Here is a 54,117-nt window from a genome sequence, read left to right on the forward strand (position 1 = left end):
AAACCGCGTTGAGCGGTGGTGCGCTTCGCGGCCCTTCGGGTCAACAAACTCAAATGCTCCCGCCGCTTCGCAACACGCTACGATAAAACCGCCGCAAGCTATCTCGGCTTCACTCAAATCATCGCCGTACGACTCTGGTTCAAGAGTTTGTCAACGTGACCTAGATTTACGGCGAAAGCTTCTTCTCAAAATGCTGAATCGCAAAGCACCTCAAAACATAGAGGTAAAGAAGCGTAAAAAAGATCTCTTCGATTCCCTTTTGACTATTTCGAAAGAGCGCAATCAGATAGCCCACGGAAATTTTGTTTATTCAGGAGAGTATCCAGAAACGCTATTTCTAAGAAGAGGCTGGGGAAAGGATGAGGCCATCTATCTTTATGATTTGGCTACCTTGGATGCGCTCGTTTCCAAGATTTATGAAGTGGGTGAGCAAGTTATGACTTTAAGATTGGAAGTAATTGCAACAGCCCCACAGCGATACGAAACAGGTAGATGGATCTTTCCAACTCCCGTCGTCCTTAGCATTCGTCCTGAAGATCTTGGGATGCCCCCAGCTTAAGTGAAGGGATCCCCGCGGCGCATATCAAGCACTCAGAGCAAGTCTGTTGGTAAGTCTACAAAAAACTTCCGTCTGATTTCCATCCAAAGACGGCCAGGCGTTTACAAGGCTTACTTCGCGCCTTGGGTGTGGCAACTTGTTTCAGAATGCGCCATAGTTTGCTGCACCACCACTTTCACCGGTTTGGAACACAAATATGCTGACACAAGGTGATGACTATCCAATTCATCAAACCGCTGAACCGATTGCCTATTCGGGTACGGATCGCAATTTTTACGATCGGTATTTCTTCAACGGATACCAAGCAGATGGTAGCGGCTTTTTCGCTTTGGCTTTTGGCGTTTATCCGCATTTAAATGTCGCCGATGCGCATTTCTCGGTGGTTCGCGGCGGTGTCCAACATTGCCTGCATGCGTCGCGGCTTCTGGCGATGGAGCGGATGGATTTGTCGGTCGGGCCGATCAAAATTGAGATTGTCGAGCCCCTCAACATTCTGCGCATTATCGTCAGCGAGCATGAGGGATTTAGCGCCGACTTGAGTTTTACCGGCCGCGCTTTTCCGGTCGAGGAACCGCGCTTTACCCGCCGCATCGGGCCACGCACCTTTATGGATTACACCCGAATGACCCAAAACGGGCATTGGTCCGGCTGGATCGAGATCGATGGTGTGCGGGAAGATGTTGGCGGCAGTGTCGGCACGCGCGACCGCTCTTGGGGCGTTCGACCCATTGGTGCCAGTGACCCCCAGCCGACCGTACCCCAACAGGTGCCGCAATTTTTCTGGATTTGGAGCCCGGTGAACTTTGCCGATGCCAGCCTGTTCTTTCACATCAATGCTGATGGAGCCGGAAAGCCTTGGAATAGCCGCGCAGTGTGGTGCCCGGACAAGGCAGGTCCCGATGACAGGATTGAGACCGAGCAGGCGTCCATGTCCCTGACGCTCATCCCCGGCATGCGCCACGCCAGCTCGGCCAGCTTGATCATGGAGGCTGATGGGCAACCTGCACGCCACGCTGCTTTCCAGCCAATCACCACCTTCCTGATGCGGGGTCTTGGCTATGGTCACCCCACTTGGGGGCATGGCGGCTGGAAGGGCGAGCTGGTCACCGAGCGGGAGGATATCGACCTTTCCAACATCGTGCCGGGTCGCCCGGACCATCTTCATATCCAGGCTGTTTGCAAGGTGACCGTGTCGGGTGGCGGCGAGACTGAAGTAGGCACCGGTATCCTCGAACAATTCATCATTGGCGCCTACGCCCCCCTGGGACTGACAAGCCTTGTCGCAGATTGATCCTATCCCCGCGCCGACTGACATCACTGCCGACTGGCTGGCACAACATTTTGGGTGGGCCGTTTCTGGCGTTGCAGCCAAGCCGGTCGGGACCGGGCAGGTCGGGGCGACCTACCGCTTTGTGTTGACCGACACCGATCCAGGCCCAACCCATCCGGCTTCCCTGATCGGCAAGTTCATGTCGGAAGATCCGGTCAGCCGGGCCACGGGCATTGCGCAATTGAGCTATGTGCGAGAGGTGAAATTCTACCAGAATTACGGCAACACCAAGCCCCTGCCGATCCCAACGGCTAGATATGCCGCCATTGATGAAGCCAGCCACGAATTTGCTTTGCTTATGGACGACTTTCCAGGCCATAGGCCGGGAAACCAACTCCTGCCCGCGACGCTGGAAGAGGCAAAGCTGGCGATGGTGGCGGCCGCCAGCATTCACGCTGCTTGGTGGGGCGATGCTAGGCTCGATACCCATACTTGGCTAAACGGCTCGCAAGCTGCTTCTGGCATGAATGTCGACGCCTTGTTTGAAATGCTGTGGCCAGCCTTTTGCGCGCGCTATGCCGATCAGATCAACGACCAAATCCGCGCTACGGGCGAGGCTTATTTGGGTCGGATCAATGCGTGGATTTCACAGCGTACCGGACCACGGTGCCTCACCCATGGTGACTTCCGACCCGATAACATGTTGTTCCAGGAAGGTGATGCCGCCTACCCAATTGTCATCGTCGATTGGCAAACGGCCGGGGTGGGCAATGGTGCCACCGATATTGCCTATTATCTGGGAACAGCCCTGACACCAGAGATGCGCCGCACGCATGAGCGCGCTCTGATTGATTTGTGGATCAACCAACTGGTGAAAGCCGGAGTGCCCGAAGCCGATACCCAAAGCCTATGGGACACCTATCGGCGAGACGCTTTGGTCGGATTCCTGATGGGTGTCCTTGCCTCCATGATCGTCGCACAAACGCCGCGCGGTGACGCCATGTTCCTAGCCATGTGTGCCCGTGCCGCCGCGATGGTTGAGGATCACGGCTCTGTTGGGTTGATTTAGGGGGACATCGTCAAGCAAGAGAGTGGTATCGGAGTTGCGGAGAATGGCACCGAAGGGCGGAGCGTTCGGATGTGTTCCCGCAGGGTCCCGCTTGTCACCCGCGAGCCCCACAACAGCTGACCCATGGATCAGTTCTCCATCCCTATCCCCTACTTGCCAGGTGGTGCGCGATACGGCACAGTCGCTGAAACGGACGAGGGGTGGATGCGGCGAAGGCAGTTTAATGGGGCTTCTCGTATCCGCGTGGCGCTGCTTGCGCTGGCGGCGTTGCTCGGCTCGGCTTGGCTGTTTCGGACCGCGCTGATCGATTTCACCGCTCAATCGCTGTTTCTCCCCACCGCTGAAACACGCCCAGCAACGCATGGGGTGTCTACGCACCACGATGTCGCCATGACCACGCGCGATGGCGTTATTCTGCGCGCGGTCGTTCATAGTCCCGTCGGGCTCGACAAAGCGCCCACCATTCTCACCCGCATTCCCTTTTCCGACTCACTGTGGAACCGGCTGCGCTCGGACTCGATTGGCCGGTTCTGGGCGGCGCGGGGCTACGTCGTCGTCGTCCAGGGCACGCGCGGCCGGTTCCGCTCCGGCGGCGAATTCGCGCCCCTCACCCACGAACGCGACGACGGGATCGACACGCTTGCTTGGCTACGACAACAACCTTGGTGGGACGGACGCCTGGCGATGTGGGGCGGCTCGGCGTTCGGTCATACGCAATGGGCCATCGCGGACCAGGGCGATCCTGGGCCAAACGCTTATTTCGTCCAGATCGCCTCAAGTCGGTTTCAAGACTTCTTCCATCCAGGCGGCGCGTTCGCTTTGGAGAGCGGGCTATACTGGGCGCTGAATTCGCATGGCCCGCGTGATCGTGACGTTGACATGGCGGCGCTTGATCGGGGCGCTCGCAGCCTGCCAATGAACCGCGCTGACGATGCCGCTGCACAAGACATTTTCTTTTTCAATGATTGGCTGAAAAATCAACCAGGCAGCGCTTATTGGGACGGCGTAGATGGTGAAGACCGCGCGGCGCAGGCGAGGGCACCGTTTTTGCTGCTTGGTGGTTGGTATGATCCTTTTCTGCCCAGCATGCTTGCAGACTTCGCCAAGTTGAGCGCTGCGCCGGCAAGTGCGCAATCGCGCCTGATCATCGGCCCCTATGCTCACGCGCGCGAGATCGCTTGGCCGGGCTTGCCGACGCCTGTGCCCTATCGACGCGGCAGCATAGAGCCTGCGCTCGATTGGTTCGATTCCCGCCTTAAGGTCGGTCCGCCGGTAAAGCCGCAAGCGCGGGTTCGTCTCTACATCATGGGCGCAAACGCATGGCGCGACGAGAATGAATGGCCGCTCGCGCGGACACGCTATGTGCCGCTTTATTTGACGTCTGGCGGCGGTTTGAGCGACGCTGCGCCTGACCGCGAAACCGTCGCACGATATGTCAGCGATCCCCTCAATCCCGTGCCAACGCGCGGCGGTGCCATGCTCGGGCCGCGCGCGGGGGTCGTGGCGCAAGATTCTGCGGGCGCGCGCGCCGATGTGCTGTCATTCGTCGGCCCGCCCTTGCCAGGGCCAATGGAGCTGGTTGGGCCAGTCCAGGCGGCGCTTTGGGTCACCACAGATTCGCCGTCAACGGACTTTACCGCCAAGCTTTCCTTAGTGGCGCTGGATGGCGTCGCCTATAACCTAACTGACGGAATTGTCCGCAGTGCATTTACACCTGGCGAACGCGCCCTTATTGAAATTGACATGGGCGCAACCGGCGTGCGGCTGCCTGCTGGCGCGCGCTTACGCGTGGACATCGCAAGCAGCAATTTTCCGCGCTTTGATCGCAATCCGAACACAGGCGAAAGCGCTGCCAGTGCGACGACAACACGTACGGCGCAGCAAGCCCTTTGGCTTGGTGCGGAAACACCGTCTCATATCCTTTTGCCGGTGATCCCCCAATGAACGCCGCCCGGTCTCAGCCCGCGCCGCGCACCGCAGCTGAGCGCAATTTTGCTATCGTCTTTGCCGCACTGCTTGCGCTGTTTGTGTTTCGGGTCTGCGCGCAGCTTCTTCAACTCTATGCCCCGGTGGATTGGCTACCACCGTTTCAGGCTTGGCATTCGGGCACGCTGCCTTATGGCGTTCTGGTCGCTGCGCAGATCGCGATCATCGGTGTGGCGATCTGGATGATCAAAGTTATGACCGAGGGGCGACTACGTCGTCAGGGACGCGCCGGGGCCGTCGTCAGCTGGATTGGACTCATCTATTTGGTGGGGTCAGCCATCCGCTTTGTCGCCGGCTTCACCATCGCCCGCGAAACGCCGTTCTTGAACGACCATTTGCCCGGGTTCTTCCACATCATCTTGGCGCTGATGGTGGTGGTCGCAGGGCGCTACCTGAAGGGTGAGGCGCTTGCGCCGGCTTGGCTCGGGCGCGGCGCGCGCTGGGCAATCCGCTACGCAGCATACCCGCTGTTGATGCTCGGGGCCTTGGCGCTCCTTGCGGCGCTCCTCCACAGCGGCACCGCGCTCGCCTGGGCGCCATATGCGACCGTCGCGATTTTCGGGTCAATGATCTTACTGTGTGAGCGGATTGCGCCGTTTCGCAAAGAGTGGGTCGCCAGCATGGGCGACTATGTTCAGGACGGCGTGTTCATGGTCATCGTGCAGGTGATCGTGCCCTTCGCGCTAGGCTGGGCGGTGGCGTTCACGCTCGCCAGTCTGCTGCAAACGCATGGCGGTGGGCTTGGTCTGTGGCCGGATCATTGGCCGATCGCGGCGCAACTGGTCCTGAAGGTGATCGCCGGAGACTTCCTGCGCTATTGGCTGCATCGCGCTGTCCACACTTGGCGCCCCTTGTGGCGTCTGCATGAAGTGCATCATGCGCCGCAAAAGCTTTACTCGACAAACGTCTTCCGCTTTCACCCCTTTGAGAAAACGCTGCAATTCTGCTGCGACACTCTGCCTTTTGTTGTCATCGGGATCGGCCCGGAAGCGCTGGCTTACTACTTTGTTTTTTATGCGATCAGCGGCCTGTTCCAGCATTCCAATGTCGATATCCGGCTTGGGCCGCTTAACTACATTTTCAGCGGCCCTGAAGTGCATCGCTGGCACCATTCGCGAACGATTGCTGAATCCAACAACAACTACGCGCATAGCTTTGTGGTCTGGGATCTCGTGTTCGGCACCTATTTCCGGCCAAGGCAGCGCAAGGTGGAGACCTTGGGGCTTGTCGACCCGGCCTACCCGAGCGGGTTTACACGGCAAATGGCTGCGCCGTTCCGGCCCGATGAAGGCAAGGGCTCGTAATGCTGCAGGAATTTCTCGCGCGCGCCGCGCTATGGGCTTCGATGGAGACGCTGGGCCGCAGCGCACATCGCAAGCTCTTGAGCGCGGCGAAGGACCCGCGATCCGCACAGGAAAGCGCGATGCGCGAAATCGTGCGCTTGTGCGTGCCGACAGGCCAAGGCCAAAGGTTTGGTCTCGCACATGTCGACGGGGTCGACGCCTTTCGCGCGGCAGTTCCAATCCAGACCTATGAAGACATTCGCCCCGCGATTGAACATGAAATCCAATCCGGCGCGCTCGAAATCGCGCCCGAACCACCATTGATGTATGCTCGCACCAGCGGCACGACAGGTAAGCAAAAATACATTCCAGTGACCCCGACCACGCTGCGCCAATCACAAACCGCCCAGCGGGCGATGGCCTATGCGCCGCACGCCGCGTTGCGCGCATTCTCCGGCAAAGTGCTTGGTCTTGGCGGCGCCGCCACGGAGGAACGTTTGAGCCGCAATGTCGCCGCCGGTGCCACAAGCGGGTTGATTTATCAAACTATGCCAGGAATTGTGCGCGCCAACTATGTCGTGCCGGCGCAAGTGTTTGGCATTGAAGACTACGCCCTCAAGTATCTGCTCATCGCGCGGCTCGCGCTCGCTCAAAGCGATCTTTCGCTGATCGCAACCGCCAATCCCTCAACGATCCTGCGGCTGCTCGCCGTCATCGATGACAATCGACAGGCGCTTGCAGCAGACTTGTTGTGCGGTGGGTTTCATGCGTCCGATCGCCTGGATGCAGGCGTGCGCCATGCCATCGCGCCGCTCTTGAGGCCGGCGCCAATCCCCGGCCAGCGCCTTGCCGCGGCGCTGCCCATTCGACTTTCGACGCTGTGGCCAAATCTGCGTGCAGTGGTGACTTGGCTCGGCGGTGGCTGCGCGATTGCCGCGCAGGCAGTCCGGGCTCAGCTTCCACCCCAGGGGCAAATGATGGACGCCGGCTATGTCGCCAGCGAACTGCGCGGGACGGTCGTTGTTGATGTGACGCGTGGCTTGGCTTTGCCGATGCTCCGCGATGTGTTCTTTGAGTTCGTCCCGGTCAATGATTGGGACGCGGGCGTGCGGGAGACGCGCTTGCTGCACGAGCTCGAATACGGGCAGGACTATCATATCATCGTCACCACCGCTGCTGGCCTTTTGCGCTACCACATGAACGATGTGATGCGCGTTACCGGGCGCGTTGGCGCAACCCCCACTTTGGCCTTCATCCGCAAAGGGCGCGGCGTCACCAATATCGTTGGCGAGAAACTGTCAGAAGACCAAGTCCATGCCGCTGTGGTCGCATGCTTGCCAGAGCCGCCACGCTTCTATGTTGCGCTCGCCGATACAGCCGATGCACGCTATTTCCTTTGGGTAGAGCCGGCGAACAGCACCGTTCTCAGCACAGACTTGGCCGCCTCGATCGACGCAAAGCTTGCGCACTTGAACATTGAATATGCCGCCAAACGGGGCAGCGGCCGACTGCATCCGTTGCAAGTGCGTGTGCTCCGCCGCGACGCCGGCGAAGCCTATCATCGTCATTTGGTCGAACATAAGGGGCAGCGCGAGGCGCAGGCCAAAGTCCTCGCTTTGCAAACGGTCGAAGAATTCGACTTTAACCTATCCGCTTTCGAGATCGTCGATGCCGTCGCTTGAGATCAAAGCCGTCTCTTGTCCAATTCCGTTCCGGACCCGCTTTGGCCATGCATCCGCGGAGCGCGCTTCTGCGGAGAACATCATCGTTCTTGTCAAGGATAGGAGTGGCTTATTTGGCCTGGGCGAAGGATGCCCGCGCAGCTATGTGACCGGCGAAACAGTCGCCACCGCGTTGGTGTTCGTTAAAGCCCACCGGGATACGTTCGCGCGCCTTGAAGGCTTCGACGATCTGAAAGCCTGGATGGCCACCCACGAAGTCGAAATCGACGCTAATCCCAGCGCCTTTTGCGCCGTCGAGTTGGCGCTGCTCGATCTCTTTGGCCGGCGCGCACAAAAGCCGCTTGAAGCGTTCCTCGGCATTCCGCGGGCTTCCAGCATTCCAGCGAGCGCTGTTTATGGAACGAGCGGCGGGCTGAAGTTTAAGGCCCAGCGCTTGCTCTTTAAAATGAACGGTCTCCACGATGCAAAGCTTAAGGTCAGCGGCGACGCGCGGCGCGATGTCGCGCGCGTGCGCGCGCTATCGCGTTCGGGCGCGGTTCGCCTCGACGCAAACAATCTCTGGCCAGACGCTGCATCCGCCATAGCCGCGCTGAAGAATCTTGCAGCCTTTGCTTGGGCGGTAGAAGAGCCGATCAAGCCGCGCGACTGGGCGGGCCTGCGCGCCATTTCTGAGGCCACCGGCCTTCTCATCATCGCGGATGAAAGCCTCACACGCCTTGCTGACCTCAGCGCGATGCCAGAGGGATTCGCCGTCAATTTGCGCGTTTCCAAACTTGGCGGTTTGTTGCGTTCACGCGCCGTGCTCGACTGCGCCCGCGCCCAAAACCGTCCGATCATTATCGGTGCCCAAGTGGGGGAGACAAGCATCCTGGCTCGTGCGGCCTTGTCGCTCGCGGCCGCCGCCAGTGGCGATCTTCGCGGCTTTGAAGCTGGCTATGGAACGTGGTTGCTCACCCAGGATATTGTTTCCCCGGAGCTGCGCATCGCACATGGAGGCCTGCGGCCAGACCCTATCGTCAGCGCCTACGGTATGGGCCTTACATTAACAGCTCACGCTGGTGCTTTCGGGCTCTCATGAACTCCATGCGGGCGGAACCCGGAATCACCAAGGAACCGCCAGGAATACCCCGCAACACGACAATCTTCAGGGGCGAGATAAAATGGCGCTGCGGGATCGAAGATCGCAGCGCCGGTTGGACATCTGATTTCGGCGCTGATCGGCTTCGGGCCGGGTCGGGCGTTCTCGACAACGTAACCTGTGAGCACTGCGGCAGTATCCTGGGGCGCTTTTGGCGGTATCGCCGAGCGCGCCTGTACAGGATCAAGACAGATTTTCAAAAATTTGTACTGTCAGCCCAATGCTAAGCGCTTCCGCAAAATTTCGGAGCGTTCCTGTCGAAAAAGAACAATGGTGCCCAGAAGAGGACTCGAACCTCCACGCCTCGCGGCGCTGCTACCTGAAAGCAGTGCGTCTACCAATTCCGCCATCTGGGCAATGGAAGCGGGGATTTAGAGGACATGGGCGCAGGCGTCAATTGACTTATCATTGCGTCAGGTGCGATTTCGCCCTGCGCGGCTGACTTGCTGGGGCAAGGCTGGCTCGTCTAGATCATGCCTATGGCCAAACTGGTGATCATGGGCGTCTCTGGCGCAGGCAAAACGACCCTGGGCTCGACTTTGGCGGCGCGTCTGAGCTGGCGCTTTCTCGACGCCGACGATTTTCATTCTCCAGAAGCCAAGGCCAAAATCGCCTCAGGCGTCACGTTGGATGAGACCGACCGTGCGGCCTGGTTGGCTAGGATTAAGCCTGTGTTTGATGCGGTGGGGGTGTCGACGGTTTTGGCGTGCTCGGCCCTTAAGGCGATTCATCGCGCAAGTTTGGCGCCTGACTATCTGGTGCATTTGGTGATTGGGACCGACCTTGCCCACACGCGCTTGTCGACCCGGCAAGGCCATTTTGCCGGGCCCAGCATCTTGGCCTCACAGTTTTCAACGCTGGAGTCACCAGACGACGCACTTGCCGTCGACGCTGCACAGCCAACGGCTGCGCAGGTCGATCAGATTATTCAGGCATTTGCACTCAAATCTGCGTGAGCGATCAAAATGGGATGGCCCGGCGGCGTTTGGAATAAGCGGTATAGCCAGCATTCACACCGGCACGAAAGCCAATGCCTGTGCGCATTGGAGCCAATGTCACCCCTTCAGCACGCTGATAAGTGACTGCAATCCCAGCAATAAAGAAGGCCGCGCCCTCGACACCTGGATAGCGACGATAGATGCCGTCCGGGTTTTGTAGATTATAAACGAGGGTGAAGACTTTGCTGGCATTACCGCCGGTGTCGAGGCCGATGGAAGGGCCCTGCCAGAAGATTTTGCGCTCTTGGCCGTCCTTCATCACCAAGGTGCCTTGGCCATAACGGACGCCAAAGCCGATGGCAGCAGCATATTCATCGCCCCGGATATAGCCGACGGGGCTGCCTTGGTCTTGGAACACGCGCTCGACCGCTTGGCCGACGCTGCCCGAGGTTTTGCCAAAGAAGGTTCCAGCCGCATCGACAATTTCCTGCTGGGTGAAGCCGTCAGGATTGGCCTTTTTGGTAGCAGGTGCCGGACTTGATGACGTCGCCATGTCATCAGGCGTTGGCCCTGTGGTTTGCGCGAGGGCAGGTGTTCCCAAAGTCAGGCCCGAACTTAGGACTGCCGCGCAGAGAATAGCAAGTTTCCGATCAATCATGATGTGGCTCCAAAATCGCCCCTTGGCTTGTTAAAGCCAAACATGGTTAGTTTGGCGTTAAAATGGCCACAGCGTGTTCAGACCTTGGCCATGCTCGCGATCAAGCCCCGTCGGCATGCATCTCATAGGGGACCAGAACGGGTGGATCGTCCAGCTCATGACAAAGCGCGCGGTCGCGCGTGACCAAAGTCCTCCCGCTAGCTTGGGCGGTGGCGACAATCAGCGCGTCAGCCAAATCGAGCCGTCTTTCTTGCCGCAAGGCCGCTGCATAGACTGCAATGTCGGCGTCGACGTGGATCAAATAAAAGCGGTCTAACCAGAGACGCATGGCGTCTTCCTGGGCAGAAGGCACGCCGCACATCACTTCTACCCAGGTGATGACAGAGATGGCGGCCCCGGGATGGCTCGAAATGGACTCGCTAGCCGCCCGATGCCCTTGCAGATGGTCGATCAATATATTGGTGTCGAACAAAACCTTCATCGACCCCACCCTTTTGTTTGGGTTAGTGCGTGCGAGCCCTTCGATAGCCATGCGCCTGCAGCAGCACAAGTCCCCCGCATGGCACACCCTTCCCCTTAGCCTTCGGGTCAGCTAAAAGCCCGGCCAACCCCTAGTTTGACTGACAGAAAGACACACGCGTGGCACATCAGCATATCTTCCAAATGCAAGGCCTGACCAAAGCCTATCCAGGCGGCAAGAAAGTATTCGAAAACATCTGGTTGTCCTTTTACCCAGATGCGAAGATCGGTGTGGTTGGTGTCAACGGTTCGGGTAAGTCCAGCCTTTTGAAGATTATGGCTGGCCTCGATAAGGATTTCACGGGTGAGGCCCGTCCCGCCCAAGGCACAAAAATGGGCTATTTGGCTCAGGAACCAGACTTGGACGCCACCAAATCAGTCTGGGAGAATGTGATTGCTGACTGCCCGGAGAAGATCTTGTTTGATCGGTTCGGCGAAGTCTCCATGAAGATGGCTGAAGACTATAGCGACGAACTGATGGAAGAGATGACGTCCTTGCAAGAGCAGATTGACGCTGCTGATGCGTGGGACATTGATGCCAAGATCGAAATGGCGATGGGCGCGCTACGCTGCCCGGACAATGATGCCGACATTTCCAAGCTCTCGGGCGGGGAAAAGCGCCGCGTCGCCTTGTGCCGCCTCTTGTTGTCCAAGCCCGACATGATGATGCTGGACGAGCCAACCAACCACTTGGACGCAGAATCGGTGGCCTGGCTTCAACACCATTTGGAAGAGTTTCCGGGCTGCGTTATTCTCGTCACGCACGACCGCTACTTCCTCGACCAAGTGACAAAGTGGACACTTGAACTCGACCGCGGCAAAGGCATTCCTTACGAAGGCAATTATTCCAGCTGGCTGGAACAAAAGGCCAAGCGCATCGCGCAAGAAGAGCGCGAGAGCGACGCCAAGTCCAAAATGATGGCCAAGGAATTGGACTGGGTGCGGCAAAGCCCGAAGGCACGCCAAGCCAAATCGAAGGCGCGTCTGGCCCGTTATGAAGAAATGGCAGATGCGGCCGAGCGCGAAAAGCAGAGCTTCGCCACCATCCAAATTCCACCCGGACCGCGGCTGGGTACCAATGTTATTCGCTTTGATGGCCTGTCCAAGGGTTATGGCGACCGCATGTTGATCAATGATCTCACCTTCAAATTGCCGCAAAACGGCATTGTGGGCGTGATCGGGCCGAACGGGGCGGGTAAATCGACCTTGTTTAAAATGATTACCGGTCAAGAAGTACCAGACAGCGGCTCCATCACTGTAGGTGAGAGTGTTAAGCTGGGCTTTGTCGATCAAAGCCGTGATCATTTGGATGATAGCAAGAACGTGTGGGAAGAAATCTCCGGCGGGCTCGACATTATCGATGTCGGCGGACGCGAAGTACCCTCGCGTGCTTATGTCGGAACCTTTAATTTCAAGGGCGCAGATCAGCAAAAGAAAGTCGGACTTTTGTCTGGCGGGGAACGCAACCGTGTACATCTGGCCAAAACCCTGCGTTCCGGGGCCAATGTGTTGCTGCTCGACGAACCGACAAACGACCTTGACGTTGAAACGCTGTCTGCCCTTGAAAACGCACTGGAAGTCTGGCCGGGCTGCGCCGTCGTCATCAGCCACGACCGCTGGTTCCTTGACCGTTTGGCCACGCATATTCTTTCCTATGAAGGGGAAAGCCACGTGGAATGGTTTGAAGGTAACTTCCAAGCCTATGAAGAAGACAAAAAGCGTCGTCTGGGCCTGACAGAAATTATCCCAAGTCGCATCAAGTTCCAGAAATTCGCGCGGTAGGGGGGTTAACCCCCTACAGCACAAACCGGCTCAAATCAGTGTTCTTCGACAAGCCTTCGACCTTTTCGCGGACATAGGCACCGGTGATATCGATGGTCTCGCCGCCGCGGTCAGTGGCGTTGAAGCTGATGTCGTCCAGTACGCGCTCCAGGACGGTATGCAGACGGCGCGCGCCGATGTTTTCAACGCTGGTATTCACCGCAACAGCCACATCGGCAATGGCATCCACGGCGTCGTCGGTGAAGGAAAGCGTTACGCCTTCGGTTCCCATCAGGCCGACATATTGCTTCACAAGGCTGGCTTCAGGCTCGGTTAAGATGCGGCGGAAATCATCGCGGGTCAGGGCCTGCAACTCCACCCGGATTGGCAAGCGGCCTTGCAACTCTGGCAACAGGTCGGATGGCTTGGCCACATGGAAAGCGCCCGATGCGATAAACAGGATAAAGTCAGTCTTCAATGCGCCGTGCTTGGTTGAAACGGTGGTGCCTTCGATCAAAGGCAACAAATCGCGCTGTACGCCTTCGCGGCTGACATCGGCCCCTTGGCGTTCGGCGCGCGCACAAATTTTGTCGACCTCATCGATAAAAACAACGCCTTCGGTCTCGGCCAAAAGCAAGGCTTCTTGCGTGATGGAATCCTTATCCAACAGCTTATCGCTTTCCTCCATCACGAGGGGCTCATAAGCTTCGGCAACCGTGGTCTTGCGCGTGCGCTTCTTCGTGCCGGACAGGCTTTGCAACATCGAACCTAAGTCGATCATGCCGCCCGGCGCTCCTGGAAACTCCATCATCGAGGCAGCGGGAGAACTCACATCGAAATCAAGTTCAATCTCCTTGTCTGCCAAAAGGCCGCCACGAAGCTTTTTGCGGAAAGCTTCACGTGTGCCTTGGCTCGCCTCGGTCCCGACGAGGGCATCCAAAACGCGGTCTTCGGCCATGGCTTCGGCCTTGGCGCGCACATCTTTCCGGCGGCGGTCGCGCACCAAATGGATGGCAGCCTCCACAAGATCTCGGATAATTTGATCAACATCACGACCGACATAGCCGACTTCGGTGAATTTGGTGGCTTCGACTTTTACAAAGGGCGCACCTGCCAGTTTGGCGAGACGGCGCGCAATCTCGGTTTTGCCGACGCCTGTTGGCCCAATCATCAGAATGTTTTTCGGCGTTGTTTCTTCGCGCAGCTTCTCAGGCAAGCGCTTGCGGCGCCAGCGGTTACGCAGCGCGATGGCAACGGCCCTCTTGGCGTCGGATTGGCCAATGACGTGGCGGTCGAGCTCTGAAACAATTTCGCGGGGGGAAAGGTCGGTCATTCTACGCTTGCCAATTGTTCAATGGTCAGATTGCCATTGGTGTACACACAAATATCTGCTGCAATCGCCATGGCTTTGCGCGCGATCGTTTCAGCGTCTAAGTCTTGATCATAAAGCGCCCGGGCCGCGGCCAGCGCATAACCGCCACCAGAGCCAATGGCGGCTACAGCGTGATCTGGTTCCAGCACGTCGCCCGTGCCGGTCAGCACATAGGTGCCCTCTTTATCGGCGCAAATCAGCATGGCCTCAAGGCGGCGCAAATATCGGTCTGTCCGCCAGTCCTTGGCTAATTCAACACAGGCGCGCAATAATTGATTGGGAAAGCGCTCCAGCTTGCCTTCCAGCCGCTCAAACAAGGTGAAGGCATCCGCCGTGGCGCCGGCAAAGCCTGTAAGAACACTTCCCCCTGCAAGGGTGCGAACCTTGCGTGCGCCATGCTTCATCACAGTATTGCCAACCGAGACTTGGCCATCGCCGACGACGACGACTTTGCCGCCTTTGCGCACTGCCAGAATCGTTGTGCCGCGCCAGTCGGCGGCGGGACGTTCAAAATCGCTCATGTCCATGTAATGGCGTTTGTGGAGGCTGACTTCAAGGCGCACGGGCTCAGCTTAGCTAGTACGGCGCAGTTCTTCGATTGCCGGTGCTTGGGTTAGGCCGTCTGCACGGGCAGCCCACTTGCGGGCATGGGCTTCAAATTCATCTGCCGACATGGGCGAGCCAAACAGATAGCCCTGCCCCAGAGTCGCGCCACGCTTTTTCAAGAAGGCGGCTTGTTCTTGGGTTTCCACGCCTTCGGCAACCGTCTCAAAATTCAGGCCGCCTGCCATTGCGATAATAGTTTCAATCATTGTTGGCGCATTGCGGTCCTTGCCCAAGGCGCGAATAAAGCTTTGATCAATCTTAAAGACGTCAAATGGCATGCGGGTAAGCGCTGCTAGGTTTGAGTGACCCGTTCCGAAATCATCGATGGCGATCCGAACACCCTTGTTCCGCAACGGTTCAAGCAGGCGGATCACCCGATCTGGATTACTCATGGCGATGGATTCAGTGATTTCCAACTCAAACAAAGAAGCCGGCAGGCCGGTTTCGGCCAGAATGCTCTGGACCTTGGCCGTAAAGTTATCGTCGTTGAACTGCATCGCCGACACATTGACCGCTACCCGCAGCGCAATGCCCCGGCGCAGCCAAGCTGCCGCCTTTTTGGCGGCATCGCGCATGATGTAGTCGCCCAGGGGCGCAATCAGGCCGGTTTCCTCGGCGGCGGTGATAAATTTGGTTGGCGAAACCATGCCTTGGGTTGGGTGGTTCCAGCGTACCAAGGCTTCGCAGCCGTGAATGCGACCGGTACCCAGATCCACTTTCGGCTGGAAATAGGCCATGAACTGACCTTGCTCGATCCCGGCGCGAATCTCATTCTCAAGCACCAGTTTCTCCAGAGCGCGCTGGTTCATCTTGCGCGTAAAGAAGACGCTGCGGTTGCGCCCACCATTGCGGGCGTGGCTGAGCGCAAGGTCGGCTGAACGCAAGACTTCTTCGCCTGTTTCACCGTCTTGCGGGAAGATCGCAATCCCGGCGCACGCACCCAGCACGATGCGGTGACCGCTCAACTCAAAGTGCTGGCGCAAACCTGCAGCAACCAATTGGGCAAAGCGACCAGCTTGGGTTGGATCATCAATGTCTGGAATCAGAACGGCAAATTCAGAACTCCCGGTCCGTGCCAAAAGTGCGGGACGGGCAATGCAGGTTTGCAATCGCACAATCCGATCCGACGCCCGCACCGCAGCCGATAGGCGCTCTGCAACCAGACCCAATAATTCTTCGCCAGCAATCTGGCCCAAGGTCTCTTGCACACGGAGAAATTTGTCGACATCGATCGAGATGACGGCACCGACCAAATTGTTAGCAGCATTAGATTTTGCGGCTTCATCGGTTTCCTGACGGAAACGGTCGCGGTTAGGCAGTTCGGTGATGGTGTCCACAAAGGCCAGTTGCTGGATGCGCTTCATGGAGGCGTCCAGGCGCTGCATCATTCGGTTCAAGGCTCGGGCAAGAATTTCAAGTTCATCGCCAGAGCGAATGTCGAGACGGACACCCAAGCGCTTCAAATTGGTCTGTTGGGCAAATTCGGTCAGATCGTGCAGTGGACTTGTGATGCGGCTCACAAAGGCAAAGAAGGCTGCTGTAGCCAAAATCACTGACAAAATTGCCCCGCCAATGGCCCACGTCAAGGCACGTCCGCCGAGGGTAAAGCCCAAGATCAAGATCATGCCCAACATCACGACACTTATAAGGCCGAGGAAAGCCAAAGCCAGCTTCCCGGCCAGGGTCTTTAGGATGTTTTCAAACCAATCTTTCACTGAATTCTACGCCCATGAGTTCTGGATGCGGCGACAACACCAACAAGTTCCCAGACCAACTTTTCCTGTTTGCACACATTAGGTTGACGCGGCCTTAATCTGGGCCTCACAGATGCAGACTGAAACCAGCGCGATCACGTGTTTCCTTTGTCTTCCTAAAGCGCTAAGAGGGGGCCGTTCGCACCAAACAGCGGTGCGCTCACCCAGACCATTAGCGGAAAGATTTCATCGTGCGAACGGCCACTATTCAGCGCAATACCAAGGAAACACAGATCTCTGTCACCATGAATTTGGATGGGACAGGAACTGCGAAGGTTTCGACCGGCATTGGCTTTTTTGACCATATGCTCGAAAGCTTTGCCAAGCATGCGCTGATTGACCTGACGGTTTCTACGAAGGGCGACCTGCATATCGATATGCACCACACCGTCGAAGATACCGGTATTGTGATGGGGCAGGCGCTTAAAGCCGCTTTGGGTGATTTTTCTGGCATCCGGCGGTTTGGCCATGCCTATATCCCGATGGACGAGACTTTGTCGCGCGCGTCGATTGATTTGGCGAACCGGCCTTATCTGGTTTGGACCGTCAATTTTGAGCGTCCCAAGGTCGGCGATATGGACACTGAATTGTTCAAGGAATGGTTCCACGCTTTTGCTGGCAATGGTGGCCTGTGTCTGCATGTCGAGAACCTCTACGGCCAGAACACCCACCACATTATCGAGAGCTGCTATAAAGCCCTTGCGCGCGCCCTCAGGGTCGCGATTGAAATTGACCCCCGTTTGAATGGGGCTGTCGCCTCGACAAAGGGCGTCCTTTAAGGCACGAAAATGCTTACCTTAATCGATTATGGCTCTGGCAATCTTCGCTCTGCAGAGAAGGCGTTGGTTGCAGCCGGTGCGCGCGAGGTCTGTGTGACTGCTGACCCCGACCGCATTGCTAAGGCCGATCAAATTGTGTTGCCGGGCGTGGGGGCATTTGCCGATTGTGCCGCTAATCTCGCCGCAATTGACGGGTTGCGCCAAGCCTTAGAGACCCGCGTGCGGGGTGAGGGTACGGCCTTCTTGGGCATATGTGTTGGCATGCAACTTTTAGCGGATGTAGGGATTGAATTTGGCTCTACCCCCGGTCTTGGTTGGATCGGCGGAAAAACCTCGGTCCTACAGCCGGGCTCTGCAGAGCTGAAAGTGCCACATATGGGCTGGAATACGGCAGAACCGGCTGACAGCGAGGTTTTCAGCACCGCATGGGGCGGGGCGCAAGATGTCTATTTCGTCCACTCCTTTGCGTTCCGCGCTGCGCACCATGGCGATGTCGCCGCTTGGTGCACTTATGGTGCCGACCGATTTGCCGCTGCCGTTCAAAAGGACAATATCATGGGCGTGCAATTCCACCCGGAGAAAAGCCAAAGGGCGGGTCTGGCTTTATTAGAAGAATGGCTCAAGCAATGATCCTCTACCCCGCAATTGATTTGAAAGATGGGCAGGCCGTGCGCTTGTACAAAGGCGATTTCGCGCAGATGACGGTATTTGATACCGATCCGTCAGCGCGCGCGGCGAGCTTTGAAGCGATGGGTTTTGGCTATCTCCACATCGTTGATCTTGATGGTGCCCTCAAAGGGGCCGGGGCCAATCTTGAAGCCATTGCGGCGATCCGTGCGCGGACCAGTCTGCCGATGCAAGTGGGCGGCGGTATTCGCGATCTCAACGCGATTGAGAGGACGCTTGCTATGGGCGTCACCCGCGTCATCTTGGGCACGATTGCCGCAAAGCAACCCCAGTTTGTGCGCGAGGCGGCAAAGGCTTTTCCGGGCCAAGTTGCAGTGGGCATAGATGCGATTGACGGCATGGTGGCAGTGGAAGGCTGGGTGGAAACGACCAATCTCGCCGCCCTAGATTTGGCCCGTCAGTTCGAAGACGCAGGCGTCGCGGCCCTAATTGTGACCGACGTTGGCCGCGACGGCACGAAGACGGGTATCAATATTGATTTCACCGGCGCGATTGCGGACGCCGTAGGCATGGATGTTATCGCGTCAGGAGGTTTGGCGGGTGTGCAAGATATCGTCGCCCTCAAAGCCCGTGCCGGCAAACCCGTTGCCGGGGCCATTTTAGGCCGTGCGCTTTATGATGGCCTGATTGACCCCGCTGAAGCCCTCAAGGCCGCCGCATGACCTTGAAAGTGCGGATCATTCCCTGTCTGGACGTGAAGGACGGCCGGGTCGTCAAAGGCGTTCAATTCGAAGGGCTGCGCGATGCGGGCGATCCGGTTGAACAAGCGCAATTCTATGATGGCGAGGGAGCCGACGAAATCTGCTTCCTCGATATCTCCGCCAGCCATGAGGGCCGGGGCACGCTGCTCGATGTGGTCCGGCGCACCGCCGAAGTCTGCTTCACGCCCTTAACTGTTGGCGGCGGCGTGCGCACGACGGACGATTTCCGCGCCCTGTTGCTAGCCGGAGCTGATAAGGTGGCGATCAATACCTCGGCCGTCAAAGACCCCGGCTTGGTGACGGCCGCCGCGCGGCGCTTTGGGGCCCAGTGCGTCGTGGTCGCGATTGATGCCAAGCAAGTTGGTCCTGAGCAGTGGGAGATTTTCACCCACGGCGGTCGAAATCGAACAGGTATCGACGCCTTGGCCTTTGCTAGGGACGTCGTTGCCCGTGGTGCGGGAGAGCTTCTGGTCACCTCCATGGACAAGGATGGCACCAAGTCTGGCTATGATTTGGCTTTGACGCGGGCGATTGCCGATAGCGTGTCCGTGCCGGTGATTGCCTCTGGCGGCGTTGGCAATTTGGACGATCTGGTGGCAGGCGTCACGCAAGGCCATGCCAATGCCGTTTTGGCGGCATCGATTTTTCACTTCAGAACCCATACATTGGCTGAGGCACGTGCAGCCCTAGCGGCCGCTGGCACCAGCGTACGCCAACCGATTCAAGGAAACCTGCGATGAGCGACACTTTAGGGCAGGCATTAGACCAGCTTTTGGCGGATGTGGCAGAGAAAGCCAAAGCCGATCCGAGCCAGAGCTATACGGCGAAATTGCTCCAGGGCGGCCCTGTTTTGTGCGGCAAGAAGCTGGGTGAAGAAGGCGTTGAAGCCGCCCTTGCAATTGCTGGCGGCACGTCCGACGAAATCGCCAAGGAAGCTGCAGACTTGCTTTACCACTTGAGCGTGGGCCTCTTGGCGCGTGGCGTTACAGGCGCGGACGTTGCTGCTGTCTTGGAAGCTCGCCGGGGCACATCAGGTCTTGCTGAAAAGGCCGGGCGGGCGACCTCGTGAGTGTGGACCTTCAAATCCGATTAGCGAGCGATGCCGATGCACCGGCATTGGCGGCTTTTGGTGCCAAGACCTTTCTTGAGACCTTTGGTCATCTCTACCCACCTGAAGACAAAGAATACTTCCTTGGCCAACGTTTCAGTCTGGAGCGGACCTTACAGGATCTTCGAGATCCCGCCCGGACCATGACGATGGTCTATCGCGGCGATGACTTGGTGGCCTTCCTCGATTGCGGCCCTCTGACCCTGCCGGTTGAGAGCCCAGAGTCTGACGCGCTGGAGCTTTACCGCCTCTATCTGGATGAAGCCCAAAAGGGGACGGGTCTGGCCCATAGATTGATGGACATGGCGCTCAACTGGGCACGTGGGAAGCAGGCCTCGGCACTCTATCTCGGTGTATGGTCCCAAAATGAGCGTGCCAAGCGCCTCTACTCAAAATATGGTTTTGAGATTGTTGGGGCCTATCACTTCAAAGTCGGCAACACTTTGGATGATGAGCGCATCATGTGCCTAGCCCTTTAAGATCAAGGGGTCAGACCAGACCCAGCGCCTTTGACAAGGAAAACAAGCTGGTCAGCGTCAGGACAGTCCCAACCAGATAAAGCAATTGCTTCGCGGGTACGCGCTTGGCCAGAACTGCGCCAAAAGGTGCCGCCATCAGGCCACCGATGATCAAGCCAATCGTGGCCAGCGTGAAGGCCTCCCACCCAAGTGTGATGATGAAGGTTGCCGAGATGACAGTGGTCAAGAAGAATTCAGCCGTATTGACAGTGCCGATGGTCATGCGAGGCTCCGTCCCCTGGACCAGCAGATTGGACGTTACGACCGGGCCCCAACCCCCACCACCAACAGCATCGAGAAAGCCGCCAACCAGCCCTAAAGGCCCAACATATTTGGCCGTACGATGGGGTTGGCCTTTGGTCATCCGCCAGCCACGCCACAATAGATAGACGCCGATACAGGCGAGATAAGCCATCACAAACGGTCTGGCGGTATCGGCATGGATGTTGGAGAGAAGATAGGCACCCGTTATCCCGCCAATCATGCCGGGGATGACCAGGGTCGCAAATAGCTTCCAGTTCACATTACGATGGATGGTATGGCTGATCGCAGACGCGGCGGTCGTGAAAAATTCGACAATATGGACCGTTGAGGACGCCTTGGCAGGCGGCATGCCCATCACACTGACCAAAAGGGTGCTGGTGATCACACCAAACGCCATGCCCAAGGCCCCATCCACCAATTGTGCGACGAAGCCGACCAGAATGAATGGCCAGATGTCATGCCAATGATGGGTGACGAATTCAATCAAAGAAAGCGCTCCAAGGTTAGCCCCGATGGAAGTTCCCTATAAGCATCTGTTTGCACCCTAGCGAGAAATGCAAGCTGCAACCAGTCGTTAGAGATACTAATGCACAGGCACGCCTGATAATTCGCCACCTCAGGCCGACATCGCTTGTCGCGCTTGGGCAAGGCGGCCAATGCCATCGCGCAAAACGGCTTCTTGTTTGGCAAAGCACAAGCGGATGATGGGTGGGGCCTCGGAAGGCTCTTCATAGAGGCTCTGCAAGGGGATCGCCGCAACGCCATGAGTTTTGACGGCTTCAAGGCAGAATTCTAGCGCAGGCCGATCAATCCCCGATTGGTGCAGGTCAAGGCACATAAAATAGGTGGCCTCGCTGTCCAGCACGTGAAAACCGTGCTCCATCAGCCCGCGGCGCAAGATATGATAGGCTGACTGATAACCTTCTGCCTGCCCATGAAACCAAGCCTTGTCCCACCCCAGTCCTTGGGCAATTGCGGCTTGCAGATGCGGTGGCGTGGTGAAGGTCAAGAACTGGTGGGCTTTGCCAATCACTTTGGCGATCTCGGGCTGCGCGCACACAAAGCCGACCTTCCAGCCGGTCACGCCAAACATTTTGCCGGCAGAACCGATCTTAACGGTGCGCTCTGCCATGCCGGGCACACCATAAAGCGACATATGGGGTTGGTCTGTTAGGCGCACATGCTCCCAAACCTCATCACAAATGGCCAAAAGATCATGGTCTTGGCAGATTTTGGCTAAACCCATAAGCTCGGCGCGGCCAAAGCTGCGCCCAGTCGGGTTCATCGGATTATTGAGGACAATCGCACGGGTTCTGTTGGTGACTGCCCCTTCAATATCTGCCAGCTCCAGGTTCCAGTGCGGGGGCTTCAAGGTGATCGTTCTGGCAATCCCGCCTGCGCGTGCAATCAAGGGGCGATAGGCGTCATAAGCGGGATCGAGCACGATCACTTCATCGCCCGGGGAGAGTAGCGCCAAAAAGCTGGCGGCCAGTGCTTCGGTTGCGCCAGAGGTGACCACCACATGCTCAGGGCTAAGCACAAGCCCTTGATGGGCGGCATAGTGATCAGCGACTGCGGCCCGAAGTGCCGGAATGCCCAGCATCGGCGGATACTGATTGCTGCCCGTCATCAACCCATCGCAGGCGAGGCGTCGCAGCGCTTCTGGACCCTGGCTATCGGGAAAACCTTGACCCAGATTGATCGCGTCATGCGCCCGGGCCAGACCCGACATCACTTCGAATATCGTGGTCGGCAGGTTTGAAAAGTTGGGGTTAAAGCCCAGGCTCACAGCCAATCTGCCACCGGGAGGCCTTTGGATGTCAGAAACTCTCGATTGAACAATTTGCTTTGGTAGCGGCTGGCATAATCGCACAGGATGGTGACGATGGTCTTGCCCGGCCCCAGATCTTTAGCCAGTCGCATCGCTCCAACGACATTGAGGGCCGCAGAGCCACCAATCGCCAAGCCTTCATCTTTGACCAGATCAAACAAGACGGGCAGCCAGTCCTCATCGTCCACGCGATAGGCATAATCCACCAGCACATCTTCCAGATTGGCGGTGACGCGGCCTTGACCGATCCCTTCGGTGATCGAGGTCCCTGTCGCTTTGAGCTCGCCATCCTTATACCAATGATAAAGCGCGGCCCCACCGGGGTCGGCTATGCCAATCGCAATGTTCGGATTGCGGGCTTTAAGGGCCCGACTAATCCCGCCCAGGGTGCCGCCAGAGCCGACCGAGCAAATGAATCCATCAATCTTGCCGTCAGTCTGCTCCCAAATTTCAGGCCCGGTGGTCTCCTCATGTGCCTTCCGATTGGCCAAATTGTCGAATTGATTGGCCCAGAGGCCGCCATGCTCTTCGGCCAAGAGCTTGGATACTTTGGTGTAATGGTCAGGGTGGGCAAAGGCGACGGCGTCGACTTCGACCAATTCCGCGCCAAACAACTTCACCGCATCCTTCTTCTCTTGGGACTGCGTGCGCGGCATGACGATGATGCAGCGATAGCCGAGCGCATTGGCGACCATGGACAGGCCGATCCCGGTGTTACCCGCGGTCCCTTCCACGATCAGCCCGCCAGGCTTTAAGGCACCTCGGGCTTCTGCATCGCGAATAATGCCCAAAGCAGCCCGATCTTTCACAGATTGGCCGGGATTTAGAAACTCCGCCTTGCCCAAGATCTCACAGCCTGTGGCTTCGCTGGCGGCGCGCAAACGGACAAGTGGTGTCCCACCAATCAGGTCAATTACTGTTCTGGCATAGTGGGTCATTGCACATTTAGTCCTTTGGTTTTAAGCCGTGGGTCAGGTCCATCTCGCCCTCACTTGGGGGTGCAAGTCAATGTCAGCAAGGCCTGAAACGTTTCGATAGTGCGCGATTCTATGATTGGCTAATGTGTTCAACTTCTTTAAAGCTGTGACCCGTCTCACAGGCGCGCAGAACTTCCCACGCCACGCTATTTTGAGTGGCTCTTGGTTTCGGTCGCAGGCCAGCCACGTTCTAAGTTAAAGGGCCCAATTGAAGTCATGACCGAAGCAGCGCTCAAAGCCTATCTCCAAATTGCGGACTGGCCAACCGATGACGCCGTGGCGGAGATGATTGCCAATCAAGCCCAAGCGGCTGAAGCGGTCAGAAAAGTCGTTACCAGCCTTGCCCGTGCAGCAGATGAAGCAGCGACACGCCTCGGCCGGCACGGTCGACTGGTTTATGCCGGTGCTGGCACCTCTGGCCGGATCGGCGTTCAGGATGGGGTCGAGCTTGGCCCCACCTATGGCTGGCCAAGGCAGCGTTTGGTTTTCTTGATGGCCGGCGGACAAACGGCGCTGATGCAGGCGGTCGAAGGCGCCGAAGATGATCATGGCAAGGGGGTAGAAGAAGCTCAGGGCCTGCATCTTACAACTACCGATGTGGTGATTGGTTTGGCTGCCAGTGGCTCAACGCCCTATACGATTGGCGTGATTGAGGCAGCGCGGGCCGCAGGGGCTTTGACCATCGGCCTCGCCAATAAATTGCCAGCCCCCCTGTGCCAAGCCGCAGAGATTGGCATATTGATCGAAACCGGGGCCGAAGTGATTGCAGGTTCTACCCGCATGAAAGCCGGTACCGCGCAGAAGATCGCGCTCAATGTGCTCTCCACCGCCATCATGATCCGCCAGGGCCTTGTCTATGAAGGGCGGATGGTCGCGATGCAAATATCTAATCGCAAGCTTCTCGCGCGCGGCAAAGCCATGATTGTGGAATTGACGGGTTGCCAAGACGCGCAAGCCGCTGTTGCTTTAGACCGGGCAGAGCGCAACATTCGCGTTGCGATTCTTTTGGTGAAGGGCTGGACTTTGGATCAGGCCAATGCTGATCTTGACCAATGGGCTGGCAATCTTGCAGCCGTTCTGCAGGCAAGCCCTCGCTGATATTCGTGAAAGGCAAATCATGACCGACCTCTCTCCGACCAAAGGCCTAAGCCCAGATCAAGTGGCAGAGCGGGTGGATCAGATTTTGTCTGAAGCTACGCTGGCTGAGAAAGTGCAAATGATGTCGGGCAAGGGCTTCTTTAAGCTCTTTGCTGAGAGCGGGCGGCATTGGGGCGCAAACCCCTATCCCGCGGGCAGTGGCGTGGCGCGCTTAAATGTGCCGCCCCTTTACTTTACCGATGGCCCACGCGGGGTTGCCCGCGGCAATTCCACCTGCTTCCCCTGCACCATGGCACGCGGTGCGACCTTTGACGCCGACCTAGAGCGGCGCATTGGTGAAGCCATGTCGATTGAAATTCGTGCCCAGGACTGCACCTTGTCTGGGGCTGTGTGCGTCAATCTCTTGCGTCATCCGGCTTGGGGCCGGGCGCAGGAAACCTATGGCGAAGATCCCTGCCATCTGGGCGAAATGGGTGCCGCTTTGGCCATTGGTCTTCAAACCCACAATGTGATTGCCACCGTAAAGCACTATGCGCTGAACTCTATGGAGAATGCGCGCTTCAAAGTGGATGTTCAGATTGATGAGCGCGCCTTGCACGAAGTCTATCTGCCGCATTTCAAAACCATTTTGGACGCAGGCTGCGCCACCGTCATGAGTGCCTATAATCAAATGAACGGCACCTTTTGTGGGCAGAGCAAAGCGCTTTTGACCGACATTTTGCGCGTCGAATGGGGGTTTGAGGGCTTTGTGCATTCCGATTGGGTGATGGGTTTGCGCAATGTCTATGCAGCACCCGCTGGCCTGGATATTGAAAACCCTGAGCCCTTGGTTTTTGGCAAGCATTTGCTGGCAGCTGTTGAGACAGGCCAGGTTGAGCCACAGGTGATTGATCAGGCCTGCCGCCGTATTCTGACCACCCAATACCGCTTTGCTTGCGCCGAAGATCCGCTACCGACCTATAGCCTCGAGATGGTTGCCCAGCCTGCTCACATTGCACTGGCGCTTGAAGCGGCGCTGAAGTCGGCTGTTTTGCTAAAGAACGACATGATGCTGCCGCTGGATCCTATGCGGCTCAAAAAGCTCGCGGTGCTGGGCCAGTTGGCGAACAAGGAGAATACGGGTGACTTTGGCTCCAGCCGGGTTCGTCCGCCTTATGTTGTTACTGCGTTGCAGGGCTTGCAGATTGCTTTGGGTGCGGCGACCGAGATCGTTACCGGCGATGAGACCGATGTGGTGGCCGCCGTGGCGAACGCCGCCGACGCCGATGCGATCATTGTGGTAGCGGGCTATACCGCCCGACAAGAGGGTGAATATATCCCCGAAGATATGACCTTGGGCGTGGCAAGCGATGTTTTGCCCGCGCCCAAGCCAGCGGCGGCCAATGAGCCGAGCGCGGAAGAAGCCCGTGGTGGTGATCGCACCAATTTGTCGCTACCCGCCGATCAAATCGCTCTGATTGAAGCCGCCTGCGCTACGGGCCGACCCGTGCTGGTTGTGCTCGTGGCGGGCTCTGCCGTCTTGGTGGAAGGCTGGGAAAGCCAAGCAAGCGCGATTCTGCAAAGCTTCTACTCCGGCATGGAAGGCGGCACCGCCTTGGCACAGCTTGTATTTGGTGAAGTCGCCCCCTCGGGCAAATTGCCCTTCACCGTGGCAAAGGACCCCGCGCACTACCCCTTCTTCGACAAGGACGCCAACGCGATCACTTACGATTATTGGCATGGCTATACCAAGTTTGAGCGCGAACAAATTGAGCCGCGCTACGGCTTTGGTCACGGCCTATCCTATAGCTGCTTTGGTTATCGTGCACTCCGTTTGCGTCGCACTAAGGCGGGCTTTGAGGCGCAAGTCAGCATCACCAATCTGGGCGACCGGGCAGGGGAAGAAATCGCCCAACTTTATGTCGGCTTCCCGGGCTGTGTCGTGGAGCGCCCGGCCAAGGTCTTGAAAGCATTTACCCGCGTAGCTCTAGAGCCCGGCCAGACCAAAGTGATCCGCTTTGACGTGGATGGAGATGATTTGCGCTACCGAGACCCAGCGACCCACATTTGGCGTCTCGAGCCCGGCACGCATAAGGTTTTTGTCGGTGGCTCGGCCGCGCTGGCCGATCAGCTCAGCGCGACCATTTCGCTTTAAGGGCTAGATCGTCAGAAGACCGTGATCGAGCTTTGGCAGGACATAGCGGCCAAAGAGATCGCACTCGCTTGCATGCGGATAGCCTGACAAGATAAAGGCGTCGAAGCCGATGTCGCGATAGGCGTTGATTTTGGCCAGCACTTGGTCTGGATCGCCGACAATAGCGGCACCACAGCCTGAGCGGGCGCGGCCAATGCCGGTCCACAAATTGTCTTCCACATAGCCATCATTGCCACTTGCTGCTTCACGAAGTTCGGCTTGGCGACGTACGCCCACAGAGGTGGCATCCAAAGACTTGGCGCGGATCGCGTCACCCGTGGCCGCGTCCAATTTGCTGAGCAAACGGTTGGCCGCTTCGCGCGCTTCAGCCTCGGTTTCGCGCACCACGACATGGACGCGGAAGCCGTGCTTGAGGGTCCGGCCATATTTGGCAGCCCTCGCATTCATATCGTCCAATACGGCTTTGGAATTGGCCACGGTGTCAGGCCACATGAGATATACGTCGGCGGCTTTGGCTGCCACTTCACGGGCGTCTTCTGAAAGACCGCCAAAGTAAAAATAGGGCGACTTACCCGAAAGTGTGGTGATGCGCGGCGGGGCCAAGTCAAACTGGAAGAACTCACCGGCGTGCTTGACTGTCTCGCCATTCATCCACGCGCGCAGGATCTCCATCGCCTCTAACGTTCGGGCATAACGGGGGGCAGAGCCCATGGTCTCGCCGGGCATTTCGGAAGAAATGAAGTTTACAGCCAGTCTGCCCTGCATCATCCGGTCGAGTGTCGCCAATTGACGCACAATTTGCGGCGGCCACATTTCACCGACCCGAATGGCCAGCAAAAGACGCATTTTACTGGTCAGACCTGCAATGCCAGCGGCAAAGACGGTGTTATCAATGCCAAGCTGATAGCCCGAGGGCAGGAGGATATTGTCAAAGCCGTTCTTCTCGGCGGTCAGCGCGATATTGCGACAATGCTCCCAGCTGGACTGCAGGGCCGGCTCTGAATGGCCCAAAAACTCATAATCGTCATCGCACAGGGCTGAAAACCAACTGACTTCAACGGGATTACGGGCCATGACTAATTCCTCATACTGCCAAGAGGGCGTGTATCGCCCGCCATTATGCTTATGATGTCTTATAACGAGTCAACGCAGCTTCGGGGAGAGGTCATGAGCGGCAAATTACGGGTGGGAGTCATTGGCACCGGCATGATGGGCTATGAGCACATCAATAATTTGAAGCTGATGCCCGAAGTTGAGATCACTGCTTTGGCTGACCCGACCGAAAACATGCTAGCTCTAGGCAAGGGCATGCTGGGGCCTGAAGGCGCTTCGGTTGCGACCTTCCAGACGGGGGATGAGCTTTTGGCTTCTGGCCTCGTCGACGCGGTGGTGATCGCTTCGCCCAATTTTACCCACCACGATGTGCTCCAGCCCGTGTTCAAAAGTGGCGTGCATGTGTTGTGCGAGAAGCCATTATGCACGACGGCAGAAGACGCCGCCCGCATCCGTGACCAAGCTGATGCTTATAAGGGCGTGTTCTGGGTGGGCATGGAATATCGCTTCATGCCGCCCGCGACGGAGTTTGTAACCCGCGTGCATCGCGGCGATGTCGGCCGTTTGATGATGGTGTCGATCCGTGAGCATCGCTTCCCCTTCCTGGAGAAGGTCAACGACTGGAACCGCTTCTCGGCCTATACAGGCGGGACGATGGTTGAAAAGTGCTGTCACTTCTTTGATCTGATGCGCCATATCATCCAGTCCGAGCCGACCCGCGTTTATTGCTCGGGCAATATGGATATCAATCACCAAGACGAGCGCTATGAGGGCCGCAAGCCCGACATTATCGACAACAGTTTCACCGTGGTTGATTTTGCCAATGGTACCCGCGCCATGCTGGATCTGTGCATGTTCGCCGAAGGGGCCGAGCATCAGGAAGAAATTTCGGCAACCGGCGATAAGGCGCGCCTCGACGTGCTGATCCCGCCCGGCGAAATGGTGATGAGCCCACGGGTTGGCTTCCGCCAGCCCAAACAAGTCACCCGCGAAACCATCCATGTCGATCCCGTGGCCCTAGCGGCTGGCTCGCACTTTGGCGCGACTTTCTATCAACAGCGGGCTTGGATCGACGCGATCTTGAACGGCGCACCGGTGCAAGTGACGGCCCAGGACGGCCTGCAAGCCGTCCGCATGGGTGCAGCAGCCGAACTATCTGCCGCGACCGGTCGTGCGATTGAGATGAGCGAAATCGCGGGGGGCTAATGTGCTTCCCGCGCGCGCGGGTCATCGCCAAATAGCTTGTCGAGGATTTGGCCTTCCAAAGCGGCAAATTCAGGTGTGCCGCGCTTGCGCGGGCGGGGCAGATCAACGGCCAAGTCCAACACCACTTGACCATGATCAATCAGGATCACACGGTCGCCCAGTGCCACTGCTTCACCCACATCATGGGTGACCATCAAGGCGGTAAAGCCTAGGTCCTGCCACACCCCTTCGAGCAGGGCCTGCATATCAATCCGCGTTAGGGCGTCGAGCGCGCCCAAAGGCTCGTCCAAAGCTAGCAAAGTTGGCTGGGATACGAGCGCGCGGGCAAGCGCCACACGTTGCCGCATGCCGCCCGAAAGCTGGGATGGCCAAAGGCCTTCGCGGCCTTTGAGGCCCACTTCGTCGAGGATCGCGGCGGCTTGTTGATCCGCAGCTTGGCCCGATTGGCCTTCGCCGAGGCCCACGGCCACATTGTCTTTCACGCTGGCCCAAGGCAGTAAGCGCGGCTCTTGAAACACGATGCGGGCCGCTTGTTCCTTCAGGGCGGGGGCATCCAAAACGCCACTGGTAACAGAGTCCAAGCCGATCATCAGGCGCAACAGGGTAGATTTGCCGCACCCAGACTTGCCGACGATGGATAGGAACTGTCCCGATGGGATTTCAAGGTCGATCCCCTGCAGCACGACATTATCGCCAAAGGCCTTTTTCACATCTTTCAGACTAACGCGTGACCCGCCGGTTGGTTGGCTGCTCATGGTTTAGACCTTCGCATAGGCTGGGTTCCACGCGAGGAACTTGCGTTCCAAGGCGCGGGTGGCGCTATCGGCAAGCTTGCCCAAAATCGCGTAAATCACGATCGACAAGACGACGATGTCTGTCTGCATGAACTCGCGCGCGGCCATGGCCATATGACCAATGCCAGAGTTTGCCGCGATGGTCTCCGCCACGATCAGGGTCAGCCACATGACACCCAAAGCAAAGCGCAGGCCGACGAAGATGGAAGGCAAGGCACCCGGCAAAATTACCTTCAAGAATAAGGTGCGATTGTTCATGCCGTAAATCCGGCCCATCTCGATCAATTGCGGGTCGACATTGCGGACACCATGCAAGGTATTGAGATAGATTGGGAAAAACACGCCCAAAGCAACCAAGAACAGGCGCGCGCTTTCGCCAATGCCAAACCAAATAATGACCAAGGGGATCAAGGCCAAATGCGGAATATTGCGGATCATCTGAAGCGTCGGGTCCAGCAGCATTTCGGCCCGCTTGCTGAGACCATTGAGCAGACCAAGGCTGAAACCAATCGCGCCACCGATAAACAGGCCACTCATGGCGCGCGCAAAGCTGACGCCCAGATTGTCGATCAAGCTGCCATCTTGCAGCTTGACCCATGCCGCTTGTAGCACAGCGGTGGGGGCAGGCAGAATGTTGGGTGGCAGCCAGCCTAGGCTGGATGAAACTTGCCAGAGAATGATCAATGCCAAAGGCACCAGCCAAGGCAGTGCCTGATTCAAAGGACCTTCGGAGGCCGGTGCTGCCATCTTTTACCCTGTCCAGCCGCGCCAAGCGGCATCACTGATGATAACCTTCTTGGGTATGATCCCCATTTGTGCAAACCGGTCAACCGTTGCTTGTTGTGCAGCCAGCACATCGTCGGTCAAAGGCTCGACCTTGAAGTCCGTCCGCTTCATCGTGTCTTTAAGAAGCGCCAGCTCCAAGCCGGATGCCTTGGCAGAAATTTCGGCAACGGCATCGGTATTTGCCGCACACCATTGCCCCTCTTTTGCGATGGCAGACAGCAAAGCTTTCAAATCTTCAGGGCGCGCTTCGGCAAATTTCGCGTTCGCCAACAAGAAGCTGGCACCACCGCCCAATTGGTCAAGGCCGGATAAAACGCGGGCACCCTGATCGCGGATCGCAAGGCTGTAATAGGGGTCCCAGATCACCCAAGCATCGAGGCCGCCCTGGGCAAAAGCTGCAGCAGCATCAGCTGGACCCAGATTCACGGCTTCCACATCGGCAAGCGTCAAACCAGCGCTTTGCAAAGCGATCACGGCACTATTGTGGGCTGAAGAGCCGCGCGTGAAGCACAGCTTCTTGCCCTTCAGGTCCTTTAGGGACTGAAGCGAAGAATTTTTCGGGGTGATGATGCCGCCAGCTTTGCCCGAAAGACGGACTTGGGCCACATATTTGATGGGTGCATTGGCCACTTGGGCGAAAATCGGTGGGGTGTCGCCGGTTAGGCCTAAATCGACGGAGCCGACGGCCATGGCTTCTAAAAGGGGTGGGCCTGAAGGGAACTCAACCCAATTCAGCGGCGTGATGCCGGCTGTCTTAAGGGGTTCGACCAAAGAGCCACGTGTTTGGGCCACCAACATGACCCCGTTTTTCTGAAAGGCGAGATTTACGCCCTTGCCTGTGGATCCGGTGCCTTGGCCACAGGCGGCAAGGGCAGCCGAAGCTGCCCCTGCTACCAAGAGACCGCGACGCGAGAACTTGTCCGCAATCGCTGTCATGGGTTTAGCCCCCGAACTTCGCGCGCAAGGTCAAACCGACATAGCGGTCTGCATCGCGTGGGATCAGATAGCGCAACGAACCACCTGGACCACCTGGCGTGACCAGCGACGCATATTTTTCGTCGGTCAGGTTCTTGATGTTCAAGGTCAAACGATAGCGATCTTGCTTGTCGCTGATCCCGATCGCCGCATCGACGATGGTGGTTTCAGGAATGCGCAGCAACGGGTTCTCGCCAGTGTCCGAGAATTGGTCGCTGCTGTAGGAAACCTGGCCATTCAAGTGGATGATGCCGGGGATCGCTGCAGGCTCCCACTCATAATTCGCGCCCAACGAAGCTTTAAAGCGAGGTGACAAGGCTAAACGCTCACCGCGGCGGGTCGAGGTCAGAACCAAGTTGGCGTCGCGGAATTCTTCGATTTGCGCGTCGGTGACAGCCAAACCACCATTGATGGTCAGGCCGCTGTCGGCGCGGATCAACCAGTCAAGTTCAAGACCCGTGGTGGAAACATTACCCGCATTGGTCAAGCGGGTGATGACCACACCGTTCAAGGTGTCGAAGTTGTTGGCTTGGAAGTTCTCATAAACTGCGCGGAAGACTGCGAAGTTCAAGATGATGCGGTTGTCCATAAAGGCCGTCTTCACGCCGCCTTCGGTCGAGTCCACCGTTTCAGGCTCAATCGCGTTCAAGCCCGTTGGGTTCATGTTGAAGAAGACGTTATAGGCAGGGCCTTTATAGCCGCGCGATTGAGTCACATAGAAGTTGATGTCGTCGGTCGCCTGATACTTCAGACCCAATTTACCCGAAACATTATCTTCCTTGGTGTTACCCTTGAAGCCGCTGGTGTCGTTGCGGATCCCCGGCAGACCACCAATCGGTGAAGGGACGCGGTTATGATAATAGCTGAGCTTGTCTTGAGTGACACGCACACCACCGACGACGGACAGGCGCTCGGTTGCTTGATAGCTGCCGTCTGCGAACAAGGCGACGTTGCGCGATTCAGAGCCAAAGTTCGCGCTGGAGAAGGCCGACACAAAGGTCGAGACACCGGTTGCTGTCGAGCAAGGACGTTGACCGGTGGTGTCGATCGCCAAGGTCGAAGCACTGCAGACTGTCACGTCGCGACGGAAATCACGCTCGGTCTCAGCGTTCGCAAAATAGGCACCAACCACATATTCCAATGGCTTGCCCGCGGGCGAGGTCAGGCGCAATTCTTGGCTGAACGTGGTCGAGGTTTGTGGGCCGTCATCATGCAATTGGGCAAAGCCATTGCCGACATAAGCGGCTGGGCGGTCCAACCAGTCACCTTCGCGAACTTCGCGGTTGTCCCAGCCACGGTAAGCCGTGATAGAGGTGATTGTGTAGTCGCCAGCGTCCCAATCGGCCTGTGCCGAAACACCCCAAGACTCTTCTTCGGTGCGGGTGACGAGGTTGTTGCGAACAGCGCGGGTCTCATCGCCAGCGAAGGTAATGCCTGGCAGAAGCGTCAAGAGGGCTGCCGCAGTGGCACCGGTTGGTGCCGTTCCGATGACTTCGCCGCAGCAATCGTCATCTGCTTTGCGGTAGTCACCGATCAAGCGCACTTTCAGGCTTTCTGACGCATCAATGTCCAAGATGCCGCGAACGCCATAACGCTCATAGCCATTGATCTTGTCGCCAGTGGTCAGGTTTGTGATGTTGCCATCATAGGAGCCGCCAAACACGGTGACGCGCGAACGGACGGTGTCGCTGAAAGGCATGTCGACCGACGCGCGCAGCTTATATTCGTTGCCGTCATTTGCGGTGACTTGGACGTCGCCGCCATGCACGCGACCAGGGCTTTGCGAGATGATGTTGACCACACCAGCTGACGAGTTCTTGCCGAACAAAGTGCCCTGTGGGCCGCGCAGGACTTCGATGCGCTGAATGTCGGACAAATCACCGAACGCTTCACCCGCACGCGCCAAGACAACGCCGTCCAGAACCACAGCGACGCTGGGCTCAGCTGCGATGGAGAAGTTGATGGTGCCCACGCCGCGCAAGAACAGCGAGGAGTTCAAATTGGTGCCGCCCTTACGGAAGTTCAGGGTCGGGATTTGGGTTTGCACGCTTTCGATGTTGTAGCCACCTGCGCGGGCGATTTGCTCCCCGCCGATAACCGAAACAGCCGCTGCCACTTCTTGCACGTTCTGTACGCGCTTTTGTGCGGTAACGATGATGACTTCAGCACCATCAGCAGGTTTTGCTTCTGTGGTTGCTTGGGCTGATGCACTTGTGCCCATTGCAAAGAAAAGAGTGGCCGCCGCAGCAGACCCAAGTAATAGATGACGCATATTATCCCCTCAGTGATGTCGGATCTCTAAGTATCCTTCGATTGACGCCAAAATCACGTTCTGGCCCAGAAAAGCAAGTGGCCAATCTGCTGGACATGTCCGATTTGGGAATCGGGTGCTATTCTCGCAACACTTTGACCTTGTGACCTTTCCTCTAATGTAAGCGGGTGATTTGCCCTAGCAGCGCAGCTAACCATAGACCTTAGCTGCGCTTAGGCTTAGTTTGGGCGTGCAAAGAATTAGGCGCACCACGGGGTAAGGCCAATGAATAGCGTTGAAATTGTTGAAGTTGGTGCGCGCGATGGGTTGCAGAACGAGCCCGACATTCTGCCCACGGAGAAAAAGGTCGCTCTGATTCAAGCTGCCATTGCCGCAGGGGTGCGTCGGATTGAGACGGCGAGCTTCGTTAATCCGCGCCGTGTCCCGCAGATGGCTGATGCCGAAGCTGTGATGGAGGCCCTGCCAGATAGCGATAAAGTGACCTATATCGGGCTTGTCCTGAATGAGCGTGGAGCAGAGCGTGCGCTTGCCACTCGTGTGCATGAACTGGGGGCTGTGGCTGTTGCCAGTGATAGTTTCGCGATGCGCAATCAAGGTCAAACCAGCCTTGAGAGCATCGATATCGCCAATGCCATTGTCGGCATGGCCAAAGCCGCAGGGCGGTCGGGGCAGGTCACAATTTCGGCGGCCTTTGGCTGCCCGTTTGAAGGCGAAATTGACCCAGATCATGTCGTGGCGATGGCAGAGGCCTTAGCAAAAGCTGGCCCGCGCGAAATCGGCCTAGCCGACACGATTGGCGTGGCGGTCCCCAGCCAAGTGAAGGCCTTGGTGACACGCGTCCAAGCGGTGGTTGGCAATATTCCCATCCGGGCGCATTTTCACAATACGCGCAATACCGGCCTTGCTAATGCGTGGGCGGCTTATGAGGCAGGCGCTGTAACGCTGGATTCCAGTCTGGGGGGCTTGGGTGGATGCCCGTTTGCACCCAAGGCCACCGGCAATATTCCGACAGAGGATTTGCTCTATCTGCTCCATCGCTCTGGCGTTGCGACGGGCATCGACCTCGATGCTATGATCGAAGCCGGTCAGTGGTTGACGGGAATTATGGGGCGTCCTTTGCCTGCCATGGTTACCAAGGCTGGTAATTTCCCACCGCAAACAGCTGTGGCTTAGGCGCTGCCATGTCGGAGGCCACTGGACCCCTGAAAGGCTTGCGCGTGATTGAGCTAGGCGTGCTGCTGGCTGGCCCGTTCTGCGGCCAAATACTTGGTGATCTTGGTGCTGAGGTCATCAAAGTCGAACCGCCCGGCCAAGGCGATCCTTTGCGCGACTGGGGCACAGTCAAGAAGGACGGCCATGGCGTCTGGTTTCCGATTGTCGCCCGCAACAAGAAATGCATTACGCTCGACTTGCGCCAAGCGGAGGGCCAAGAAGTCCTGAAAGATCTGATTAAAGAGGCTGATTTTCTTCTGGAGAACTTCCGTCCCGGTACGCTGGAGAAATGGGGCCTGGGCTATGACGTTCTGTCGGCCATTAATCCCGGCCTGATCATGATCCGGGTATCCGGCTATGGCCAGACAGGGCCGAACAGTCCAAAGGCGGGCTATGCCAGTGTGGGTGAGGCGATGGGCGGCCTTCGCTATGTGATGGGGGAGCCTGACCGGATGCCTTCGCGGGCTGGTATCTCCATTGGTGACAGTCTGGCTGCGACTTATGCTGCTATTGGCGCCTTGGCGGCCCTAGAACATCGCCGCAATACCGGGCGCGGTCAGATCGTGGATTCGGCCATTTATGAAGCCTGCTTTGCCATGATGGAGAGCCTCGTGCCCGACTATCATTTTGGTGGCTATATTCGCGAGCGGACAGGTTCTTTTCTGCCCAAAATCGCCCCGTCCAACATTTATCCAGCCAGTGATGGCATGCTGATCTTGGCCGCCAATCAAGACACAGTCTGGCGCCGCCTGGCAGAAGCGATGGGTCAGCCAGAACTTGCCGATGATCCGCGCTTTCTGACCCATGTCGCACGCGGCGAGAACCAAGCCGAACTGGATGCTTTGGTGAGCGCGTGGAGCCTTCAATTGACCTGCGCTGACTTAGAAGCGGTATGTGAGGCCCATGGTGTGCCGTGTGGTCGTATCTATCGGGCACCAGACATGTTGGCCGACCCCCACTTTGCCGCGCGCGACGCCATTGTGACGGTGGAGCATCCGGAATTGGGGCCATTCCCCATGCCCAACGTCTTCCCGAAACTATCGAGCACACCCGGCAATGTGCGTTGGACGGGGCCAGAGCTTGGCAGTCACACAGATGAAGTGCTCGCCAATATGCTGGGCTATGATGCCGACAGAATCGCCACTCTCAAAAGCTCTGGCGTGATTTAGCGAGCCGAATCGTCGAATAGGCCAGATTGAGGCGGCGCTTTGGGTTCCGGCAGGCCAAATAATTGATAGGCACGTGCAGCAGCAACGCGGCCACGTGGGGTGCGCATGATAAAGCCTTGCTGCATCAAATAAGGCTCAATCACATCTTCGACCCCGTCGCGGGCTTCTGAGATTGCGGCGGCAAGGGTCTCCACACCAACCGGTCCCCCGCCATAGGTCTCAACCAAAGCACGCAAATAGCGCCGGTCGAGCATATCCAGCCCATCTGGATCAATATCGAGACGGGCAAGGCCGTGGGCGGCAGTTTGGGCATCTAGCGGGTTTCCCAAGGCATCGGCAAAGTCGCGCACCCGTCGTAACAGACGCACCGCAATGCGGGGCGTACCACGGGCCCGGCGCGCGATTTCAGTAGCCCCATCGGGGGTCAAGGGCGCCCCCAGTTTGCCAGCGGCACGCCGTAGGATCAGTTCCAAGTCAGCTACGCTGTAGAAATCGAGGCGTGACACGATACCAAACCGATCGCGCAGCGGCGTGGATAACAGGCCCGCCCGCGTGGTCGCGCCCACCAAAGTAAACGGCGAAAGATCAATGCGGATCGACCGCGCCGAAGGGCCTTCGCCGATAACCAGATCAAGGGCGTAATCTTCCATCGCTGGGTAGAGAATTTCCTCAACCGCTGCCGGCAAGCGGTGGATCTCGTCGATAAACAGAACGTCGCGCGGTTCAAGATTGGTGAGAAGGGCTGCAAGATCGCCTGCTTTGGCAATGACGGGCCCTGAAGTTGTCTTGAGATTCACACCCAGTTCGCGCGCCGTAATCTGGGCCAAGGTGGTTTTGCCCAGACCAGGCGGGCCAAACAGCAGCAAATGATCCATCGCATCGCCCCGCCCCTTGGCGGCACGAACAAAGATTTCGAGGTTCGCCTTAAGCTCGGTCTGGCCAACAAATTCGTCAAAGCCAGACGGGCGCAGCGCACGGTCGATCGTGTCGCCGACCCGCAGTTCGGACGAAATCAGCCGCTCGCCGCCAATGCCATCGCCCTCTTGGTTCATCGGCCGATCTCCTTCAGCGCCGCCTTGACGAGCGCGCCGACGCTCGCCTCATCGCCAAGGCTGCGGCTGGCAAGGGCCACGGCGCGCAGGGCTTCGGGCTGGGCAATGCCCAGATTGAGGAGGGCAGAGATAGCTTGGGATCGATCAGCGATGGCCGGGCCTTCAACCAAGGGCGCTTGGGCGGCTTCCAAGGAGGCGGTGCCAGGACTTCCGCCTTCGCTAGAGCCAAAGGTGCCGGTTTGGCCCAACAGGCTGGCTGGCGGCGGGCGGCCCTTCAGTTCGGTGGCAATGCGCGCAGCCAGCTTTGGCCCGACGCCATTGGCGCGAGCAATGCTGACTTTGTCTTCTAGGGCTGCCGCTTCCATCAATTGATTGGGCGAGAGAACGTCTAAAATCGCTAGGGCCACTTTGGCACCAACCCCGGTGATCTCTTGCAATTTGGCAAACCAAGCCCGCTCAGAATCCGACAGAAACCCAAAGAGCTTCAGGGAATCTTCGCGCAGTTGCGTCTCGATGAACACATGCACGGCCGCTCCTTGTCCCAGGCGCGATAACGTGCGGGTTCCCGCAAAGACCAAATAGCCGACGCCACCGACTTCGATCAGCATGCGGTCTTCACCCGTCGCCGCAACAATCCCTTTCAGCGATCCAATCATCCTTTAGCCGCCATCAAGTTGGTGGGGCTGCGTCGTTCTGCGGCATGGCAGATGGCAGCCGCCAGCGCGTCAGCGGCATCGGCTGAAACGGTGCCGGATTGTGGCAGCAAGCGGCGGACCATAAAGGCGACTTGGTCCTTCTCCGCACCACCCGTGCCAACCAGCGCCTTTTTGATGTGGCGGGTCGCATATTCTGTCACGGCCACACGATGTTGGGCGAGAACCGACAAGGTCGCGCCACGGGCGTGGCCTAACAGCAAGGCGGATTGCGCATTCTTCGCCATGAAAACCTCTTCGACCGCCGCTTCGGTGGGATTGTAGAAATCAAGCACGTCTTTAATGCCGATGGCAAGCAGGCCCAAACGCTCTGTCAAAGCGAGTTTTGTCGCCGGTGCGATAACGCCATGGGCCACCCAGGAAATACGTGCCCCCTCACAGGCGATCACGCCCCAACCGGTGCGCTGAAGGCCGGGGTCAATGCCAAGAAGGATCGTTTGGAGTGACATGTCTTTTGTCCTGTAAAGCGAATCGTCGCTTTCGTGCACCCAAGCATCTTAACAGAACATAACCAGAACGACAAAGCCGTGTTATTTTTTCTTCAAGAGCATGACATCCACCCTTCCATCGCTGGCGCGCCATGTCTCGTGCACGTCGAACCCAGCAAGTTCTGAGGTCAGGTTCGCAGCGGTGAATTGTTGGGCAGAACCCATCGCCAGCCAGTCACCGGGACTAAAGATACAGCCGGCGTCGTGCCACTGAATGGCGGCCTCCTTTTGTGCCACAGCGCCAAATTGCACCTGTTGGCTTGCGGCTTCATGGAAGATGCGCGGTTCAAGGCCGTGGCTCTTGCCCAAGCGGGTCAAGCAGGTGCGCACCAGATGCAAGCCAAAATCCTGATAAGCCGCCTCTACCACAGCAGCATCCTGCGCAAGTTCTATGGCCAGCAAAAGATAATCATTGGCTTTCAGGGTTTGCGCCGCCCCCTTGATCAGGTCTCGCCGTTCGGTCTCTGATAGAAATCCTAAGCCGCCGCCTGCAATTAGGGCCAGACTGGTCCCCGACCCAATTGCGGGTAGGTCCCAAGAGGACGGGCTGGCACTGGCGGGGCCCAAACTGATTTCTGCCGTTGAGTCTTTTGCATTCAGCGTATCAAAGATCCTAGGATCAATCTCGCGGTTCATCAAAACAATGGCTTTGGGCCGCTCTAAGGCCATAAGAATTTGTGCGGTGCGTAACCCGGTAAAAGGGCCGCAGTCGATCAGGCGCGCCGCTGGGCCGATCAATTCACCCAGCTGGGGCAGAATTCGGTCCAGCACTTCACGCTCGGCGCGCTCAACATGGGCGGCTGGGTTGTCTAGGCCAAGAGCGATACTGACAGTCCGCCCACCAGCCAATAAATCTTGCTGGTGTTGTCGCACCAAATCTTCAAGCATTTAAATTTTTACCCCAAGAAACAATCTTCAAACCAACTCAAACCAACTCAACTCAAACCAATGACAGACCGGCACCGCTAGCACGCAGTACTGTCGAGGATAAAGGATTCCAGCGCGCAGGTATATAGACCCAAGCGGGCGGTGTCGCGCGCGGGCAAGCCGTGGCATCGGCCAAATTTAATCGCGCATGGGGAAAACGTTGTGCTAATCGCCCTAGTCGGGCCCGTGGTCCTGCCCCTGGTCGGGACACCACACAGATCGGAACTAGGCGCGCAATGTCCTGCCAGCCACGCCATTGTTCAAACCCGCTCAAATTATCCGCCCCCATTAGCCAGACAAAATTTACGCCTGGAAACCGCCTTTTGAGGCCTTTCAGCGTGTCGATGGTGAATTGGGTTTTCAATTGCGTTTCAATATCGGTGACGATGTTGTGCCGTCCGCGTGCCACAGCGCGTGCCGAGGCCAAACGGTTCTTGAGGGGCGTGGATTTCGGCTTCAACGGGTTTTGTGGCGAGACCAGCCACCAGACACAAGTCAGGCCCAGCCGGGCACGGGCTGTTTCGGCCACATGGGCATGGCCAGAATGGGCAGGATCAAAAGAACCACCGAGGAGCCCGACTTTTATCCCTCGCGGCGCTCGCAGCGCGTATCGCATCGGTTTCGATTAAGGGAGAGTCCAGCTTAGGGGAAGGGGTTATGCTCACATTGAGGATTGATTGCTGCTTTAGCCTTGGTGATGGCTAAAATGCGTTCCAAATCGAAACTGCTTGCTAATTGGCTGGGAAGGGCGCATAGGGGCCGCGTCTAATGACGGTTCTATGCTTGTCTGTTCGCTGAGATCATCGGCGCTGCTCTCAAAAATACCTCCTGAAATGTCGACGCCAAAATGCCTGCACATGCAGGCATCATCTCTCTATGAACGGAACTACTCTAATGACTACCGGAACAGTAAAATGGTTTAACGGCCAAAAAGGCTTTGGCTTTATCGCTCCTGATGACGGCGGCCCTGATGCCTTCGTCCACATCAGTGCAGTGGAACGCTCGGGCATGAGCGACCTGCGCGACGGCCAAAAGGTCAGCTATGACCTCGTGGCAGATCGCAAGAGCGGCAAAATGTCTGCTGAAAACCTGCAAGATCGCGCTTAAAAACTAGGCTTCGTCATGAAGCCCAAGTGATAAGCCCAAATGGGTGCGGCCGATGCTCTGGCATTGGCCGCACCCTCGGGCCCTTCGCCCCGTCCCAGCATAAATCTTTCACCGAAGTGAGTACCAGATGGCCAAGGGACAAAAGAAAAGTAACAAGGAAGTCCGCAAACCCAAGGCGGAAAAATCCAAGTCCGAAGCGCCAACACCTTTGTTCTCCAAAGGGGCGACAACGGCGGATAAAGTGCCGATGGGCAAGCGTTAGGGTCTTTGTAAACTGGGTGTCGAGATGGCTTGCGCCGGATTAGGCTCCACCCGCCGATAAACTCATGCCTCAGCAATATGAATTCGCTTTACCCCGTCCACCCCATCGAGGTCCGCTCTCGTGCGCGCCAGTTTCAAGGTGCGATGATAGGCCCGCGCAGATAGGCGCCGCGTATCGGCTGCCCTTCCCAATAAATCCCGCCCCGGCCCGTCGGGCTTAGCGACGCGGTCCAACACCGCTCCGCTGGCAATGGCACTGGTGGCAATCGCCAACCCATCGCTCTTATAGCGCTCAGATTGGGCAGTACGCACCCCTGCCTCACGGGCTGCGGCCTTGTCTGCCAAGCCAGCAATGGAGAAATAAGGGTTCGCCCCGGCGTCCGCAATCTGGACCTGAACGTCTACCCAGCGCGCCCCGGCCCCATCAAAGGCCCATGTAACCAATCGAGCAACCATCGTTTCGCTTCCGAACTATCCACATTCCAACTAGAAATTAGAACGAAAAAAGAACAGATAAAGAACAAAAGACAATTTCTAATACGAGATGGTGATTTCCCACCCCTAAGGGATGTGAACAACTTTCCTACCACAGAGTAAGAGTTAGTTCAATTTACGGTCAATGGCGTCCCACATCAGCGAAACGGCATTGATTCCAGAAAAAGCTTTGAGTGCCAAAGCGCCCGTCGGGGAAGTGACGTTGATCTCGGTCAAGCGACCTGCGATCACATCGATCCCAACAAATAGAAGGCCGCGCTCTTTCAGGGTCGGGCCAATCGCGCGGCAAATCGCGAGATCCGCCTCACTCAAGTCGACCGGATGGGCTGTGCCGCCCACGGCGAGGTTCGAACGAATGTCATTGCCCTTGGGAACCCGGTTGATCGCGCCCACAGGTTCGCCATCGACCAAGATGATCCGCTTGTCCCCGTCAAATACGCCTGGCACAAAAGCCTGCACCATGATTGGGTCCCGGCTGGTGGTGAAGAACAGATCCAGCAACGCACCCAAATTGCCATCCTCTGGCTTGATCCGGAAAACAGCGGCACCAGCATTGCCGAACAAAGGCTTGACCACAATGTCCTGGTGCTCTGCTTTAAACGCCTTGATTGTCTCGCGGTCACGCGACACCAAGGTTGGTGGCATGAGTTCAGGGAACAGGAGGGGGACGATTTTCTCTGGGCTAGACCGCACCCAAAATGGATCATTCACCACCAAAGTCTTGCCCTTCAAGAACTCCAGCAGGTGCGCGGCCGTGATATAACTCATGTCAAACGGCGGGTCCTGCCGCATCAAAATGACATCGACGTCTTCAGCCAGGTCCAACACCACCTCTTCGCCCAAGGTCACATGGTCGCCCTTGACGCGTTGAACCTTGGCAGGCTTGGCCCGCGCGCTGACTTTGCCTTCTTGCCAGCTCAAGGTCTCAACCTGATAGACAAAGATCTCATATCCCCGGATTTGTGCCTCTTCGGCCATGGCAAAGGTGCTGTCGCCCTCAATATTGACCTGCTCAATCGGGTCCATCTGAATGGCAATACGCAGGGGTTTTGAGGCAGGTAAATCAGACACTGGATGAACTCGCTAATTGAGCTTTTGGCGAAGAGTTTGGGTTCTGTCGCGATCGGCTTGGGTGTAGCCTTGCAGTTGGCTAGCCCGTTGCGCCCATTCAAGGGCAATATGAATTTGTCCTGCGGCTTCTGCAGCTTGGGAATAGTCGAGCGCCACTTGATAATTGTCAGGCGCTAACAGCGCGCGACGAAATGCCGCCCGCATCCATCCCTCAGTTTGGCCAGAAGCACGCGCCCGCGCCGCCAGATTGGTTTGCAGACGCACCGCCATCACCCGATCCGAAACCGGGGCGAGCATCGCGTCACTCAAGGCCTTGATCCCAACACGATTGGCAATTTCTGACAGGCCGACCTCATCCACAATCGCGCCCCCGGCAAGGGGGTCGATGAAAATGGGCCCATCGCTGGCTTCCAACCGCAGCAAAAAATGCCCGGGGGAGTCGACCCCATAAAGTGGGGTGTTGGCAAGGCGGGCGACATGGCGCCAGATCACCCCGAGCCCAACAGGCAAGCCCGCACGCGCCTCCAAAATACGGATCAAGTCGGCATTGCCGGGATCATCAAAATCTTTGGTTGAGCCTGCAAATCCCATTTCGCCAAAAATCAATTGGGAGAGCGCCAATGCGGATTGTGGCTTTCGCTGTTGGGCTAAGGCGGTAAGCTGATCGAGGACGCCGAGGGCTTCGGAAAGATCGCGGTCCGGGTTTTCATGAATGGCGCAGGCAAGCGCACAGGCCGTCAGGTCAAAGCGGTCCAGCGGCATGTTGGCGCACACTTTCAGCGCGCTTTCCGCATCAAGCCGCGTTCTGGGGATCATTTGCGCCGCGCCCGAAAAGAAATCACATTGTCTCTAGAGCGATGACCAACCAGCATTGGCTCTTCCTGTGGACGCCAAGCGTCGCGAACATGGTTGGGCCAGCGCCATTTGGTGACAATGATCAGATCATAGCGCCACGTGAAATGCTGCGTCCAATCGCGGCTTGCCGTCCAGCCCGTCGCAGCCCTGACAATGCGTGCCGTCTGTCGAGGTCGCAAAAGCTCGGCAGGATCACTTGTTTGCTGGCGCATTCTAACTTCGATGAAAGCCAGCACATCCCCGCGCTGCGCGATCAGATCAATCTCTCCAGCTGGCGTCTGCACGCGCCGCCCTAAAATCGCATAGCCCTTGAGTTGCAGGACAAAGGCCGCCCAGCCCTCTGCCCAGCGACCAGATCTTTCTGCAAGGGCGCATTGGACCAAGTTCATGAGGCGGCCCGCTTTTGGGCAGCAACCAGTGCCAGTGCGCGACTATAGACATCGCGGCGCGCAATCCCGGTCTGGAGAGCTACGGCCGCGGCCGCATCCTTGACGCTGAGCCGGGACAAAGCTTCTACCAGAGCGCCATCTAGATCAGGTGCCTCGGCTGCCTGCGTTTCATGGCTTTTTCCGCCAACCACAACCACAATCTCGCCGCGCGGTGCATCAGCATTGCCATAATGGGTCGCCAGTTCCACAAGGGTGCCGCGCCGGGTCTCTTCATAGAGCTTGGTTAGTTCGCGGGCGACACAAGCTGGCCGGTCGCCAAAAACCTTGGCCATGGCGCTCAGGCTTTCGCCTAGACGTGGCCCGGTCTCGTAGAAAATCAACGTGGCTGGGATGGCGGCAAATTCATGGAAAAAGTCTGCTCTAGCCCCGGCTTTGGAAGGGGCAAAGCCGGCAAAGAAAAACCGGGCGGAAGGCAGGCCTGAAACAATCAAGGCGGCCAAGGCGGCAGAGGCACCAGGTACGGCCAGAACCTTATGCCCAGCTTCAATCACACCACGGGCCAAACGCTCGCCCGGATCGCTAACACCCGGTGTCCCTGCGTCGGAGCAGAAGGCGACTGACCCACCTTGCTCAAGAATCTTCAGTGCTTGTAAAAGGCCAGCATCAGTTGCCGATTCGTCGCATCGCGCGACCTTGCCGCTGATACCATGCAGCCCCATCAAGCGCTTGGTTACACGGGTATCTTCGGCCAAAATGAGGTCGCAGTCGGTTAGCGTCTTGGCCCCGCGGGGCGTGAAATCACCCAGATTACCAATTGGTGTTGCGACGAGGTAAAGCCCCGATTCTAACAGCATTTTTATGGGCGTTTCCAGTTGATGCGATTGCACCAGACCTGCCTCGCGCTTAGACTTAGGCCTCTTATTGGGAGTAACGTTGGCCATGTCATCCATTTCTAGGACAGAAGGTTTGTACTTTCCGACAAAGATACCAAGCCTTAAACACGCGTTAGGCGCAAGCCTCTGCGCAGCTATGTTGCTGGGCTTGGCCTCGTGTGCATCCACCCCACAAACAGCCGTGCCGCCGCCAGCACCGCCTAAGCCAGCGGTGCAAGAACCGGTCAACCCCTATCTGATCAAGGCAACCAATCGGTTGACGCCGCCCCATATGGCTGGCCGTAAACTGGTTCGTGTCGCCCTTTTGGCACCGTTCAGTAGCGACAATCCCGCCATCCGCAACGAGGCCCAGACCCTGCAAAGTGCCGCCGAACTTGCCCTATTTGAGCATGGCGATGCGTCTATGTTGCTCATTCCAAAGGATTCTGGTGATACCCCAGAGTCTGCGCGTGAAGCGGCCGTCGATGCCATGCGCTCTGGCACAGACTTTATTCTGGGTCCCTTGTTTGCCAGCGGGGTGACAGCCATTGCCCCCTATGCACGCGCCAGTAATGTACCCATGTTTTCCTTTTCGACCGATACGTCCGAAGCAGGCCGGGACATCTATGTTTTGACCTTCTTGCCCGAGGATGAGGCTCGTCAGATTGTCCGCTACGCGGCCGAACAGGGCGTCAAACGGCTCGTTGTTCTGGCCCCTGAAGGTCGCTATGGCGACCGGGTCGCCGCGGCCGCGCGTGAAGCGGCTGCTTCAGCTGGCCTCGAGTTCATGGGCGATGAGCGCTATGATCCGCGATCAACATCGATGACTTCGGCTTTAGAAGTCTCGAAGCGTGTTGCGGGCCAGGTCTCCGGCGGTAACGCCAGCCGGGAAACCGCAATTCTGATCCCAGAGCGGGGCGCGATGTTGCGCGCTATTGTTCAAACCTTAGGCCAATCGGGCGCAAGCTCGCGCCAGGTTCGCTATTTGGGCACAGGTCTCTGGAACGATCCCGACATTTTGAACGACAGCCGGATGATGGGCGCTTGGTTTGTGACGCCAGATGTCGCAGCCCGCAGTGCCTTTGAGCAACGCTTCAGCCAAGCCTATCAGCGCAAGCCAACCCGACTGGCGGGCATGGGCTATGATGCGACCGCCATGCTGGCGCGCATGACGCGGGAAGGCAGTAAATCGGGTGCTTCAGCCCGCGCCATCGAGGCCCAAGATGGCTTCATCGGTGTCGATGGGTTGTTCCGGTTCAAAGGCCATGTGGTTGAGCGCGGGATGGCGGTGAATGAAGTCGTCGCCCGTGGCAGCAAAGTTGTGCAAGTCGCCCCCAAGAAATTTCAGAATTAAGCCGGTCATTTCGAAGGTGAGGTATGGGAGACATTCATGTACGGCCCTTGGAAGCCACCGATCGTTCTGTTTGGGACGAGCTTTGGCAGGGCTATCTGACTTTTTATAAGGTCAGCCAATTTGCCCCAGAAGTGACCGAAGCCACTTGGCAGCGCTTGCTGGATCCAAATGGACCCTTGCATGGCCTTGTCGCGGTTGATGGCGACGAAGTCTTAGGGCTCGTCCACTTCCTCTATCATCCATCCTCCTGGACGATTGAGCCCTATTGTTATTTACAGGACCTGTTCACCTTCCCGGCTGCGCGCAAGCGCGGCGTGGGGGAGGCTTTGATCGAGGCGGTGGCGGAGGCGGCGCGCGCGCAAAATGCCGCCCGGGTCTATTGGCTCACGCATGAAACCAATGCAGCGGGTCGCAGCCTATATGACCGCGTCGCGCGTCATGCTGGCTTTATCCATTACATCAAGGATTTGTAGTCAGAGGCTTTGGATTTTCCGGCCAACCTTATTGGCATACATGGCCTCATCGGCCCGCGACAAAGCCCGTTCACCGGTATCGTCCGACTCAAACGTATAGGACCCGTAAGCGGCCCCAACCTGCAGGCGGTGGCCCTGATAGGTGATTTCGGTTCGAGAAATGGCTTCAGCCAGTTGTGTGCCTTTACGCCTGGCATCTTCGGGACCCGCTTTTGCCAGAATGACGGCAAATTCGTCGCCGCCAACGCGCCCAACCAGGTCACTCTCGCGAATATTGGCAGCCAAAGTCTCGCCGACAGCTAACAGGATCGCGTCGCCAGCCGGGTGGCCAAACCGGTCATTAATCTGTTTGAACCCGTCCAAATCGAAATAGACGAGGCTTGCCTGCACCTCGTAACGTTGGGCAAAGCTTATCACCCGGTTCAACTCTCGTTCAAAGGCGCGGCGGTTGAAAACCGGCACTAAAGTATCCCGGTCCGCCAATTCTTCCGCACGGCGCAACCGATCCACCAAGCGTGCACGATCTGCTTTCAGGCTTGATACCTGATCGGCCAAATGCTTGAGCGCCCGGCGGACATGCGGGGTCAATTCTTGGGGTGGAATGCCCAAAACCGGGGGCGCCTCGGGGCTGTGGGCTGGAGAAGCCTCCGCGCCACGCAGGGAAGGGCTAGGTTCCGCTACAGGGCTTCGCTTGGCAGCAGCAGCAGCTTGGGTGGCCCGCTCCAGTGCCGATTTCGGCTGCAAGGAAGGCGAGGTCGCTTTCGGCTTTCCATCAGAATGATGCTGTGCAAACGACACCGCCCAAAGCTCCTATCTTGACCGCCTCACACGGTCGCTAGTTTCAGACCAATTACCAGATAAACGCGCATACCGTAAGGGCGCAAAATCTATAAATCGGGCTCCTAGGCTGTGCGCGCGAATGGTTAACAAGGTGTTTATACGCACGGAGTTCCGATCAGGTCTTCCCTTCCGGCCCCTTTGCGACTAGAAGCCCCGCTTTCTTGGGTGGTGACGGGCGCGCACGCTTTTGCAGGGTGCTTTCGTCCCAATTGTTGGAAAGCACAATCGATGGCCTCAAATCCACAAATTGGCCCACAAATAGGATTGATTATGGGCTCCCGCTCGGATTGGGAAACCATGATTGAGGCGGCCAAGATTCTTGACCATCTAGACGTGCCTTATGAGGCCAAAGTGGTCTCCGCCCACCGCACGCCTGACAAAATGAGCCTCTATGCGAAAGAAGCCAAAGGCCGTGGCCTGAAGGTGATTATTGCCGGTGCCGGTGGGGCTGCGCATTTGCCCGGCATGGTAGCCGCCATGACGACTTTACCCGTGCTTGGCGTGCCTGTGCGCTCGGCCGCTTTGTCTGGCCAAGATAGCTTGTTGTCGATTGTACAAATGCCCAAGGGCATCCCGGTCGGCACGCTCGCCATCGGCCCGGCTGGTGCAGCAAATGCTGCTTTGCTGGCGGCTTCTATCCTTGCCTTAAACGATGTCGCTTTGTCCGCGCGCTTGACCGCGTGGCGCGAAGCCCAGACCGAAGCGGTTGGGGACGATCCGCGCGAATGACACCTGCATTTGATCGCCTTGCCGCCGGTTCGACCATTGGCATTTTAGGTGGCGGACAATTGGGCCGGATGTTGGCCGTGGCCGCCGCTGAGCTTGGATTTGACTGCGTGGTTTATGAACCAGAGCCTGATTGCCCTGCTGGTCGCGTGGCGGCGAAATGTTTTACCGCTGCTTGGGATGATCAAGAGGCACTGGCCGCTTTTGCCGACTGCGTCGACGTCGTCACCTTTGAGTTTGAAAATGTGCCAGCCCCGTCGTTGGCCTTTCTGGCAGAGCACACCTCGATCCGTCCGGGGCTTAAGTCACTGCAATTGACGCAAGACCGTCTGGTCGAAAAGCAATTCATCCAAGGCTTGGGCCTTGAGACCGCGCCGTTTGCAGCGTGCGATACGCTGGAGGATCTGGACCGTGCGGTTGCGACCATCGGCGTGCCTGCCATCCTAAAGACCCGCACCTTGGGCTATGATGGTAAAGGTCAATACCGCTTGAGCCAGACCCGTGACGCCGCAGAGGCGTGGGCTGCCTTAAGTGGTAAGCCCGCTATTTTGGAAGGTTTTGTGCCGTTTGAGCGCGAAGTTTCGGTTATTCTCGCACGTGCTGTCGATGGCAGCTTTGCCGCCTTTGACGTGACAGAAAATGTCCACCAGGGCGGCATTTTGCGGACCTCGACGGTTCCGGCGCAGATCTCTGACGCCCTGGTGGATCAGGCTGTTGCAGCGGCCGCCCAAATTGCTGCAGCCTTGGACCATATTGGTGTGCTGGCGGTGGAGTTCTTTGTCGTGGGCGGAGACCAATTGGTGATCAATGAAATCGCCCCGCGGGTCCATAATTCCGGCCATTGGACGCAAGACGGCTGTGCCGCTGACCAGTTTCAGCAACATATGCGCGCGGTCGCCCATTGGCCCTTGGCCTCTACCAAGCGCCACGCGCCACACGTTGTGATGACCAATTTGATCGGCAATGAGGTTGAAGCGTGGGCGGAATTAGCTGGCCAGCCGGACACCTTCGTCCATCTTTACGGCAAGCGAGCTGTGCGCGATGGCCGAAAAATGGGCCATGTGACTAGGATTTAAGGCTTGGGTTGAGCGCCATAGCGTAGGCGGGTCAAAATGCCCAAGGGGTCAGGTATCTTATCGACCAGTTGATTGACTTGCGCTTTCACTTTCTCAAACTGCATCACGCGACCAATTTGCTTGTCCAAGAATGCCCAAGTCGCGCCGCTATCGTCGCTCTCATCCTGCAGCCAATAGGCCAAGGTCGCTAGATGGACGCCCGATAGGATGGTGCGCTTGGTATAATAGTTGAAGTCGGTAGAAGGATCGCCCATTGCGACCCAAGCCCGATCCGCTGCGCGCCAGCCAATCCGCACGGCATCGGGGGTATTATTGGGCACAGCCAGATAGATGGCGGCGCGGCGAAGGCTTTCCTTGTGGGTGGACAAAGCCTCCAATCGCACCCGCACAGCCAAAGTCGCCTTCTCGCGGATTTTCGTCCCGGGCTGGCAATCCTCAATCGCGCGTTCCATCGCGCGCTCGGCCCGGTCAAACCAAGCGTCTATCAGGTCCACCGCGCCACGCGGGGCCGCCAGCAGGGCTTCGCCTTCGCTAAGATTAGCCGCCTCACGCGCGCGCTCCAAAGCATTGGGCAACCAGCCCGAGAAGCCCGCTTCGTCCAAGGCAGCATCAAGATAGCGGTCGCGCAGCGCTTGGATTGGATCGTGGCGGGAAACTGGGTTTGAGAGGTCGGCGGAAACGGTCATAGGGCTTAAGATATGTCATGGACGGCCGCTGGTCCATCGCTGTTTTCGCAACTGACATGATTCACCACCATGAGGTGGACAATCCGGACTGATTTCTGTATGTCCGCCCCTCTACTTTCACTTGGCCAGTTTTCTGGTCGTTCGTCCAATTTATAGGGGGCTCCCCTGGTTCAGATCCTTGTGCGCGATAACAACGTCGATCAGGCGTTGAAAGCACTGAAAAAGAAGATGCAGCGCGAAGGCACCTTCCGCGAAATGAAGCGTCGTAATCATTTTGAAAAACCTTCTGAGAAGCGTGCTCGTGAAGATGCCGAAGCCGTGCGCCGTATGCGCAAGCTGCAGCGCAAGCGTGCGCAGCGCGAAGGCCTGGTTCTGAAGCGCTAAGGCCTTTTGGGCTTGAGTATTCATAAGCCGCCGCTGGGGTCTCCTAGCGGCGGCTTTTGTGTTTGTTAGGGGCGGGAGAGACACGTGCACGATCAACCTAGCGCAGGCCGATTTGATGGCCGCACCCATTTCTTGCCCGTACGGATTTATTATGAAGATACCGATATGTCGGGCATCGTCTATCACGCCAATTATCTGCGCTATTTTGAGCGCGGGCGGTCAGATTTTCTCAGGCTGGCAGGCATTCACCATACGCAATTGCTAGAACGCGACCCGCCCTTGGCTTTCGCCATCACGGGCATGGATATCAAGTTCAAAAAAGCTGCCCGCATTGATGACTGCTTGGTCGTGCAAACCCATTATGATGCGATCAAGGGTGTGCGCCTTATCATTCAGCAGACGATTTTTCGTGGCGAAGAGGTGATCGCCACGGCGGCAGTTGAGGCCGTTACGATTGACCTTCAAGGTCGGCCGAAGCGGCCCTTTAAAGAACTTGAAGCCCAATTAGCGCCTTATTTGCTGCCCCTTTAGAGCGGCTTGCGTTTGCGCCGCAGGCGCAGGGCATTTTTGACCCGGTTCCAAACCTTGTACCGCTCCATCACGGGCAAGGGGTCAAGGTTCTCGAGGAATTGTTCGGCGCAAGCCCGCCACGAGAAACCTTCCGCATATTTCCGCACTTGGGCGCGGTCGATCTTCAGGCAGGCCTCAATGCTGGCGGCTAAATCATCACCGATTTCGCCTGCACCGGAGCCTGGAATGATGTCTTTCGGGCCCGGTGCCACAAAGGCTGCCACCGGAGTGCCTGTGGCCATGGCTTCGAGGATGACCAGGCCAAATGTGTCGGTATAGCTTGGGAAAACAAACACATCGGCATTGGCATAACAGGCAGCCAGCTCTTCGCCGAATTTAGCGCCTAAGAACTTGGCTTCTGGAAAGCGCGTCTCAAGGTCTACCCGCGCCGGGCCATCGCCGACCACCACTTTGGTACCCTTGAGATCACAGGCCAAAAAGGCCTCCACATTCTTCTCAACCGAGACCCGTCCGACATAGAGGAAGATCGGGCCTTCTATGCCGGCCAGCGGCCCACGGTCTGCAACCCGCAGCCGGGGATTGAATTGTTCGGTGTCGACACCGCGTGTCCAGAGCGCCAGATTCTTGAACCCGCGTGACACCAATAGATCATGCATCGTCGGCGTCGCCACCATGACCCGACCTGCCATGTGGTGAAACCAGCGCACAAAGGCATAGCCCCAGCCGACCGGGATCGGGAAACGGGCGGAGACATATTCTGGATATTGTGTGTGATAGGAAGTGGAGAATGGAAAGCGGTGCTGGATGCAGATGCGCCGCGCTGTCAGGCCCAGTGTGCCCTCGGTGGCAATATGCACAGCCTCGGGTTCGAAGTCTTCGAACCGCTCCTCAATATCATCCTTGGCAAACAGCGCCAGCTTAATCTCGGGGTAGGTCGGTAGCGGGATGGTTTTATAGCCGTCATTTGGCGTGACCATCATGACTTCATGGCCCATCGCGCGTAATTCCTGCACGGTGCGCGAAAGCGTCCGCACCACTCCATTGACTTGTGGTTCCCACGCGTCTGTTACCAGCATGATGCGCATGTATAGGCCCTTGTTTTTTCCGTGATGTCCTTACAGTGTGCCGCCACAAAAGGCCAATAAGGCCTGCACCATCTGTACTGGAAAAGAGACCGTCATGCTGACCCAAACAGACATAGAAGCCATGGATGCCACGAAATATGGCGATGAAGTTGCGATGGTGCAGGCGCTGATCGACCAAAGCCCCTTGCGCGGCGCGGTGCGCTCGCAAGCCCTGATGGACGCTCAGGCAATCGTGCGCAAAGCCCGCGAGCGGGCCAAGCCCGTCGGCATGTTGGAAACTTTCTTGGAAGAATTCGGCCTAACCACGCCAGAAGGCCTTGCCCTCATGTGTCTGGCGGAGGCCTTGTTGCGGGTGCCGGATCAGGAAACGGCTGATCGTTTGATTGCGGAGAAAATCACAAGTGGCGATTGGGGCGGGCGGGCTGGCAAATCCGACAGCACCTTGGTCAATGCCTCGGTCTGGGGCCTGATGCTGACCGGTAAAGTCGTCGATGTTGGTGCAGAAGCGCGCAAAGACTTGGGCGCTTTCATGCACCGTCTGACACGCAAAGCCGGCGAGCCAGTTATCCGCGCCGCCGTTGGCCAAGCCATGCGCATCATGGGCGAACAATTTGTGCTGGGCCGCACGATTGAGGCGGCAATCAAGCGCGGCCAAGGCGCGATCCGCAAACAAGCCGCCAGTCACTTCTCCTTCGATATGCTGGGCGAAGGCGCGCGCACCCAGGAAGACGCTGCCCGCTATGCCAAGGCCTATGCCGAAGCCATTGAGGCGGTCGGCAAAACCTCTCACGATCTGGGGCCAGAGAAAGCCTCAGGCATCTCCGTTAAATTGAGTGCACTTTCCCCCCGCTATGACGCCCGCCAGCGCCACCAAGTGCATGAGACGCTCTATCCAGTGGTCCTGAACCTTGCCCTGATCGCCAAGCGCTATGATATCGGCTTCTGCCTCGATGCCGAAGAAGCCGACCGGCTGGTGATTTCGCTCGAAATCCTCAACCGTCTCGCCCATGCGCCAGAGCTGGCTGGCTGGAATGGCCTCGGTCTCGCCGTTCAGGCCTATCAAAAGCGCGCGCCCAAAACGGTGGAGACGGTGATCGCCATTGCCCGCTCGTCCGGGCGGCGGATCATGACGCGTTTGGTCAAGGGTGCCTATTGGGACGCTGAGATCAAGCGGGCGCAAGTGGCAGGTCGCCCAGACTTCCCGGTCTTCACCACCAAGCCTGCGACAGATGTGTCCTACCTCGCCTGCGCTGACCTGATGCTGCGGGCCCCTGATGCCATCTACAGCCAGTTTGCTACCCACAATGCCCATACCTTGGCCGCTATCCGCTGTTTGGCCCAAGCTGCAGGCCAAGAGGCTTATGAGTTTCAGCGCCTGCACGGCATGGGCGAGACGTTATATGCGACAGCACGTGATCTGTTCGGCGACATGAATGTGCGCGTCTATGCCCCGGTCGGTGCCCATGAAGACTTGCTTCCCTATCTCGTCCGCCGTTTGCTCGAAAATGGGGCCAATACCAGCTTCGTGCATGCCTTCTTGGACGAGGATGTGCCGGTCGAGCGCGTCGCCGGTGACCCGTTAACGGCCCTAGAAGCCGGCACTAGACGGCATCTAAAAGTGCCCGCGCCGCCTGCGATTTATGGTGATGCCCGCGCCAACTCCAAAGGCCTCGATTTAACCCTTGGCCCTGATGTCACGGCGCTAGAGCAGGCCATAACAATCCAAGCTCAAAAGAGCGAAGGCCAAGGCCCGGTCGCGATAATCTCGCCGCAAAATCTCGAAATCATTGTGGGTCACATTGAAGAAACAAGCCTTGAAGCGCTCGACGCTGCCTGTGAGAAGGCCCACACAGCCCAACCTGCTTGGGACCGGCTCGGCGGCTACGCCCGCAGCCTGATCCTGTTGCGCGCTGCCGATCTGATGGAGGCCGACCGCGCCCGCTTGATGGCTTTGTGCTCGGCCGAGGCCGGCAAGACCCTGCAGGATTGTATCGATGAAGTCCGCGAGGCCATCGACTTCTTGCGCTATTATGCCGCCCAGGCAGCCCAAGAGTTTCAAACACCGCTTGAATTGCCCAGCCCAGCGGGGGAGACTAATGTGCTGTCCCTTCATGGGCGCGGCGTGTTTGGCTGCATCAGCCCCTGGAACTTCCCGCTGGCGATTTTCATGGGCCAGGTCGCAGCTGCGTTGGCGGCGGGCAATAGCGTCGTCGCCAAGCCCGCTGAACAGACCCCGCTGATTGCCCAAGCCGCGTGCGAGATGCTCTATCAAGCAGGCGTTGCGAAGGATGTGCTGCACCTCGTTTTGGGCGATGGCCGCACAGGTGCACATCTGGTCAGCAACCCAAAGATCGCAGGAATCGCCTTCACCGGTTCGACCAGCGTCGCGCGCCTGATTTCGCGTACTTTGGCGCATAAGGACGGGCCGATTGTGCCGCTGATTGCTGAGACGGGCGGCCTCAACGCCATGTTTGTCGACACCACGGCTTTGAAGGAACAAGTGGTGGATGATGTCATCATCTCGGCTTTTGGCTCTGCGGGTCAGCGTTGTTCGGCCCTGCGCCTGTTGTTCC

General features: G+C 57.7%; 55 protein-coding genes, 1 tRNA gene and 1 pseudogene. 30 read left to right on the top strand and 27 right to left on the bottom strand.

The genetic code is table 11. The features are described 5' to 3' along the window. Nucleotides 1–42 precede the first annotated feature (42 nt). The 8 genes and pseudogenes from ACIQ20_RS05835 to ACIQ20_RS05870 form a co-directional block, all read left to right on the top strand. Nucleotides 43–159: pseudogene (locus ACIQ20_RS05835) on the top strand (IS5/IS1182 family transposase); the annotation flags it as partial. Between the two features lie 31 nt (nt 160–190). Further along, a complete protein-coding gene (locus tag ACIQ20_RS05840) occupies nt 191–559 on the top strand; it encodes a hypothetical protein (RefSeq protein WP_395778306.1) in 369 nt (122 codons plus the stop codon). Nucleotides 560–755: 196 nt separating this feature from the next. Further along, nucleotides 756–1,850, top strand: a complete 1,095-nt coding sequence (locus tag ACIQ20_RS05845; RefSeq protein WP_395778308.1) for a hypothetical protein — start codon at nt 756–758, stop codon at nt 1,848–1,850. Then, a complete protein-coding gene (locus ACIQ20_RS05850; protein WP_395778310.1) occupies nt 1,837–2,898 on the top strand; it encodes a phosphotransferase family protein in 1,062 nt (353 codons plus the stop codon). The genes ACIQ20_RS05845 and ACIQ20_RS05850 overlap by 14 nt, the downstream gene beginning before the upstream one ends. Nucleotides 2,899–3,021: 123 nt before the next feature. Then, entirely contained in the window at nt 3,022–4,842 is a 1,821-nt protein-coding gene (locus ACIQ20_RS05855) for a CocE/NonD family hydrolase (protein WP_395778312.1), read from the top strand. Beyond that, nucleotides 4,839–6,188 carry a sterol desaturase family protein gene (locus ACIQ20_RS05860; RefSeq protein ID WP_395778314.1) on the top strand — a complete coding sequence of 450 codons (1,350 nt, stop codon included), beginning with the start codon at nt 4,839–4,841 and terminating at the stop codon, nt 6,186–6,188. Before ACIQ20_RS05855 ends, ACIQ20_RS05860 begins: the two co-directional genes overlap by 4 nt. After that, nucleotides 6,188–7,849: a GH3 auxin-responsive promoter family protein gene (locus tag ACIQ20_RS05865; RefSeq protein WP_395778316.1), complete on the top strand. Its 1,662-nt coding sequence runs from the start codon at nt 6,188–6,190 to the stop codon at nt 7,847–7,849. Before ACIQ20_RS05860 ends, ACIQ20_RS05865 begins: the two co-directional genes overlap by 1 nt. After that, complete coding sequence (locus ACIQ20_RS05870) at nt 7,836–8,927, top strand: mandelate racemase/muconate lactonizing enzyme family protein (protein WP_395778318.1); 1,092 nt, start codon at nt 7,836–7,838, stop codon at nt 8,925–8,927. Before ACIQ20_RS05865 ends, ACIQ20_RS05870 begins: the two co-directional genes overlap by 14 nt. A 331-nt stretch (nt 8,928–9,258) precedes the next feature. On the opposite strand, the gene ACIQ20_RS05875 is transcribed toward ACIQ20_RS05870, so the two are convergent. Next, nucleotides 9,259–9,343, bottom strand: a tRNA-Leu gene (locus ACIQ20_RS05875). 123 nt (nt 9,344–9,466) lie between these two features. Here ACIQ20_RS05875 and ACIQ20_RS05880 point away from each other — a divergent pair. Further along, nucleotides 9,467–9,943: a gluconokinase gene (locus ACIQ20_RS05880; protein ID WP_395778320.1), complete on the top strand. Its 477-nt coding sequence runs from the start codon at nt 9,467–9,469 to the stop codon at nt 9,941–9,943. Between the two features lie 4 nt (nt 9,944–9,947). Here the strand turns inward: ACIQ20_RS05880 and ACIQ20_RS05885 are convergent, their stop codons facing one another. Next, entirely contained in the window at nt 9,948–10,583 is a 636-nt protein-coding gene (locus ACIQ20_RS05885) for a DUF1134 domain-containing protein (RefSeq protein ID WP_395778322.1), read from the bottom strand. Between the two features lie 100 nt (nt 10,584–10,683). After that, on the bottom strand, nt 10,684–11,064 hold the full coding sequence (locus ACIQ20_RS05890; RefSeq protein ID WP_395778324.1) for a PIN domain-containing protein: 381 nt from the start codon (nt 11,062–11,064) through the stop codon (nt 10,684–10,686). Nucleotides 11,065–11,222: 158 nt separating this feature from the next. On the opposite strand from ACIQ20_RS05890, the gene ettA reads away from it, so the two are divergent. After that, nucleotides 11,223–12,884, top strand: coding sequence for an energy-dependent translational throttle protein EttA (gene ettA / locus ACIQ20_RS05895; RefSeq protein WP_395778326.1), 1,662 nt, complete (start codon nt 11,223–11,225; stop codon nt 12,882–12,884). Nucleotides 12,885–12,897: 13 nt separating this feature from the next. Here ettA and hslU read toward each other — a convergent pair whose 3' ends face one another. Genes hslU through ACIQ20_RS05910 form a run of 3 tightly spaced genes read right to left on the bottom strand, consistent with a single transcriptional unit; the run spans nt 12,898 to nt 16,556 of the window. Further along, nucleotides 12,898–14,196, bottom strand: coding sequence for an ATP-dependent protease ATPase subunit HslU (gene hslU, locus ACIQ20_RS05900; RefSeq protein WP_395778328.1), 1,299 nt, complete (start codon nt 14,194–14,196; stop codon nt 12,898–12,900). Next, nucleotides 14,193–14,756: an ATP-dependent protease subunit HslV gene (gene hslV / locus ACIQ20_RS05905; protein WP_395778330.1), complete on the bottom strand. Its 564-nt coding sequence runs from the start codon at nt 14,754–14,756 to the stop codon at nt 14,193–14,195. Before hslV ends, hslU begins: the two co-directional genes overlap by 4 nt. Before the next feature lie 51 nt (nt 14,757–14,807). Next, the gene (locus ACIQ20_RS05910) at nt 14,808–16,556 is read right to left on the bottom strand and encodes a putative bifunctional diguanylate cyclase/phosphodiesterase (RefSeq protein WP_395778332.1); all 1,749 of its coding nucleotides are present in this window, start codon (nt 16,554–16,556) and stop codon (nt 14,808–14,810) included. Between the two features lie 227 nt (nt 16,557–16,783). Between ACIQ20_RS05910 and hisB the strand changes: the two genes are divergently transcribed. From hisB to ACIQ20_RS05940, 6 genes are read left to right on the top strand one after another with little or no spacing between them, the layout of a single operon-like run. After that, nucleotides 16,784–17,374 carry an imidazoleglycerol-phosphate dehydratase HisB gene (gene hisB / locus ACIQ20_RS05915; protein ID WP_395778410.1) on the top strand — a complete coding sequence of 197 codons (591 nt, stop codon included), beginning with the start codon at nt 16,784–16,786 and terminating at the stop codon, nt 17,372–17,374. Nucleotides 17,375–17,383: 9 nt separating this feature from the next. Then, nucleotides 17,384–18,004 (top strand): imidazole glycerol phosphate synthase subunit HisH, encoded by a 621-nt coding sequence (gene hisH / locus ACIQ20_RS05920; protein WP_395778334.1) that lies wholly within the window; start codon nt 17,384–17,386, stop codon nt 18,002–18,004. Further along, complete coding sequence (gene hisA / locus ACIQ20_RS05925) at nt 18,001–18,723, top strand: 1-(5-phosphoribosyl)-5-[(5-phosphoribosylamino)methylideneamino]imidazole-4-carboxamide isomerase (RefSeq protein WP_395778336.1); 723 nt, start codon at nt 18,001–18,003, stop codon at nt 18,721–18,723. Before hisH ends, hisA begins: the two co-directional genes overlap by 4 nt. After that, nucleotides 18,720–19,502 carry an imidazole glycerol phosphate synthase subunit HisF gene (gene hisF / locus ACIQ20_RS05930; protein WP_395778338.1) on the top strand — a complete coding sequence of 261 codons (783 nt, stop codon included), beginning with the start codon at nt 18,720–18,722 and terminating at the stop codon, nt 19,500–19,502. The genes hisA and hisF overlap by 4 nt, the downstream gene beginning before the upstream one ends. Beyond that, nucleotides 19,499–19,831: a phosphoribosyl-ATP diphosphatase gene (gene hisE / locus ACIQ20_RS05935; RefSeq protein WP_395778340.1), complete on the top strand. Its 333-nt coding sequence runs from the start codon at nt 19,499–19,501 to the stop codon at nt 19,829–19,831. Before hisF ends, hisE begins: the two co-directional genes overlap by 4 nt. Next, nucleotides 19,828–20,349, top strand: a complete 522-nt coding sequence (locus tag ACIQ20_RS05940) for a GNAT family N-acetyltransferase (protein ID WP_395778342.1) — start codon at nt 19,828–19,830, stop codon at nt 20,347–20,349. Before hisE ends, ACIQ20_RS05940 begins: the two co-directional genes overlap by 4 nt. 10 nt (nt 20,350–20,359) lie before the next feature. Here the strand turns inward: ACIQ20_RS05940 and ACIQ20_RS05945 are convergent, their stop codons facing one another. The 3 genes from ACIQ20_RS05945 to ACIQ20_RS05955 form a co-directional block, all read right to left on the bottom strand. Next, nucleotides 20,360–21,139: a sulfite exporter TauE/SafE family protein gene (locus tag ACIQ20_RS05945; protein ID WP_395778344.1), complete on the bottom strand. Its 780-nt coding sequence runs from the start codon at nt 21,137–21,139 to the stop codon at nt 20,360–20,362. Nucleotides 21,140–21,268: 129 nt separating this feature from the next. Further along, nucleotides 21,269–22,441 carry an aminotransferase gene (locus tag ACIQ20_RS05950; RefSeq protein ID WP_395778346.1) on the bottom strand — a complete coding sequence of 391 codons (1,173 nt, stop codon included), beginning with the start codon at nt 22,439–22,441 and terminating at the stop codon, nt 21,269–21,271. Continuing rightward, on the bottom strand, nt 22,438–23,421 hold the full coding sequence (locus tag ACIQ20_RS05955) for a cysteine synthase A (protein WP_395778348.1): 984 nt from the start codon (nt 23,419–23,421) through the stop codon (nt 22,438–22,440). Before ACIQ20_RS05955 ends, ACIQ20_RS05950 begins: the two co-directional genes overlap by 4 nt. Before the next feature lie 255 nt (nt 23,422–23,676). Here ACIQ20_RS05955 and ACIQ20_RS05960 point away from each other — a divergent pair, with 255 nt between their 5' ends. Both ACIQ20_RS05960 and ACIQ20_RS05965 read left to right on the top strand, forming a co-directional pair. Continuing rightward, nucleotides 23,677–24,558, top strand: a complete 882-nt coding sequence (locus ACIQ20_RS05960; RefSeq protein WP_395778350.1) for an N-acetylmuramic acid 6-phosphate etherase — start codon at nt 23,677–23,679, stop codon at nt 24,556–24,558. A gap of 19 nt (nt 24,559–24,577) precedes the next feature. Further along, the gene (locus ACIQ20_RS05965) at nt 24,578–26,692 is read left to right on the top strand and encodes a beta-glucosidase (RefSeq protein ID WP_395778352.1); all 2,115 of its coding nucleotides are present in this window, start codon (nt 24,578–24,580) and stop codon (nt 26,690–26,692) included. A gap of 3 nt (nt 26,693–26,695) precedes the next feature. On the opposite strand, the gene ACIQ20_RS05970 is transcribed toward ACIQ20_RS05965, so the two are convergent. Further along, entirely contained in the window at nt 26,696–27,766 is a 1,071-nt protein-coding gene (locus ACIQ20_RS05970; protein WP_395778354.1) for an LLM class flavin-dependent oxidoreductase, read from the bottom strand. A gap of 93 nt (nt 27,767–27,859) precedes the next feature. Between ACIQ20_RS05970 and ACIQ20_RS05975 the strand changes: the two genes are divergently transcribed. Further along, on the top strand, nt 27,860–28,951 hold the full coding sequence (locus tag ACIQ20_RS05975; RefSeq protein WP_395778356.1) for a Gfo/Idh/MocA family protein: 1,092 nt from the start codon (nt 27,860–27,862) through the stop codon (nt 28,949–28,951). Here the strand turns inward: ACIQ20_RS05975 and ACIQ20_RS05980 are convergent. The 4 genes from ACIQ20_RS05980 to ACIQ20_RS05995 are packed head-to-tail and all read right to left on the bottom strand — an operon-like array spanning nt 28,948 to nt 33,778. Beyond that, nucleotides 28,948–29,706, bottom strand: coding sequence for an ABC transporter ATP-binding protein (locus ACIQ20_RS05980; RefSeq protein WP_395778358.1), 759 nt, complete (start codon nt 29,704–29,706; stop codon nt 28,948–28,950). The genes ACIQ20_RS05975 and ACIQ20_RS05980 overlap by 4 nt on opposite strands. A 3-nt stretch (nt 29,707–29,709) precedes the next feature. Beyond that, nucleotides 29,710–30,492: an aliphatic sulfonate ABC transporter permease SsuC gene (gene ssuC / locus ACIQ20_RS05985; protein WP_395778360.1), complete on the bottom strand. Its 783-nt coding sequence runs from the start codon at nt 30,490–30,492 to the stop codon at nt 29,710–29,712. A 3-nt stretch (nt 30,493–30,495) separates the two neighbouring features. Further along, nucleotides 30,496–31,467, bottom strand: a complete 972-nt coding sequence (locus tag ACIQ20_RS05990) for an aliphatic sulfonate ABC transporter substrate-binding protein (protein ID WP_395778362.1) — start codon at nt 31,465–31,467, stop codon at nt 30,496–30,498. Nucleotides 31,468–31,471: 4 nt separating this feature from the next. Continuing rightward, on the bottom strand, nt 31,472–33,778 hold the full coding sequence (locus ACIQ20_RS05995) for a TonB-dependent receptor (protein WP_395778364.1): 2,307 nt from the start codon (nt 33,776–33,778) through the stop codon (nt 31,472–31,474). A gap of 264 nt (nt 33,779–34,042) precedes the next feature. Between ACIQ20_RS05995 and ACIQ20_RS06000 the strand changes: the two genes are divergently transcribed. Together ACIQ20_RS06000 and ACIQ20_RS06005 are read left to right on the top strand one after the other, a co-directional pair. After that, nucleotides 34,043–34,951: a hydroxymethylglutaryl-CoA lyase gene (locus ACIQ20_RS06000; RefSeq protein WP_395778366.1), complete on the top strand. Its 909-nt coding sequence runs from the start codon at nt 34,043–34,045 to the stop codon at nt 34,949–34,951. Nucleotides 34,952–34,959: 8 nt separating this feature from the next. Next, a complete protein-coding gene (locus ACIQ20_RS06005; RefSeq protein WP_395778368.1) occupies nt 34,960–36,159 on the top strand; it encodes a CaiB/BaiF CoA transferase family protein in 1,200 nt (399 codons plus the stop codon). Here ACIQ20_RS06005 and ruvB read toward each other — a convergent pair. The 5 genes from ruvB to ACIQ20_RS06030 all read right to left on the bottom strand — a co-directional run bounded on the left by ruvB (nt 36,156) and on the right by ACIQ20_RS06030 (nt 39,955). Next, a complete protein-coding gene (gene ruvB / locus ACIQ20_RS06010; protein ID WP_395778370.1) occupies nt 36,156–37,211 on the bottom strand; it encodes a Holliday junction branch migration DNA helicase RuvB in 1,056 nt (351 codons plus the stop codon). The two genes, ACIQ20_RS06005 and ruvB, sit on opposite strands and share 4 nt — an antisense overlap. After that, nucleotides 37,208–37,867 carry a Holliday junction branch migration protein RuvA gene (gene ruvA, locus ACIQ20_RS06015; protein WP_395778372.1) on the bottom strand — a complete coding sequence of 220 codons (660 nt, stop codon included), beginning with the start codon at nt 37,865–37,867 and terminating at the stop codon, nt 37,208–37,210. The genes ruvB and ruvA overlap by 4 nt, the downstream gene beginning before the upstream one ends. Beyond that, nucleotides 37,864–38,373 (bottom strand): crossover junction endodeoxyribonuclease RuvC, encoded by a 510-nt coding sequence (gene ruvC / locus ACIQ20_RS06020; protein WP_395778374.1) that lies wholly within the window; start codon nt 38,371–38,373, stop codon nt 37,864–37,866. Before ruvC ends, ruvA begins: the two co-directional genes overlap by 4 nt. 81 nt (nt 38,374–38,454) lie before the next feature. Next, on the bottom strand, nt 38,455–39,300 hold the full coding sequence (locus ACIQ20_RS06025; RefSeq protein ID WP_395778376.1) for an L-histidine N(alpha)-methyltransferase: 846 nt from the start codon (nt 39,298–39,300) through the stop codon (nt 38,455–38,457). A 52-nt stretch (nt 39,301–39,352) separates the two neighbouring features. After that, entirely contained in the window at nt 39,353–39,955 is a 603-nt protein-coding gene (locus tag ACIQ20_RS06030; protein ID WP_395778378.1) for a nicotinate-nucleotide adenylyltransferase, read from the bottom strand. Between the two features lie 278 nt (nt 39,956–40,233). Between ACIQ20_RS06030 and ACIQ20_RS06035 the strand changes: the two genes are divergently transcribed. Together ACIQ20_RS06035 and ACIQ20_RS06040 are read left to right on the top strand one after the other, a co-directional pair. Next, the gene (locus ACIQ20_RS06035) at nt 40,234–40,446 is read left to right on the top strand and encodes a cold-shock protein (RefSeq protein WP_085340588.1); all 213 of its coding nucleotides are present in this window, start codon (nt 40,234–40,236) and stop codon (nt 40,444–40,446) included. Nucleotides 40,447–40,573: 127 nt separating this feature from the next. Next, nucleotides 40,574–40,708, top strand: a complete 135-nt coding sequence (locus ACIQ20_RS06040) for a hypothetical protein (protein ID WP_395778380.1) — start codon at nt 40,574–40,576, stop codon at nt 40,706–40,708. Nucleotides 40,709–40,770: 62 nt separating this feature from the next. Here the strand turns inward: ACIQ20_RS06040 and ACIQ20_RS06045 are convergent, their stop codons facing one another. The 5 genes from ACIQ20_RS06045 to rsmI all read right to left on the bottom strand — a co-directional run bounded on the left by ACIQ20_RS06045 (nt 40,771) and on the right by rsmI (nt 44,458). Next, nucleotides 40,771–41,163, bottom strand: a complete 393-nt coding sequence (locus ACIQ20_RS06045) for a hypothetical protein (RefSeq protein WP_395778382.1) — start codon at nt 41,161–41,163, stop codon at nt 40,771–40,773. A gap of 144 nt (nt 41,164–41,307) precedes the next feature. Next, nucleotides 41,308–42,273 (bottom strand): glutathione synthase, encoded by a 966-nt coding sequence (gene gshB, locus ACIQ20_RS06050; RefSeq protein ID WP_395778384.1) that lies wholly within the window; start codon nt 42,271–42,273, stop codon nt 41,308–41,310. A gap of 12 nt (nt 42,274–42,285) precedes the next feature. Next, nucleotides 42,286–43,089, bottom strand: coding sequence for a transglutaminase family protein (locus ACIQ20_RS06055; RefSeq protein ID WP_395778386.1), 804 nt, complete (start codon nt 43,087–43,089; stop codon nt 42,286–42,288). Continuing rightward, entirely contained in the window at nt 43,086–43,517 is a 432-nt protein-coding gene (locus tag ACIQ20_RS06060) for a YraN family protein (protein WP_395778388.1), read from the bottom strand. The genes ACIQ20_RS06055 and ACIQ20_RS06060 overlap by 4 nt, the downstream gene beginning before the upstream one ends. Further along, nucleotides 43,514–44,458 (bottom strand): 16S rRNA (cytidine(1402)-2'-O)-methyltransferase, encoded by a 945-nt coding sequence (gene rsmI, locus ACIQ20_RS06065; protein ID WP_395778390.1) that lies wholly within the window; start codon nt 44,456–44,458, stop codon nt 43,514–43,516. Before rsmI ends, ACIQ20_RS06060 begins: the two co-directional genes overlap by 4 nt. A gap of 25 nt (nt 44,459–44,483) precedes the next feature. On the opposite strand from rsmI, the gene ACIQ20_RS06070 reads away from it, so the two are divergent. Both ACIQ20_RS06070 and ACIQ20_RS06075 read left to right on the top strand, forming a co-directional pair. Next, nucleotides 44,484–45,743, top strand: a complete 1,260-nt coding sequence (locus ACIQ20_RS06070) for a penicillin-binding protein activator (protein ID WP_395778392.1) — start codon at nt 44,484–44,486, stop codon at nt 45,741–45,743. 23 nt (nt 45,744–45,766) lie between these two features. Further along, the gene (locus tag ACIQ20_RS06075) at nt 45,767–46,216 is read left to right on the top strand and encodes a GNAT family N-acetyltransferase (protein WP_395778394.1); all 450 of its coding nucleotides are present in this window, start codon (nt 45,767–45,769) and stop codon (nt 46,214–46,216) included. On the opposite strand, the gene ACIQ20_RS06080 is transcribed toward ACIQ20_RS06075, so the two are convergent. Further along, entirely contained in the window at nt 46,217–47,014 is a 798-nt protein-coding gene (locus tag ACIQ20_RS06080) for a GGDEF domain-containing protein (RefSeq protein WP_395778396.1), read from the bottom strand. 270 nt (nt 47,015–47,284) lie between these two features. On the opposite strand from ACIQ20_RS06080, the gene purE reads away from it, so the two are divergent. Together purE and ACIQ20_RS06090 are read left to right on the top strand one after the other, a co-directional pair. Next, nucleotides 47,285–47,785, top strand: a complete 501-nt coding sequence (gene purE / locus ACIQ20_RS06085; protein WP_395778398.1) for a 5-(carboxyamino)imidazole ribonucleotide mutase — start codon at nt 47,285–47,287, stop codon at nt 47,783–47,785. Next, complete coding sequence (locus ACIQ20_RS06090; RefSeq protein WP_395778400.1) at nt 47,782–48,858, top strand: 5-(carboxyamino)imidazole ribonucleotide synthase; 1,077 nt, start codon at nt 47,782–47,784, stop codon at nt 48,856–48,858. The genes purE and ACIQ20_RS06090 overlap by 4 nt, the downstream gene beginning before the upstream one ends. Here ACIQ20_RS06090 and ACIQ20_RS06095 read toward each other — a convergent pair. Further along, the gene (locus ACIQ20_RS06095) at nt 48,855–49,544 is read right to left on the bottom strand and encodes a COQ9 family protein (RefSeq protein WP_395778402.1); all 690 of its coding nucleotides are present in this window, start codon (nt 49,542–49,544) and stop codon (nt 48,855–48,857) included. The genes ACIQ20_RS06090 and ACIQ20_RS06095 overlap by 4 nt on opposite strands. A gap of 165 nt (nt 49,545–49,709) precedes the next feature. On the opposite strand from ACIQ20_RS06095, the gene rpsU reads away from it, so the two are divergent. Together rpsU and ACIQ20_RS06105 are read left to right on the top strand one after the other, a co-directional pair. Beyond that, a complete protein-coding gene (gene rpsU, locus ACIQ20_RS06100; protein WP_085340600.1) occupies nt 49,710–49,928 on the top strand; it encodes a 30S ribosomal protein S21 in 219 nt (72 codons plus the stop codon). A gap of 84 nt (nt 49,929–50,012) precedes the next feature. After that, nucleotides 50,013–50,459 (top strand): YbgC/FadM family acyl-CoA thioesterase, encoded by a 447-nt coding sequence (locus ACIQ20_RS06105; RefSeq protein WP_395778404.1) that lies wholly within the window; start codon nt 50,013–50,015, stop codon nt 50,457–50,459. Here ACIQ20_RS06105 and ACIQ20_RS06110 read toward each other — a convergent pair. Beyond that, the gene (locus ACIQ20_RS06110; RefSeq protein WP_395778406.1) at nt 50,456–51,544 is read right to left on the bottom strand and encodes a glycosyltransferase family 4 protein; all 1,089 of its coding nucleotides are present in this window, start codon (nt 51,542–51,544) and stop codon (nt 50,456–50,458) included. The genes ACIQ20_RS06105 and ACIQ20_RS06110 overlap by 4 nt on opposite strands. Nucleotides 51,545–51,638: 94 nt before the next feature. Between ACIQ20_RS06110 and putA the strand changes: the two genes are divergently transcribed. Next, nucleotides 51,639–54,117, top strand: a 2,479-nt coding sequence (putA, locus tag ACIQ20_RS06115) for a bifunctional proline dehydrogenase/L-glutamate gamma-semialdehyde dehydrogenase PutA (protein ID WP_395778408.1), incomplete at its 3' end; no start/stop codon positions are given.

The sequence above is a fragment of the Aquidulcibacter sp. genome, assembly GCF_044346625.1.
In the GTDB taxonomy this organism is placed as follows: domain Bacteria; phylum Pseudomonadota; class Alphaproteobacteria; order Caulobacterales; family Aquidulcibacteraceae; genus Aquidulcibacter.

Coding starts and splice junctions, on each gene's coding strand:
- ACIQ20_RS06030 (WP_395778378.1), bottom strand. CDS start 39,955: ATGCGATACGCGCTGCGAGCGCCGCGAGGGATAAAAGTCGGGCTCCTC.
- ACIQ20_RS05845 (WP_395778308.1), top strand. CDS start 756: ATGCTGACACAAGGTGATGACTATCCAATTCATCAAACCGCTGAACCG.
- hisH (WP_395778334.1), top strand. CDS start 17,384: ATGCTTACCTTAATCGATTATGGCTCTGGCAATCTTCGCTCTGCAGAG.
- ACIQ20_RS06045 (WP_395778382.1), bottom strand. CDS start 41,163: ATGGTTGCTCGATTGGTTACATGGGCCTTTGATGGGGCCGGGGCGCGC.
- ACIQ20_RS05995 (WP_395778364.1), bottom strand. CDS start 33,778: ATGCGTCATCTATTACTTGGGTCTGCTGCGGCGGCCACTCTTTTCTTT.
- ACIQ20_RS05890 (WP_395778324.1), bottom strand. CDS start 11,064: ATGAAGGTTTTGTTCGACACCAATATATTGATCGACCATCTGCAAGGG.
- ACIQ20_RS06000 (WP_395778366.1), top strand. CDS start 34,043: ATGAATAGCGTTGAAATTGTTGAAGTTGGTGCGCGCGATGGGTTGCAG.
- ACIQ20_RS05885 (WP_395778322.1), bottom strand. CDS start 10,583: ATGATTGATCGGAAACTTGCTATTCTCTGCGCGGCAGTCCTAAGTTCG.
- rsmI (WP_395778390.1), bottom strand. CDS start 44,458: ATGGCCAACGTTACTCCCAATAAGAGGCCTAAGTCTAAGCGCGAGGCA.
- ACIQ20_RS06060 (WP_395778388.1), bottom strand. CDS start 43,517: ATGAACTTGGTCCAATGCGCCCTTGCAGAAAGATCTGGTCGCTGGGCA.
- hisF (WP_395778338.1), top strand. CDS start 18,720: ATGACCTTGAAAGTGCGGATCATTCCCTGTCTGGACGTGAAGGACGGC.
- ACIQ20_RS05840 (WP_395778306.1), top strand. CDS start 191: ATGCTGAATCGCAAAGCACCTCAAAACATAGAGGTAAAGAAGCGTAAA.
- ruvC (WP_395778374.1), bottom strand. CDS start 38,373: ATGTCACTCCAAACGATCCTTCTTGGCATTGACCCCGGCCTTCAGCGC.
- purE (WP_395778398.1), top strand. CDS start 47,285: ATGGCCTCAAATCCACAAATTGGCCCACAAATAGGATTGATTATGGGC.
- ACIQ20_RS06005 (WP_395778368.1), top strand. CDS start 34,960: ATGTCGGAGGCCACTGGACCCCTGAAAGGCTTGCGCGTGATTGAGCTA.
- ACIQ20_RS06110 (WP_395778406.1), bottom strand. CDS start 51,544: ATGCGCATCATGCTGGTAACAGACGCGTGGGAACCACAAGTCAATGGA.
- ruvB (WP_395778370.1), bottom strand. CDS start 37,211: ATGAACCAAGAGGGCGATGGCATTGGCGGCGAGCGGCTGATTTCGTCC.
- ACIQ20_RS05975 (WP_395778356.1), top strand. CDS start 27,860: ATGAGCGGCAAATTACGGGTGGGAGTCATTGGCACCGGCATGATGGGC.
- ACIQ20_RS05980 (WP_395778358.1), bottom strand. CDS start 29,706: ATGAGCAGCCAACCAACCGGCGGGTCACGCGTTAGTCTGAAAGATGTG.
- ACIQ20_RS05870 (WP_395778318.1), top strand. CDS start 7,836: ATGCCGTCGCTTGAGATCAAAGCCGTCTCTTGTCCAATTCCGTTCCGG.
- hisA (WP_395778336.1), top strand. CDS start 18,001: ATGATCCTCTACCCCGCAATTGATTTGAAAGATGGGCAGGCCGTGCGC.
- ACIQ20_RS06040 (WP_395778380.1), top strand. CDS start 40,574: ATGGCCAAGGGACAAAAGAAAAGTAACAAGGAAGTCCGCAAACCCAAG.
- ACIQ20_RS06035 (WP_085340588.1), top strand. CDS start 40,234: ATGACTACCGGAACAGTAAAATGGTTTAACGGCCAAAAAGGCTTTGGC.
- ruvA (WP_395778372.1), bottom strand. CDS start 37,867: ATGATTGGATCGCTGAAAGGGATTGTTGCGGCGACGGGTGAAGACCGC.
- hslU (WP_395778328.1), bottom strand. CDS start 14,196: ATGACCGACCTTTCCCCCCGCGAAATTGTTTCAGAGCTCGACCGCCAC.
- hisE (WP_395778340.1), top strand. CDS start 19,499: ATGAGCGACACTTTAGGGCAGGCATTAGACCAGCTTTTGGCGGATGTG.
- ACIQ20_RS06025 (WP_395778376.1), bottom strand. CDS start 39,300: ATGCTTGAAGATTTGGTGCGACAACACCAGCAAGATTTATTGGCTGGT.
- ACIQ20_RS05965 (WP_395778352.1), top strand. CDS start 24,578: ATGACCGACCTCTCTCCGACCAAAGGCCTAAGCCCAGATCAAGTGGCA.
- ACIQ20_RS05990 (WP_395778362.1), bottom strand. CDS start 31,467: ATGACAGCGATTGCGGACAAGTTCTCGCGTCGCGGTCTCTTGGTAGCA.
- ACIQ20_RS05955 (WP_395778348.1), bottom strand. CDS start 23,421: ATGACCCACTATGCCAGAACAGTAATTGACCTGATTGGTGGGACACCA.
- ACIQ20_RS06055 (WP_395778386.1), bottom strand. CDS start 43,089: ATGATCCCCAGAACGCGGCTTGATGCGGAAAGCGCGCTGAAAGTGTGC.
- ACIQ20_RS05880 (WP_395778320.1), top strand. CDS start 9,467: ATGGCCAAACTGGTGATCATGGGCGTCTCTGGCGCAGGCAAAACGACC.
- ACIQ20_RS05860 (WP_395778314.1), top strand. CDS start 4,839: ATGAACGCCGCCCGGTCTCAGCCCGCGCCGCGCACCGCAGCTGAGCGC.
- ssuC (WP_395778360.1), bottom strand. CDS start 30,492: ATGGCAGCACCGGCCTCCGAAGGTCCTTTGAATCAGGCACTGCCTTGG.
- ACIQ20_RS06075 (WP_395778394.1), top strand. CDS start 45,767: ATGGGAGACATTCATGTACGGCCCTTGGAAGCCACCGATCGTTCTGTT.
- hslV (WP_395778330.1), bottom strand. CDS start 14,756: ATGAGCGATTTTGAACGTCCCGCCGCCGACTGGCGCGGCACAACGATT.
- ACIQ20_RS06090 (WP_395778400.1), top strand. CDS start 47,782: ATGACACCTGCATTTGATCGCCTTGCCGCCGGTTCGACCATTGGCATT.
- ACIQ20_RS05865 (WP_395778316.1), top strand. CDS start 6,188: ATGCTGCAGGAATTTCTCGCGCGCGCCGCGCTATGGGCTTCGATGGAG.
- ACIQ20_RS05970 (WP_395778354.1), bottom strand. CDS start 27,766: ATGGCCCGTAATCCCGTTGAAGTCAGTTGGTTTTCAGCCCTGTGCGAT.
- ACIQ20_RS06095 (WP_395778402.1), bottom strand. CDS start 49,544: ATGACCGTTTCCGCCGACCTCTCAAACCCAGTTTCCCGCCACGATCCA.
- ACIQ20_RS05855 (WP_395778312.1), top strand. CDS start 3,022: ATGGATCAGTTCTCCATCCCTATCCCCTACTTGCCAGGTGGTGCGCGA.
- ACIQ20_RS05960 (WP_395778350.1), top strand. CDS start 23,677: ATGACCGAAGCAGCGCTCAAAGCCTATCTCCAAATTGCGGACTGGCCA.